Annotated in this window: 50 protein-coding genes and 1 pseudogene (1 of these 51 cut by a window edge); 30 read left to right on the top strand and 21 right to left on the bottom strand. The window is 75.5% G+C overall.

The annotated features are described in order from the left end of the window. The 5 genes from EDF32_RS00720 to EDF32_RS00700 form a co-directional block, all read left to right on the top strand. Positions 1-277, top strand: partial view of a hypothetical protein gene (locus EDF32_RS00720; RefSeq protein WP_123306631.1) — the end only. 1,094 nt of this gene lie to the left of the window's left edge; only the last 277 of its 1,371 coding nucleotides appear in the window; its start codon lies beyond the left edge, outside the window; the stop codon is at positions 275-277. 111 nt (positions 278-388) lie between these two features. Next, complete coding sequence (locus EDF32_RS00715) at positions 389-1,120, top strand: hypothetical protein (protein ID WP_123306630.1); 732 nt, start codon at positions 389-391, stop codon at positions 1,118-1,120. Then, entirely contained in the window at positions 1,113-1,418 is a 306-nt protein-coding gene (locus EDF32_RS00710; RefSeq protein WP_123306629.1) for a transcriptional regulator, read from the top strand. Before EDF32_RS00715 ends, EDF32_RS00710 begins: the two co-directional genes overlap by 8 nt. Then, positions 1,415-2,380, top strand: a complete 966-nt coding sequence (locus tag EDF32_RS00705; RefSeq protein ID WP_123306628.1) for an ABC transporter ATP-binding protein — start codon at positions 1,415-1,417, stop codon at positions 2,378-2,380. Before EDF32_RS00710 ends, EDF32_RS00705 begins: the two co-directional genes overlap by 4 nt. Further along, positions 2,377-3,180, top strand: a complete 804-nt coding sequence (locus tag EDF32_RS00700; protein WP_123306627.1) for an ABC transporter permease — start codon at positions 2,377-2,379, stop codon at positions 3,178-3,180. Before EDF32_RS00705 ends, EDF32_RS00700 begins: the two co-directional genes overlap by 4 nt. A gap of 116 nt (positions 3,181-3,296) precedes the next feature. On the opposite strand, the gene EDF32_RS00695 is transcribed toward EDF32_RS00700, so the two are convergent. The 3 genes from EDF32_RS00695 to EDF32_RS00685 all read right to left on the bottom strand — a co-directional run bounded on the left by EDF32_RS00695 (position 3,297) and on the right by EDF32_RS00685 (position 6,698). Beyond that, positions 3,297-5,861 (bottom strand): cation-translocating P-type ATPase, encoded by a 2,565-nt coding sequence (locus EDF32_RS00695; protein ID WP_123306626.1) that lies wholly within the window; start codon positions 5,859-5,861, stop codon positions 3,297-3,299. 56 nt (positions 5,862-5,917) lie between these two features. Continuing rightward, positions 5,918-6,229, bottom strand: a complete 312-nt coding sequence (locus tag EDF32_RS00690; RefSeq protein ID WP_123306625.1) for a metal-sensitive transcriptional regulator — start codon at positions 6,227-6,229, stop codon at positions 5,918-5,920. Positions 6,230-6,365: 136 nt separating this feature from the next. Further along, positions 6,366-6,698: a hypothetical protein gene (locus tag EDF32_RS00685; RefSeq protein WP_123306624.1), complete on the bottom strand. Its 333-nt coding sequence runs from the start codon at positions 6,696-6,698 to the stop codon at positions 6,366-6,368. A 174-nt stretch (positions 6,699-6,872) separates the two neighbouring features. Here EDF32_RS00685 and EDF32_RS00680 point away from each other — a divergent pair, with 174 nt between their 5' ends. Beyond that, complete coding sequence (locus tag EDF32_RS00680; RefSeq protein WP_158614032.1) at positions 6,873-7,526, top strand: HdeD family acid-resistance protein; 654 nt, start codon at positions 6,873-6,875, stop codon at positions 7,524-7,526. Between the two features lie 12 nt (positions 7,527-7,538). On the opposite strand, the gene EDF32_RS00675 is transcribed toward EDF32_RS00680, so the two are convergent. The 6 genes and pseudogenes from EDF32_RS00675 to hemC form a co-directional block, all read right to left on the bottom strand. Next, complete coding sequence (locus EDF32_RS00675; RefSeq protein ID WP_123306622.1) at positions 7,539-8,072, bottom strand: hypothetical protein; 534 nt, start codon at positions 8,070-8,072, stop codon at positions 7,539-7,541. Between the two features lie 30 nt (positions 8,073-8,102). Beyond that, positions 8,103-8,642, bottom strand: coding sequence for a hypothetical protein (locus EDF32_RS00670; protein ID WP_148061541.1), 540 nt, complete (start codon positions 8,640-8,642; stop codon positions 8,103-8,105). 90 nt (positions 8,643-8,732) lie between these two features. Continuing rightward, positions 8,733-10,094 carry a glutamate-1-semialdehyde 2,1-aminomutase gene (hemL, locus tag EDF32_RS00665; RefSeq protein WP_123306654.1) on the bottom strand — a complete coding sequence of 454 codons (1,362 nt, stop codon included), beginning with the start codon at positions 10,092-10,094 and terminating at the stop codon, positions 8,733-8,735. 23 nt (positions 10,095-10,117) lie between these two features. Beyond that, on the bottom strand, positions 10,118-11,122 hold the full coding sequence (gene hemB / locus EDF32_RS14770; RefSeq protein WP_255414230.1) for a porphobilinogen synthase: 1,005 nt from the start codon (positions 11,120-11,122) through the stop codon (positions 10,118-10,120). Between the two features lie 147 nt (positions 11,123-11,269). Further along, positions 11,270-12,046 (bottom strand): annotated as a pseudogene (locus EDF32_RS14765) (uroporphyrinogen-III synthase); the annotation flags it as partial. A 92-nt stretch (positions 12,047-12,138) separates the two neighbouring features. Beyond that, positions 12,139-13,113, bottom strand: a complete 975-nt coding sequence (hemC, locus tag EDF32_RS00655; protein ID WP_123306619.1) for a hydroxymethylbilane synthase — start codon at positions 13,111-13,113, stop codon at positions 12,139-12,141. 180 nt (positions 13,114-13,293) lie between these two features. Between hemC and EDF32_RS00650 the strand changes: the two genes are divergently transcribed. Beyond that, positions 13,294-13,863 (top strand): hypothetical protein, encoded by a 570-nt coding sequence (locus EDF32_RS00650; protein ID WP_123306618.1) that lies wholly within the window; start codon positions 13,294-13,296, stop codon positions 13,861-13,863. A gap of 213 nt (positions 13,864-14,076) precedes the next feature. Here the strand turns inward: EDF32_RS00650 and EDF32_RS00645 are convergent, their stop codons facing one another. Both EDF32_RS00645 and hemE read right to left on the bottom strand, forming a co-directional pair. Further along, positions 14,077-15,570, bottom strand: a complete 1,494-nt coding sequence (locus tag EDF32_RS00645; RefSeq protein ID WP_123306617.1) for an NAD(P)/FAD-dependent oxidoreductase — start codon at positions 15,568-15,570, stop codon at positions 14,077-14,079. Beyond that, the gene (hemE, locus tag EDF32_RS00640) at positions 15,567-16,628 is read right to left on the bottom strand and encodes a uroporphyrinogen decarboxylase (protein ID WP_123306616.1); all 1,062 of its coding nucleotides are present in this window, start codon (positions 16,626-16,628) and stop codon (positions 15,567-15,569) included. Before hemE ends, EDF32_RS00645 begins: the two co-directional genes overlap by 4 nt. A gap of 58 nt (positions 16,629-16,686) precedes the next feature. Between hemE and EDF32_RS00635 the strand changes: the two genes are divergently transcribed. Next, complete coding sequence (locus EDF32_RS00635) at positions 16,687-17,982, top strand: glutamyl-tRNA reductase (RefSeq protein ID WP_148061540.1); 1,296 nt, start codon at positions 16,687-16,689, stop codon at positions 17,980-17,982. 63 nt (positions 17,983-18,045) lie between these two features. Here the strand turns inward: EDF32_RS00635 and EDF32_RS00630 are convergent, their stop codons facing one another. Beyond that, entirely contained in the window at positions 18,046-19,632 is a 1,587-nt protein-coding gene (locus tag EDF32_RS00630; protein WP_123306614.1) for an arylsulfotransferase family protein, read from the bottom strand. A 128-nt stretch (positions 19,633-19,760) separates the two neighbouring features. Here EDF32_RS00630 and EDF32_RS00625 point away from each other — a divergent pair, with 128 nt between their 5' ends. Continuing rightward, positions 19,761-20,969, top strand: coding sequence for an SH3 domain-containing protein (locus EDF32_RS00625; RefSeq protein WP_123306613.1), 1,209 nt, complete (start codon positions 19,761-19,763; stop codon positions 20,967-20,969). Between the two features lie 22 nt (positions 20,970-20,991). Here the strand turns inward: EDF32_RS00625 and EDF32_RS00620 are convergent, their stop codons facing one another. Continuing rightward, positions 20,992-21,570 (bottom strand): MarR family winged helix-turn-helix transcriptional regulator, encoded by a 579-nt coding sequence (locus EDF32_RS00620; RefSeq protein WP_158614031.1) that lies wholly within the window; start codon positions 21,568-21,570, stop codon positions 20,992-20,994. Positions 21,571-21,635: 65 nt separating this feature from the next. Between EDF32_RS00620 and EDF32_RS00615 the strand changes: the two genes are divergently transcribed. After that, the gene (locus EDF32_RS00615) at positions 21,636-23,342 is read left to right on the top strand and encodes an MDR family MFS transporter (RefSeq protein ID WP_123306611.1); all 1,707 of its coding nucleotides are present in this window, start codon (positions 21,636-21,638) and stop codon (positions 23,340-23,342) included. A gap of 381 nt (positions 23,343-23,723) precedes the next feature. Here the strand turns inward: EDF32_RS00615 and purB are convergent, their stop codons facing one another. Beyond that, positions 23,724-25,184, bottom strand: a complete 1,461-nt coding sequence (gene purB / locus EDF32_RS00610) for an adenylosuccinate lyase (protein ID WP_233565597.1) — start codon at positions 25,182-25,184, stop codon at positions 23,724-23,726. Between the two features lie 185 nt (positions 25,185-25,369). Here purB and EDF32_RS00605 point away from each other — a divergent pair, with 185 nt between their 5' ends. Next, the gene (locus EDF32_RS00605) at positions 25,370-25,630 is read left to right on the top strand and encodes a hypothetical protein (RefSeq protein WP_123306609.1); all 261 of its coding nucleotides are present in this window, start codon (positions 25,370-25,372) and stop codon (positions 25,628-25,630) included. After that, positions 25,627-27,171: a hypothetical protein gene (locus EDF32_RS00600; RefSeq protein ID WP_148061539.1), complete on the top strand. Its 1,545-nt coding sequence runs from the start codon at positions 25,627-25,629 to the stop codon at positions 27,169-27,171. The genes EDF32_RS00605 and EDF32_RS00600 overlap by 4 nt, the downstream gene beginning before the upstream one ends. Positions 27,172-27,195: 24 nt before the next feature. Here EDF32_RS00600 and EDF32_RS00595 read toward each other — a convergent pair whose 3' ends face one another. Then, a complete protein-coding gene (locus tag EDF32_RS00595; protein WP_123306607.1) occupies positions 27,196-27,585 on the bottom strand; it encodes a phage holin family protein in 390 nt (129 codons plus the stop codon). A 68-nt stretch (positions 27,586-27,653) separates the two neighbouring features. Here EDF32_RS00595 and hisC point away from each other — a divergent pair, with 68 nt between their 5' ends. The 4 genes from hisC (at position 27,654) to EDF32_RS00575 (ending at position 32,679) form a co-directional block, all read left to right on the top strand. Next, a complete protein-coding gene (gene hisC / locus EDF32_RS00590) occupies positions 27,654-28,784 on the top strand; it encodes a histidinol-phosphate transaminase (RefSeq protein ID WP_123306606.1) in 1,131 nt (376 codons plus the stop codon). A 211-nt stretch (positions 28,785-28,995) separates the two neighbouring features. Next, complete coding sequence (gene pdhA, locus EDF32_RS00585; protein WP_123306653.1) at positions 28,996-30,129, top strand: pyruvate dehydrogenase (acetyl-transferring) E1 component subunit alpha; 1,134 nt, start codon at positions 28,996-28,998, stop codon at positions 30,127-30,129. Next, a complete protein-coding gene (locus EDF32_RS00580) occupies positions 30,126-31,181 on the top strand; it encodes an alpha-ketoacid dehydrogenase subunit beta (protein ID WP_123306605.1) in 1,056 nt (351 codons plus the stop codon). The genes pdhA and EDF32_RS00580 overlap by 4 nt, the downstream gene beginning before the upstream one ends. A 52-nt stretch (positions 31,182-31,233) precedes the next feature. Then, positions 31,234-32,679 carry a dihydrolipoamide acetyltransferase family protein gene (locus tag EDF32_RS00575; protein WP_123306604.1) on the top strand — a complete coding sequence of 482 codons (1,446 nt, stop codon included), beginning with the start codon at positions 31,234-31,236 and terminating at the stop codon, positions 32,677-32,679. An 8-nt stretch (positions 32,680-32,687) separates the two neighbouring features. Here the strand turns inward: EDF32_RS00575 and EDF32_RS00570 are convergent, their stop codons facing one another. Further along, positions 32,688-33,098: a hypothetical protein gene (locus EDF32_RS00570; RefSeq protein ID WP_123306603.1), complete on the bottom strand. Its 411-nt coding sequence runs from the start codon at positions 33,096-33,098 to the stop codon at positions 32,688-32,690. Positions 33,099-33,270: 172 nt separating this feature from the next. On the opposite strand from EDF32_RS00570, the gene EDF32_RS00565 reads away from it, so the two are divergent. From EDF32_RS00565 to EDF32_RS00535, 7 genes are all read left to right on the top strand, one after another. Then, positions 33,271-34,059, top strand: a complete 789-nt coding sequence (locus EDF32_RS00565) for a sirohydrochlorin chelatase (protein ID WP_123306602.1) — start codon at positions 33,271-33,273, stop codon at positions 34,057-34,059. 61 nt (positions 34,060-34,120) lie between these two features. Then, positions 34,121-36,271: a cytochrome c oxidase assembly protein gene (locus tag EDF32_RS00560; protein ID WP_233565593.1), complete on the top strand. Its 2,151-nt coding sequence runs from the start codon at positions 34,121-34,123 to the stop codon at positions 36,269-36,271. A 214-nt stretch (positions 36,272-36,485) separates the two neighbouring features. Continuing rightward, positions 36,486-37,454 carry a hypothetical protein gene (locus EDF32_RS00555; RefSeq protein ID WP_123306601.1) on the top strand — a complete coding sequence of 323 codons (969 nt, stop codon included), beginning with the start codon at positions 36,486-36,488 and terminating at the stop codon, positions 37,452-37,454. A gap of 116 nt (positions 37,455-37,570) precedes the next feature. Continuing rightward, a complete protein-coding gene (locus EDF32_RS00550; RefSeq protein WP_370449870.1) occupies positions 37,571-38,308 on the top strand; it encodes a DUF4956 domain-containing protein in 738 nt (245 codons plus the stop codon). Beyond that, positions 38,305-39,117, top strand: coding sequence for a polyphosphate polymerase domain-containing protein (locus EDF32_RS00545; protein WP_123306600.1), 813 nt, complete (start codon positions 38,305-38,307; stop codon positions 39,115-39,117). The genes EDF32_RS00550 and EDF32_RS00545 overlap by 4 nt, the downstream gene beginning before the upstream one ends. A gap of 9 nt (positions 39,118-39,126) precedes the next feature. After that, entirely contained in the window at positions 39,127-41,049 is a 1,923-nt protein-coding gene (locus tag EDF32_RS00540) for a carbohydrate-binding domain-containing protein (protein ID WP_199734775.1), read from the top strand. Positions 41,050-41,227: 178 nt separating this feature from the next. Then, a complete protein-coding gene (locus EDF32_RS00535; protein WP_148061538.1) occupies positions 41,228-46,120 on the top strand; it encodes a glycoside hydrolase family 3 N-terminal domain-containing protein in 4,893 nt (1,630 codons plus the stop codon). Between the two features lie 33 nt (positions 46,121-46,153). Here EDF32_RS00535 and EDF32_RS00530 read toward each other — a convergent pair whose 3' ends face one another. Together EDF32_RS00530 and EDF32_RS00525 are read right to left on the bottom strand one after the other, a co-directional pair. Continuing rightward, positions 46,154-46,954 carry an anti-sigma factor gene (locus tag EDF32_RS00530; protein ID WP_123306597.1) on the bottom strand — a complete coding sequence of 267 codons (801 nt, stop codon included), beginning with the start codon at positions 46,952-46,954 and terminating at the stop codon, positions 46,154-46,156. Beyond that, a complete protein-coding gene (locus EDF32_RS00525; protein WP_233565591.1) occupies positions 46,941-47,516 on the bottom strand; it encodes an RNA polymerase sigma factor in 576 nt (191 codons plus the stop codon). The genes EDF32_RS00530 and EDF32_RS00525 overlap by 14 nt, the downstream gene beginning before the upstream one ends. Positions 47,517-47,715: 199 nt before the next feature. Here EDF32_RS00525 and EDF32_RS00520 point away from each other — a divergent pair, with 199 nt between their 5' ends. The 3 genes from EDF32_RS00520 to EDF32_RS00510 all read left to right on the top strand — a co-directional run bounded on the left by EDF32_RS00520 (position 47,716) and on the right by EDF32_RS00510 (position 49,982). Next, a complete protein-coding gene (locus tag EDF32_RS00520) occupies positions 47,716-48,789 on the top strand; it encodes a hypothetical protein (RefSeq protein WP_123306595.1) in 1,074 nt (357 codons plus the stop codon). 32 nt (positions 48,790-48,821) lie between these two features. Then, entirely contained in the window at positions 48,822-49,130 is a 309-nt protein-coding gene (locus EDF32_RS00515; RefSeq protein ID WP_123306594.1) for a hypothetical protein, read from the top strand. A 63-nt stretch (positions 49,131-49,193) separates the two neighbouring features. Continuing rightward, positions 49,194-49,982, top strand: coding sequence for a GNAT family N-acetyltransferase (locus EDF32_RS00510; protein ID WP_123306593.1), 789 nt, complete (start codon positions 49,194-49,196; stop codon positions 49,980-49,982). Between the two features lie 78 nt (positions 49,983-50,060). Here EDF32_RS00510 and EDF32_RS00505 read toward each other — a convergent pair whose 3' ends face one another. Next, positions 50,061-50,753 (bottom strand): heme oxygenase (biliverdin-producing), encoded by a 693-nt coding sequence (locus EDF32_RS00505; RefSeq protein WP_123306592.1) that lies wholly within the window; start codon positions 50,751-50,753, stop codon positions 50,061-50,063. 174 nt (positions 50,754-50,927) lie between these two features. Here EDF32_RS00505 and EDF32_RS00500 point away from each other — a divergent pair, with 174 nt between their 5' ends. Together EDF32_RS00500 and EDF32_RS00495 are read left to right on the top strand one after the other, a co-directional pair. Further along, on the top strand, positions 50,928-53,006 hold the full coding sequence (locus tag EDF32_RS00500; RefSeq protein WP_123306591.1) for an NHL domain-containing thioredoxin family protein: 2,079 nt from the start codon (positions 50,928-50,930) through the stop codon (positions 53,004-53,006). Positions 53,007-53,051: 45 nt separating this feature from the next. Beyond that, positions 53,052-53,924: a sugar phosphate isomerase/epimerase gene (locus EDF32_RS00495; protein WP_123306590.1), complete on the top strand. Its 873-nt coding sequence runs from the start codon at positions 53,052-53,054 to the stop codon at positions 53,922-53,924. Here EDF32_RS00495 and EDF32_RS00490 read toward each other — a convergent pair. Beyond that, the gene (locus EDF32_RS00490; RefSeq protein ID WP_123306589.1) at positions 53,906-54,391 is read right to left on the bottom strand and encodes a hypothetical protein; all 486 of its coding nucleotides are present in this window, start codon (positions 54,389-54,391) and stop codon (positions 53,906-53,908) included. The genes EDF32_RS00495 and EDF32_RS00490 overlap by 19 nt on opposite strands. Beyond that, on the bottom strand, positions 54,388-55,131 hold the full coding sequence (locus tag EDF32_RS00485; protein WP_123306588.1) for an HdeD family acid-resistance protein: 744 nt from the start codon (positions 55,129-55,131) through the stop codon (positions 54,388-54,390). Before EDF32_RS00485 ends, EDF32_RS00490 begins: the two co-directional genes overlap by 4 nt. Positions 55,132-55,236: 105 nt before the next feature. Between EDF32_RS00485 and EDF32_RS00480 the strand changes: the two genes are divergently transcribed. Next, a complete protein-coding gene (locus EDF32_RS00480) occupies positions 55,237-55,956 on the top strand; it encodes an HAD hydrolase-like protein (protein WP_123306587.1) in 720 nt (239 codons plus the stop codon). Between the two features lie 165 nt (positions 55,957-56,121). Beyond that, positions 56,122-56,904, top strand: a complete 783-nt coding sequence (locus EDF32_RS00475) for a MerR family transcriptional regulator (protein ID WP_123306586.1) — start codon at positions 56,122-56,124, stop codon at positions 56,902-56,904. Positions 56,905-57,049 lie beyond the last annotated feature (145 nt).

The raw sequence follows: 57,049 nt of genomic DNA, 5'->3' as shown, positions 1-57,049 counted from the left end.
CGCCACGGACGCCGGGACCGGCGGATCGACCGCCGGGGACGGCACGGGCGGCTCGGGCACGGGCGGATCCGGGGCGGACACCGGCACGGACGGCACCGGGGCGGACACCGGGGCGGACACCGGCACCGGTGGGACGGCGGGCGGTTCGGACGGCTCGGCGACGGGTTCGGCCGGCACCGGGAGCAGCACGGGCTCGACCGGCAGCTCGGGGGCGTCGGTCGGGTCCGGCGCGGCCGGCAGCACGGGCACGACGTCGGGCGCGACGACCGCCCCCTGACCGTCGGTCCCTCGTACCCCTTGCGCATCCGGCGCCGTGGTGGTTGGCTGCAAAGTAGTTTGCAACGCAAACTCGAAGCAGACCCGCAGTGCGGACCCCCAGGGAGCCACGATGAGCACCGACCAGCCCGACGTCCCGCGCGATGTCCCGCCCCGCATCCAGCCCCAAGTCCCGCCCTACGCACCGGACGCCGAGCCGCCGCTCGATCCCGCCGAGGGCGCCCGCCTCATCCGTGAGCAGCGGGAGCGCACCGGCACGCAGATGCGCCCCGACGGCCGGATCCTCTACGGCGTCTGGGGCGTCGCCTGGCTGCTCGGCTTCGGCGCCCTGTGGACGACCACGGGCGCCGCCGGGGACTACCCGACGGCCTGGGCGTTCGTGGTCTACGGGGTCATGATCGTCGTGGCGATGGTCGTGACCATCGTGCACAGCGTGCGGCGCGCGTCCGGCGTCCGCGGCCCCAGCGCGCGCACCGGCGCGATGTACGGGTGGGCGTGGTTCCTCGGCTTCCTCGTGATGAACCTCGTCGTCGCCGGGGTGTCGGGCAGCGGCGTCGACGCCGACGTCGTCGCGCTCGTCGCCAACGGCGCGGTCTGCCTCGTCGTCGGGCTGATGTACCTGATGAGCGCCTTGCTCTGGGGCGACGGGCGGCTCTACGTCCTCGGCGTGTGGATCCTGCTCGTCGGCGGGGCGGCGTCGCTGGTCGGGATGCCCACGACGTACCTCGTGATGGCGCTCGCGGGCGGCGGAGGTTTCCTCGCGATGGCGGTCGTGACGCAGCTCGGCGCCGGCCGTCGTCGTCGCGCGGTCGCGGGTCGCCAGGACGGGTCGACCGTTGCCTGACGAGCCCCTCGACCCCGTCATCCACGCCGCGTCCCGGCTGCGCGTCGTCGCGACCCTCGCGGCGCTCGCTCCCCGCGACAGCCTCGCGTTCCCCCGGCTGCAGAAGCTGCTCGACATGACGGCCGGCAACCTGTCGACCCACGTGCGCCGCCTCGAGGAGGCGGGTTACGTCGTCGTCCACAAGACCCATGAGGGCCGCACGCCGGCCACATATCTCGAGCTCTCGCCGCGCGGCCGGCGAGCGTTCGAGCAGTATCAGGACCAGCTGGCCGCGCTGCTGAAGGGAGCGGGATCATGACGCGGTCGAGGGTCGATCACCTGCCCGGCGTGCCCGACGGCGTCCCGGTCGTCGCGGTCGAGCACGTCACCAAGCGCTTCGGCGACGTCACGGCGCTCGAGGACGTCTCGCTCACCGTGGGCGCGGGCGAGCTCGTCGGGCTCCTCGGCCCGAACGGTGCGGGCAAGTCCACGCTGCTCTCGCTGGTCAGCGGCCTGCGGCGGCCCGACGCCGGGACGGTGCGCCTGCTCGGGCGCGACCCGCGCGACGCGGCCGCGCGCGTTCCGCTCGGGATGACGCCGCAGGAGACCGGTCTGCCCCCCACACTGAAGGTGCGCGAGGTGGTCGACTTCGTCGGACGGCACTACCCCGACCGCGTGGCCACCGGTGACCTGCTCGAGCAGTTCGGCATCGGAGACCTCGCCGGGCGCCAGACCGGGTCGCTGTCCGGCGGGCAGAAGCGGCGCCTCGCGGTGGCGCTCTCGCTCGTGGGCCGCCCGCGCGTCGTCCTGCTCGACGAGCCGACCACCGGCCTCGACGTGGGTGCCCGCCAGGCGCTGTGGGCAGCGATCCGGGAGTACCACGCGGGCGGCGGCACGGTGCTGCTCACGAGCCACTACCTCGAGGAGGTGCAGGAGCTCGCGCAGCGGGTGGTCGTCGTCGACCAGGGCCGGGTGCGCGCGGACGACTCGCTCGAGGAGATCCTCGCGCAGGTCTCGCTGCGGCGGGTCGTGGTGCACGGCGACGGCCCGCTCGACGAGCTGCCGGGCGTCGTCCGGGCCGAGCGGGCCGGCGGGCCGGCGGGGGACGTGCGGTTCGAGCTCTACACGCCCGACGCCGACGCGCTGGTCCGCGAGCTCGTCACCTCCGGCGCGCGCTTTCGCGGGCTGGAGATCCGGGGCGCCTCCCTCGAGGAGGCGTTCGAGCAGATGGTCGGGCCCGCCGAGGAACCGGCGGCGCGAGCGGGAGGAGGAGCACGATGAGCACGATCGGCGCTGCGGCGAGCAGCAGGGACGGGGCGGGCGGCGTCGTCGGTCCGGCACGCCTGACGTGGCTGCACCTGAAGTACCAGTTCCTCGAGTCGGTCCGGGTGCCGATCGCGGTGCTCGGCAACCTGATCTTCCCGGCGCTCGCGATGTTCTTCTTCGTGGTGCCGCAGGAGGAGGTGGCGAGCGACCCGGTCGCGTCCACGATCGCGGTCGCGAGCCTGAGCCTGTTCGCGATCTGCTCCGCGAGCCTCTTCACCTACGGGCTCGGTGTCGCGGAGGACCGTCAGCAGCCGTTCGACCCGTTCCTGCGCTCGCTGCCCGCGGGCCCCGCGCCCCGCATGATCGGCCGGATCGTCAACGGGGCGATCTTCTCGTTGTTCGGCGTCGTGCCCGTCGTGCTGATCGGGTGGCTGTTCACCGCGGCGGCCCCGTCGCCGGTCCAGCTGCTCGCGGGGGTCGGCACGCTGCTGCTCGTCGCGGTGCCGTTCACGCTGCTCGGCATCGGCGTCGGGTACTCGCTGTCCGCGAAGGCGGCGCTGCCCGTGGTGCAGGTGATCCTGTTCCCGCTCGCGTTCGCCGGCGGGCTGTTCCTGCCGCCGCAGCTGTTCCCGTCCTGGCTCGACGGCATCTCGATGGCGACGCCGACGCGCGCCGGGCGCGACCTCGTGGTCCAGGCGGTGACCGGCGAGGCCGCGTACTCCGGCGCGTGGCTCGTGCTCCTCGGGTGGACGGTGGCCTTCGCCGCGCTGGCCGGGTGGGCGTACCGGCGCGACGAGGGCCGCCGGTTCCGCTGACGCGGACCTCGTGCCGGCTGCCGAGCACGGGGTTCGCGCCGGCCGAGCATGGGGTTCCCGCCGGATCTCGATGGCTGACCCGGCGGCAACCCCGTGCTCGGCGTGGGAGGGGGCCGTCAGCCGGCGCGGCGCAGGCGCAGCGAGTTGCCGACGACGATCACCGAGCTCGCGGCCATCGCCGCGCCCGCGATCATCGGGTTGAGCAGGCCCGCCGCCGCGAGCGGGATCGCCGCCACGTTGTAGGCGAACGCCCAGAACAGGTTCTGCTTGATGATCCGCAGCGTCCGGCGCGAGAGGCGGATCGCCGTGGCGGCCGAGCGCAGGTCGCCGCGCACGAGCGTGATGTCGCTCGCCTCGATCGCGACGTCCGTGCCGGTGCCCATCGCGAGGCCGAGGTCCGCGCCCGCCAGCGCCGCGGCGTCGTTCACGCCGTCGCCCACCATGGCCACGACGCGTCCCTCGGACCGCAGGCGGCCGACGACGTCGACCTTGTCCTGGGGCAGGACGCGGGCGATCACGTCGGCGTCGTCGATCCCGACGGCGCGGGCGGCGGTGCGTGCGGCGCCCTCGCCGTCGCCGGTGAGCAGCATCGGCCGCAGCCCCAGAGCGACGAGCTCGGCGACGGCCTCGGCGGAGGTGTCCTTGACCCGGTCGCGCAGCACGAGCGCCGCGCGGGCCGCGCCGTCCCAGGCGACGACGACGGCGGTGGCGCCGGACTCCTCGGCCCGCGCCACGGCGTCGGACACCTCGGCGGGGACCGTCAGGCCCTGCTCCTCGATCCAGGTGAGGCGGCCGACGACGACGCGGCGCGCGTTGAGCGACGCGCCGAGCTGGACGGTCCCGGAGGCGGGGGACAGGCCCGAGTGGGCGCGGCGCACGACGGCCTCGACGCCGCCGCCGGGGACGCTGCGGAAGCCGAACGCCTGCAGCGAGCCGACCACGACGCCGTCGGCCCCCGTGGAGGGACCTGAGTCCGCCGAGACGTCGAATTCGGCCCCTGAAACGGGCGAAACAGGGGCGGAATTCGACTTCTCGGCGGAGGGGGGAGCGGCGGAAGGGGGAGCGGCGGAGGGGGGAGCGGCGGAGCTGGCGGCGGCGTCGGCGACCGCCTGCGCGATCGGGTGCTCGCTCAGCGCCTCCACCGCTCCGGCGTGCGCGAGGGCGTCGTCGGCATCCGTGCCCGGCGCCGGCACGACCGTCTCGAGCGTCATGCGCCCCTGGGTGACGGTGCCGGTCTTGTCGAGCACGACCGTGTCGACGCGGCGCGTGGACTCGAGCACCTCGGGGCCCTTGATCAGGACGCCGAGCTGGGCGCCGCGGCCCGTGCCGACGAGCAGGGCGGTCGGGGTAGCGAGGCCGAGCGCGCACGGGCAGGCGATGATCAGCACCGCGACGGCGGCGGTGAACGCGAACGACACGGCGGCGCCGGCGAGCAGCCAGCCGACGAGCGTGAGCACCGCGACGCCGAGCACGACCGGCACGAACACGGCGGAGATCCGGTCGGCGAGCCGCTGGACGGGCGCCTTGCCGGTCTGCGCCTGCGTGACCAGCCGCCCGATCTGCGCGAGCGTTGTCTCCTCGCCCACGCGGGTGGCCCGCACGACCAGGTGCCCGGAGGTGTTGACGGTCGCGCCCGTCACGTCGTCGCCGGGGCCGACGTCCACGGGCACGGGCTCGCCGGTCAGGAGCGAGGTGTCGACGGCGCTCGAGCCCTCGACGACGATGCCGTCGGTCGCGACCGTGGACCCGGGGCGGACGACGAAGAGGTCGCCCTCGCGCAGCTCGGCGGCCGGGACCCGCTCGGTGCGGCGCTCGCCCTGCGGTCCGTCGTCGACGACCCGCTCGGCCTCCGTGGCACCAAGCTCCAGGAGCGAGCGCAGCGCATCGCCCGCGCGCCGCCGCGAGCGGTGCTCGGCCCAGCGGCCGCCGAGCAGGAACACGGTCACGACGACGGCGACCTCGAAGTACAGCTCCGGCGGCCCCTCGTGGGTCCGCGACGGCAGCAGCGACAGCTCCATCTGCATGCCGATCTCGCCCGCGCCGCCGAGCAGCAGCGCCCACAGCGACCAGAGCGTCGCCGCGACGACGCCGATCGAGACGAGCGTGTCCATGGTCGACGAGCCGTGCCGCGCGGCCCGGAACGCCGCGCGGTGAAAGGGCAGCGCCCCCCACACGACGACGGGCAGCGCGAGCGCGGCGACGACCCACTGCCAGCCCGGGAGCTGCAGGGCCGGGACCATCGAGAGCAGCACCACGGGGACGGCGAGGACCGCGGAGACTTCGAACCGTCGGCGCAGGTCGGTGCCGCGGTCCGGCGTGGGCGCGGACGTGTCCTCGCCGTCGGCCATCTCGTGGCCCTCGGGCATCGAGTGGCCGGAGAGCGCGTGCTCGGACGGCGAGTGCCCCGAGTGCGCCGAGTGTCCCGCTTGCCCGCCGCCGTCGGCCGTCCGCCGCCGCGTCACGCGCGCCGTGTACCCGGCGCGCTCGACCGCGGCCAGCAGCTCGGCGTCGGCGACGTCCCGGGTGAGGACGACGTGCGCCGACTCCAGCGGCAGGTTCACCGTCGCCTCGACGCCGGGGACCTGCGCGAGCCGCTTCTCGACGTGCGCGACGCAGGAGGCGCACGTCATGCCGCTGACGGCGAGGTCGACCTCGCCGACGGCCGTACGGTCCGTGGTCATGGTGTCCTCCTCGATCGGTGGGGGACGACGGCGCCCGTCGCCCCGGGTGCTCGACGTCAGCTGCGGACGAGGCGGCCGATGGCGTCGGCCGCCTCCTTGACCTTCGCGGCGCCCTCGGCCTCCGACGACCGGGCGGCGTCGACGACGCAGTGCCCGAGGTGGTCCTCGACGAGCCCGATGCTCACGGCCTGCAGCGCCTTGGTGACGGCGGCGACCTGGGTGAGGACGTCGATGCAGTACACGTCCTCGTCGATCATCCGGGCGATGCCGCGCACCTGGCCCTCGATGCGGCGCATGCGCTTGAGGTAGGCGTCCTTGTCCGGCGTGTAGCCGTGCGGCGGTGCGGGCGTGGCGGTGTGCTCGGTCATCTGCGCTCCTCGGTCAATACCCCCTAGGGGTAAGGAGAGCATACCACCCGGGGGTATAGGCGACCGAGACGTCGCCGACCCGCGGTCGTGGAGCGTGCCCCGCCGGTGATCGGCGGGAGGGGAACCGGCGGCCCGGTCAGGCCCGACGGCGGTGAGCGGCCTCGTCGTGGGCGGCCTGCGCCGCGGGAGCCTGCGCCGCCGCCTCCGTCGCGAGCGTCTCGGTCGTCTCCTCGACGGACGTCACGGTGAAGCCGGCGCCGGCGAGCGCGGCCCGCAGCGCCGCGCCGTCGGGCGGCCGGCACGACATCGCGGCGACCTGGGCGCGACCTGCACCGAGAAGCTCCACGACCACGTCGGGCGCGTCGTCGAGCGCCTCGAGCGCGGCGCGCAGCCGTGCGACCTCCGCGTCGCTGCCGACCCCCTCGAGGGCGATCCGGGTCACCGTCGTCTCGTTCGGCTTCGTCGCCATCCTGGGCCTCCTCGGTGCGCCGACCGGCTCGTCGACGGCCTGTTCCCACGGTAGCGCCGGGGAGCGGGCTCGTGCAGGAGCCGCGCGGCGCTGTGGTCCGTGCCGCCCCCGCGCGGCACAATGCAGGTGCTGCTCGTCCCCGCCGGGACGAGGATCCGGAACCCGAGGAGAACCATGAGCTCGCCCTTCCCGCCCGCCGCGACCCCTGAGGCGTTCGCCGAGCTCGCCCGCAAGGTCTGGTACTGGCCCGTGATCCGTGGCGTGCTCACGGTCCTGTTCGGGATCATCGCCGTGGTGCTGCCGTTCGACACGACCAAGACCCTCGTGCAGGTCTTCGGGGTCTTCGTGCTGGTCGACGGCGTCGTCAGCCTCGTCGACGGCCTGCGCCGCCGCGGGTCGGCCGCGGGCTCGCTCAACTCCGGGCTCGGCGTCGTGACGATCGTCTTCGGCATCGTGCTGATCCTGCTCCCGAAGCTCGCGATCGGCGTCGTGCTCCTGCTGATCGCGATCTGGGCGCTCGTGATCGGCGTCCTGCAGGTCGTGGTGGCGCTGAACATGCGCCGCGGCGGCGGCAGGTCCTGGGTCTGGAGCCTGATCGGCGGGCTCCTGCTCGTCGCGCTGTCGATCACCTGCTTCGTCGCCCCGACCGAGACCGTGAGCGTCCTCGCCCGCATCGTCGGCATCTTCGCGATCGTCATCGGCATCGCGTTCATCGTGCTGGGCCTGCGGATGCGCACGCTCGGCGCGCCGGTGCAGGCCACCACGGGCCCCGCGGTCGGCGGCCCGCGCCAGGGCGAGGTCGTCGAGGGCGAGATCGTCGATGAGTAGAGGCGGTCCGGCTCAGCCCTGGTCCCCGGCCTCCGTGCCACCGCCCGGCCGCGGCGCCGCCACGACCGGCATCGGCCCGACGTAGCGCCCGGCCTCCACGGCGTCCGGTGCGCGCCGGCCCTCGGGCCACGGCGTCGCCAGCGCCTCCGAGACGAGCTCCGCGATCTTCGCCCCCTCGAACGGCCAGTCGGGCGCCGGCGCCTGGGTGCCCTCGTGCAGGAGCTCCTCGACGGCCAGCACGTCGAGCCCCGACGCCTCGTCGCGGGTGCGCCCGACGGCGTGGTACGCGGCGCCCGGCATCAGCGCGACCTCCCCGGAGCCGCCCTCGAGGACGGGGGAGACGTCGCGCGCCGTGCGGTTGAGGAAGACGACCACGGCGCTGACGCCGTCGACCCCCGCGGCGACCCGCACGTCCCGGGTCGTGGGCATCGCCCGGGTCGACATGAACAGCGTGGGCGGCAGCCCGTCCTGGGGCCGCAGGCCACGGTAGGAGATGCCGGCGTACGGCGGCAGGGCGAGGACGGCGTCGGCGATGTCGGAGCTCATGCCGTCAGTCTCCCAGCCGGCGACGGTCTCTCAGCCCTGGAACGGCCCGACGGGCAGCGGGCCGAGATAGCGCTCGCGCCCGATCGGCGACGGGAGCCCGGGTCGCAGCAGCGCCTCGGAGATCATCGCCTCGATCGCCGCGTTCTCCGCGGGCCACCCCGGCTCGGGCCCCGGCTCGCGCAGCAACTCGACGGCGATCAGGACGTCGTAGGTCGCGCCGTAGGGGCGGAACGACCCGGCCGCGCCGAACACCGCGCCGGGCAGCACCGCGACCTCGGTGCTCGTCGGGTCCGGCGAGATCGCCGAGACGTCGCGGGCCGTCTGGTTCATGAACGCCACCACGTACCGCACGCCCCGCTGGCCGGCGACCACGCGGACGTCCGACGTCGTCGGCACCGCCTGGGTGACGACGAAGCCCTCCGGGGGCAGCGGGTCGCGCGCCGTCAGCGCCCGGTAGGACGGGCGCCGGTACGGCGGGCGCGAGAGCACCATCCGCGCGGCGTCCTGCGCCTCGCGGACGGTGCTCTGCGCGTCCGGGTCGAGCTCGTAGCCCGAGTGGCGTCCGGGCATCATCGCCGCGTGGCCCAACGCACGAGCGGGCGAAATTCTCGGTTCACCGGGACAGAATGGCACGACCGGGGTATACCCGGCCAGGGTCGGTCAGGATCCGGCGCGCGCCGCCGCCCGCGCGCCCGCGGGCAGGGCCTGCAGGATCCGGTCGACGGCGGCGTCGTCGTGCGCCGCGCTGACGAACCAGGCCTCGAAGACCGACGGCGGGAGGTTGACGCCGGCGTCGAGCATCGCGTGGAAGAGCGCGGTGTAGCGGAAGGTCTCCTGCGCCTTGGCCTGCGCGTAGTCCCGCACGCCGTCGGCCGCGGCGAGGGGGCCGAAGAACGCGGAGAACAGGGACCCCGCGCGCTGGATGCGGTGCGGGACGCCCTCCGCGTCGAGCGCCTCGCCCAGCGCGGTGGAGATCGTCGAGGCGACCTCGTCCACCCGGGCGTACACGGCGTCGTCGGCCAGCCGGAGCGTCGCGAGCCCCGCGGCGACGGCGACCGGGTTCCCCGAGAGGGTGCCGGCCTGGTAGACGGGCCCGAGCGGCGCGAGCTGGTCCATGAGCGACGCGGGGCCGCCGATCGCGGCGACCGGCATGCCGCCGCCGACGACCTTGCCGAAGGTGAACAGGTCCGGGGTGTAGCCCGCGCCGCCGGCCGCGAGGATCTCGGCGTTCTCGAGCCCCCACCAGCCCGACGGCCCGACGCGGAACCCGGTGAGCACCTCGTCCATGATCATCAGCGCGCCGTGCTCGGCGGTGATGCGTCGCAGGCCCTCGTTGAAGCCGGGCAGCGGCGGCACGATCCCCATGTTCGCCGGGCTCGCCTCGGTGATCACGGCGGCGATGTCGGAGCCGCGCTCGGCGAACACCTCCTCGAGGGCCTCGAGGTCGTTGTACGGCAGCACGAGCGTCTCCGCGGCGCTCGCCTCGGTGACCCCGGCCGAGCCCGGCATCGCGAGCGTCGCGAGGCCGGATCCCGCGTCGGCCAGCAGGGAGTCGACGTGCCCGTGGTAGCAGCCGGCGAACTTGACGATGAGGTGGCGACCGGTGGCCCCGCGCGCGAGCCGGACCGCCGTCATCGTCGCCTCGGTGCCCGTCGAGACGAGCCGCACCCGCTCCGCGGCAGGCACGCGCCGCCGGATCTCCTCGCCGAGCTCGACCTCGCCGAGCGTCGGGGCGCCGAACGACAGCCCGCGGGCGGCGGCCTCCTGCACGGCGGCGACCACCTCGGGGTGCGCGTGCCCCAGCAGCGCCGGGCCCCAGGAGCACACCAGGTCGGCGTACTCGCGGCCCTCGACGTCCGTCACCCAGGCACCGCGGGCGCTGGTGAGGAACCGCGGGTCGCCGCCCACGGACCCGTAGGCCCGCACGGGCGAGCTCACGCCGCCGGGCAGGACGCCCTGCGCGCGAACGAACGCGGCGTGGTTGTCGGGGTGGGTCAGGGCGGTCGCCTCGGCGGCGAGCATGGCCCCCGCACCGGTCGTGTCGGTCACTTGGTCCCCTTCTCGTCGAGCCAGCCCGCGATCTCCAGGGCCCAGTAGGTCAGGACGACGTCGGCGCCGGCGCGGCGGATGCCCAGCACCGACTCCAGGACGGCCGCCCGGCGGTCGATCCAGCCGTTCGCGGCGGCGGCCTCGATCATCGCGTACTCCCCGGAGACCTGATACGCCGCGACCGGCACGTCGGAGCGCTCGGCGACGCCGGCCAGGACGTCCAGGTAGGAGCCGGCGGGCTTGACCATGACCATGTCGGCGCCCTCGTCGAGGTCGAGGTCCGCCTCTCGCATGCCCTCGCGGTAGTTGCTGGCGTCCATCTGGTACGTGCGGCGGTCGCCCTGCAGCGCCGAGTCGACGGCCTCGCGGAACGGCCCGTAGTAGGCGCTCGCGTACTTCGCGGAGTAGGCGAGGATCGTCACGTCGGCGAACCCGGCGGCGTCGAGCGCCTCGCGGATCACGGCCACCTGGCCGTCCATCATGCCCGACGGCGCCACGACGTCCGCCCCTGCCATCGCCTGGGCGACGGCGAGGGCCGCGTACCGGGTCAGGGTCGCGTCGTTGTCGACGCGGCCGCGGTCGTCGAGGACGCCGCAGTGCCCGTGGTCGGTGAACTCGTCCAGGCACGTGTCGGCCATGACGACGACGCCCGCGCCGCCCGCGGCGACGGACTCGTCGCTGACCTGCCGGGCGATGCGCACGCCGCGGTTGAGGACGCCCTCGGGGTCGTCGCCGGCGGTGCCGGTCGCGTCGCGGCGGGCCGGGACGCCGAACAGCATCACGCCGCCGAGGCCCGCGGCGCACGCCGCGCGCACGGCCTCGGCGAGCGTCGCCTCGGTGTGCTGGACCTGGCCGGGCATGGAGGAGATCGGGACGGGCTCGGTGATCCCCTCGCGCACGAACAGCGGCAGGACGAGGTCGGCCGGGTGCAGGCGGGTCTCGGCGACCAGCCGGCGCATCGCGGGGGTGGTGCGCAGGCGGCGCGGGCGCGGGGTGGTCACCGGGAGTCCTCCTCGGTCGGGTGCGGGTGCGGGTGCGGGTGCGGGTCGTGCGGCGGACGCGGCCGGCGGCGCGGCGGCAGCCTCGGGCGGGGTCTCGCGTCCGGGCATCTGCGCCACCACATGCTCGACGGCGGCGAGCAGCCCCGGGTCGTCGGCGGAGCCGGCGACGGCGTCGACGCGCAGGCCGCTCTCGACCGCCGCGCGCTGCGTCGGTCGGCCGATCGCGACGCCGGCGACGGTGCCGTGCGGCCCGAGCTGCCGGGCGACCTCGCGGGCCACCGAGCCGGACGTGAGCACGACGACGTCGACCCCGCCGTCCAGCCACGCGGACTGCACCTCCGCGTCCAGCGGGTGGGCCACGGTCCGGTAGACGGTCACGACGTGCGGGTCGTACCCGGCGGCGCGCAGGCCGTCGGCCAGGGTCGGCGTCGCGAGGTTGCCCAGGGGCAGGAGCACGCGCTCGCCCGCCGTCTCGGGGGCGGGCAGCTCGGCGAGCAGGCCGCGCGCCGAGCTCTCCGCCGGCACGAGGGCGACGGGGATCCCGCGACCCTCGAGCTCGCGCGCGGTGGCCGGCCCGACGGCGACCCACCGCGTGGCGACGCCGGCCAGGTCGACGTCCTGGCGCCGGGCGGCGGCAGCGAGCTCGTCGACGGCGTTGACGCTGGTGACGGCGACGAGGGCGTGCTCGCCGCGCGCGAGCGCCCGGACGGCGTCGTCGACCGGCGTGACGTCCTCGACGCGGGCGCGCGAGATGGCGGGGCTGACGAGCACGCGGGCGCCGCGGGCCTCGAGCAGGGTGCGCAGCACCTCGGCGCGGTCGCGCGAGCGGGGCACCAGCACGGTGATGCCCGCGAGGGTCTGGGGGGCCACGTCGTCGGCGGGGTCGGGCCGGCCCGGCTCGGGGAGGGTGGGGACGTCGACCATGCCGACGACGTGCGTCTCGCGCACCTCCCGCGAGCGGTCGATGGCCTCGGCGAGGCGACGCGTGTCGCGCGGGTCGCGCAGCCGCCCGCCGCTCACGCCCGGGCCCCGCTCTCGCGGAGCGGCGCCAGCCCGGCGGCGCCCGCGGCGAGGAGCTCGTCCGCGACGCGCACGCCCAGCGCGTCGGCGGCCGCGAGGCGGTCCGGGCCTGCGTCCGGTCTGTCCAGCCCGGCGAGCGCGGTCGCTGCCTGCGCCCGCCGGCTGTCGGTCCCGTCGACGCGCGCGACGACCGCGCGCAGCGTCATGCGCCCGCCGGAGATCTCGGCGAAGGCCCCGACGGGGGCGGAGCAGCCGGCCTCGAGGCGGCGCAGCAGCGCGCGCTCCGCGGTGACCGCCAGGTGCGTGGTCGCGTCGTCGAGCGCGCCCAGCGCGGCGGCGAACCCGGCGTCGTCCAGCGCGTCGTCGCGCACCTCGACGGCGAGCGCACCCTGCCCCGGGGCGGGCAGGACGACGTCGGGCGCGAGGAGGTCGGTGATCGCGTCCTCGCGCCCGATCCGGCCGAGGCCGGAGGCGGCGAGGACGACGGCGTCGAGGTCGGCCTCGGGCCCCAGCGCCCGCGCGAGGCGCGTGTCGACGTTGCCGCGGATGTCGACGATCTCGAGGTCGGGGCGCGCGAGGCGCAGCTGCGCGGCACGCCGGGGCGACCCGGTGCCGACGCGGGCGCCGGCAGGGAGCGTGGCGAGCGTCAGGCCGTCGCGGGCGCACAGGGCGTCGCTCGGGTCGGCGCGGCGGGGGGTGACGATGCGCAGGCCCGGCGCCGGCGTCGTCGGCAGGTCCTTGAGCGAGTGGACGGCGACGTCGCAGCGGCCGTCGAGGAGCGCCTGGCGGATCGCGGTGACGAACACCCCGGTGCCGCCCATCTGGCTCAGCGGGCCGGTCAGCACGTCACCGTCCGTGCGGACGCGGACGAGCTCGACCGCGCGGCCGGTGAGCTCCGCCAGGCGGTCGCCCACGTGCCCGGACTGGGTGGTCGCGAGCGTGCTGCCTCTGGTACCGACACGGATCGTCACCCGGACAGTCTCCGCCCCGGCGCGCCCGTTGTCGAAATTCTGTCGCGACGGCACAGAACGTCAGAACGATTCCCCGGGCGCTCCCAGGAACATCCCCGGCCCGTGCCAGGTTGCGCCGTTACCGTCCGCTGCACACGCGCGGGCAGGCGGGCTCGGGGAGCTCAGGGAGGCGGGTCGACGATGGGCAGCAGGAAGGTCGTCTGGACACCGGAGGAGGCGGAGCTCCGGGCACGGGTGCGGGGCGCCGCGGTCGACCTCGCCGCGTACCTGCACGGGTACGGCGCGCGGGTCGCCGTGCGGCGGGTGGTGCCCGCGCGGGCGACGCTCTCCGTGCGCCCGCCGGGCCCCGAGGCCCAGCCCGTGACCGTGCAGGTCTGGGTCGACGGCGGCGCCGCCAGCTACACGTGGGCGGACCCCGCGACCGGGACCGGCCACGACACGACGGACCCCGCCGAGGTGCGGGACCGGCTCGGGGTGCGGGTGCGGCGCCCGTGGCGTGACGCCGGGACGGTGGCGCTGCTGGTGCTCGGGGCGGCGGCGCTCGCCGGAGCCGTCGCGCTCGTGGCGCCCGGGCTGCGGCACGAGGAGTACCTGCACCCGCTGCGCACGGCCGCGGTCGCGCTGGTGCTCGCGGGCGCGGGGTGCCTCGCCGTGGCGCTGCTCCGGGTGCGCCGGCGGGTGCGGGACCAGCGGGAGTTCGCGGTCCGCATCGGCGGGGCCCGGGCCCGCGAGCAGGCGCTGGCCGCGTAGGGCGCCCGGCTCCGGGATGCGGCGGTGCCGGTGCCGGTGCCGCGGTCGGTGCTGCTGCCGGTGCCGCTGCCGGTGCCGCGAGTTCGATGCTCCCGCGCGAGTTCGACCTCGCGGGCATCGACCTCGCGCCGCAGCATCGAACTCGCGGCGATGAAGGTGGGTCGGACGCGGCGGTGAAGGTGGGTCGGACGCGGCAGCCGCGGCCTGGGCGGTTCAGACCGCGGCGGCCGCGGCCCGCGCGTGCCCGACGACGGCGGCCAGCCCGGTCCCGGCGACCCAGCTCCCGGTGAGCGCGAGCCCGGCGACGGCCTCCGCGCGCGCGGCGTGCTCGGCGACCGCGGCCCGGTAGGCGGGCGTCGGGGGAGGCAGCGTGCCCGCCCAGCGGACGGCGTCGCTCGCCTCGACGGCGGCCTCGGCGAGCGGCACGCCGAGCAGGACCGACGCGTCGCGCGCGGCCTGCGCCACGGTCGGCTCCGGCGTGCGCTCGCCGAGCCGGCCGTAGGACAGGCGGACGACGTGGCGGCCGGGGCCGAAGACCCCCGCGACCCGCGCCGCGAGCCACGGCCACTTGGCGGTCGCGTGGGTGAGGGCCTTCGCCCCCGCGGGCCTCCCGGGATCGGAGCCGCCCGGGGCCACGAGCACGCCGGTGCCGCGGGGTGCGGCGTCGAGCGCCGGGGCGTGCAGCAGCAGTGTGACGAGGCGCACGTCCGACCCCGCGGGCCGCCGGGGCGCCGGGCCGAGCAGCCCGTCCGTCACGCCCGCCGTCGCGACGACGAGCCGGTCGGCGAGCACGGGTGCGCCGTCGGCGAGGCGGACGACCCAGCCGCTCCGCTCGCCCGATCCGCCGTCGCCCACCGAGATCCCGGACGCGATACCGGACGAGATACCGACGACGCGCGCGCCCGTGCGGACCTCCGCCGGCGGAAGGGGGGTGCCGCCCGCCACCGTGCCGCCCGCGGACTCCGTGCCGCCCGACACCGTGCCGCCCACCACCGTGCCGCCCGACAGGACGGCGAGCAGCTCGTCGACGAGCCGGTGCACGCCGCCGTCGACGCCGCGCACCGCCGACCCGGCCGGCGCGAGCGCGCGCAGCGACGCGACCGCGCCCCCGAGGGAGCCCTCGCGCGCCAGGGCCGCCCGCAGCCCGGGCGCCACCGCATCGACGTCGAGGGCACCGAGCGGCGCCGAGTGCACGCCCGTCGCGACCGGCGCCACGAGCCGCTCGGTGACCCGCCGTCCGTACCGCGAGCGGACGAGAGCGCCGAGGTCGCTCGCGTCGACGCGCCCGGCGGGCAGCAGGCGGTCGGCCGACGCGCGCAGCACCCCGGGCCAGCCGATCGCGCGCCGCACGTCCGCCGCCCACGGCCGCGCGGGGATGCCGAGCACGCCCGCCGCGGGGATCGGGAACGCGCGGCCGCCCGCCTGGATCCACGCGCTCCGCCCGGACGGCGCGACGACGTCGAGCCCCAGCTCGGCGGCGAGGTCCGCGACCCCCGTCCCGCGGCTGGCGAACGACTCGGCGCCGACGTCCACGGCGAGCCGGGCGCCGTCGTCGCGCACGAGCGCGCCCCCGCGGACGGGGCCTCCGCAGCGGTCGGCGGCCTCCAGCACGAGGACGCGCAGGCCGCGCCCCCGCAAGGCGTGCGCCGCGGTCAGGCCGCCGACGCCTCCGCCGACGACGACCGCGTCCCAGCGCCCGGGCGTCACAGGCCGTGCACGAGCTCGACCACGCGCGTGAGCACCTCGGGGTCCGTCTCGGGCGGGACGCCGTGGCCGAGGTTCACCACGTGCGCGGGCGCGACGGCACCGCGGGCGACGACGTCGCGCACGTGCGCCTCGAGCACCGGCCACGGCGCCGCGAGGAACGCGGGGTCGATGTTGCCCTGGAGCGGCACGTTCCCGCCGAGCAGCGCCTCCGCCTCGTCGAGCGGGGTGCGGTGGTCCACGCCGACGACGTCCGCGCCGACCGCGTGCATCGAGCGCAGCAGGTGCTCGGTCCCGGTGCCGAAGTGGATGACCTGCACGCCCAGGTCGTGCACGTGGGTCAGTGCGCGGGCGCTCGCCGGGGCGGCGTGCGCCTCGTAGTCGGCGCGCGAGAGCGAGCCGGCCCACGAGTCGAAGAGCTGGGCGGCGCTCGCGCCGGCGCGCACCTGGGCGCGCAGGAACGCGCCCGTCACGTCCGCGGCCCAGGTGACGAGGCGGTCCCACGTCTGCGGGTCGGCGTGCATGAGGGTGCGGGCCGCGAGGTGGTCGCGCGAGGGGCGGCCCTCGACGAGGTAGGCCGCGAGCGTGAACGGCGCGCCCGCGAACCCGACGAGCGGCGTGCCGCCCAGCTCGGCGACGGTCAGGCCCACCGCCTCGGTGATCGGGGCGAGCGCCTCCTCGGTGAGCTCGTGCTCGACGAGGCGCGCGACGTCGTCGGCCGTCCGCCACGCCTGGCCCATGACCGGCCCGACGCCGGGGGCGATGTCCACCTCGACGCCCGCGAGGCGCAGGGGGACGACGATGTCGGAGTAGAACACCGCGGCGTCGACCCCGTGCCGGCGCACCGGCTGCATCGTGATCTCGGCGGCGAGCTCCGGGCGCAGGCACGAGTCGAGCATCGCGACGCCCTCGCGCGCGGCGCGGAACTCCGGCAGGGACCGCCCCGCCTGGCGCATGAACCACACGGGCGTGCGCTCGGGGCGGTCGCCGCGGACGGCGCGGACGAGGGGCGCCTGGGACGTGAGACCGGTCACCAACGGGTGCGCAGAGGGCAGATTCACGTCTTCGAGTCTCCCAGGCCCCGGCCGGAATGGTTGAATCGGAGGCACTGTGGTGCTGATGTCGATGACGGCCAGCCACCACGATCTCGACCTCGATGCGCTGGAGGTCCTCTCGGCCGGCGCGCACTCGGTGGCCCGGTCGGCGGTGGTCACGTGCCAGGCGATCACCGGTTCCGTCGCGCTGGCGACGTGCAACCGGTTCGAGCTGTACCTGGACGTCGACGAGCGCAACGGCCGCCTCACCGACCTCGCCGCCGACCACGCCGCGCAGGAGATCGCCGGCCTCGTCGCCGCGGAGTCGGGCGTGAGCCTCGCGGAGGCGCTGTCCGCCTTCACCGTCCGGACCGGGGCCGACGCCGTCGGGCACCTCTTCGACGTCGCCGCCGGTCTCGACTCGATGGTCCTGGGCGAGCGGGAGATCGCGGGCCAGGTGCGCCGGGCGCTGGCGACCGCGCACGACGACGGGACCACCAGCGCCCCGCTCGAGCGGGCCTTCCAGCACGCGTCGCGCACGTCGAAGGGCGTCGCCGCGCGGACCCAGCTCGGCGCCGACGGGCGCTCGGTCGTGTCCGTCGCGCTCGACCTCGCCGAGCCGAGCGTGCCGCCGTGGCGCGCCGCCCGCGCGGTGATCGTCGGCACCGGCGCCTACGCGGGGGCGAGCGTCGCCGCCCTGCGCGCCCGCGGCTGCACCGACGTGCGCGTGTGGTCCTCCTCGGGCCGCGCCGAGGCGTTCGCGGCGTCGCACGACGTGCTCGTCGCCCACGACCTCGTCGACGCGCTGAGCGACGCCGACGTCGTCGTCTCCTGCTCCGGCACGTCCCCCCGCGGGGACGGGGCGGCCTACCTCGTGCACGCGGCCGCCGTCGTCCAGGCCCGGGCGCGGGCCGCGTCGTCCGCCGGGGACGTCCCCGGGGCCCGCGGCCTCGTGCTGCTCGACCTCGCGCTGCACCGGGACGTCGACCCGGCGGTCGCCGACGAGGACGACGTCCTGCTGCTGGACCTCGCGGCGGTGCGCGCCAACGTCCCCTCGGAGACCAGCGAGCGCGTGCGCTCCGCCCGTGCCATGACGGCCGGGGCCGCGACCGCGTTCGTCGAGGGCGAGCGCCTGCGGGGGGCCGACGGCGCGATCGTGCGCATCCGCGAGCGCATCGAGGACGAGCTCGAGGCGGAGATCGCCCGCAGCCGCCGCACGTTCAGCACGGACGCCGACCGCGCCGCGCACGAGCGCTCGCTGCGCCGCTTCGCGGGCGCCCTGATGCACCGGGCGATCTCCCGGGTGCGGGCCTCGGTGCTCGCGGGGGCCGACCCGGCGACGGTCGACGTCGACGTGGTGCTGGAGCAGCTCGCCCGCTGACCCGCCCCGCGGCTCGAGCACGGCCTTTCTCGACGGGAGGGGCTGCGGAGGGCAGCGCAGCGGTCAGGCCGCCGGCGTCCCCGTGCCCAGGACCTTCCCGTCCGCGTCGAGCGCCTCGACCGCCACGTACGCCGCGCCGTCGGGCACCGGCGCGAGGGCGGTCTCGAACCCCGCGCGCGGCACCGTCGCGACCGGCTGGGCCGACGACTCGTCGTCGCCCGCGACCAGGCGCCAGCTCGCCACCTCCGTCGCGCCGTTCCAGCTCGCGTACGCGGTGCCCGCCTCGACGACGACGGCGGGCGGGTTGGTCGGCGTCGCGTGCCAGTCGAACCGGTAGGTCCGGTACGTCTCGCCGCCGAGGAGCGGGAACTCGCGCACCAGCGTCCCGTCGGCGGTGTACTCGCTGCTCCACTGCGCGTCGCCCCAGCCGACCACGACGTTCCCGTCGTCGAGCACCTGGAGGTTGCCCTGGCTCCCGGCGCGGCGCTTCGGGTCGCTCGGCAGCCACTCCTGGTCGACCGACGCCGTCATGGTGTCCATGTCGAGCGCGAGGCGCAGCCCGCGAGAGTGGTCGCCGACGCCCGGGTCGCCCTCGTTGTCGAACACGGTGACCGTGCCGTCGTCGTGCATCTCGACGTCGTGCTGCCAGGCGAACTGAGCGCCCGTGCCCGGCTCGTCACCGTCCCCGGAGCCCTGCATCGTGAAGTCGGAGTCCTTGCCGCCGAGCGTCCACCGGACGTCGCCGGACTCGCGGTCCACGGCGTAGGCCGCGTGGTACTGCCGGCTCGAGATCAGCAGGTCGCCGTCCGGGGTCAGCCGCGCGGAGTTGACGTGGAAGAAGTCGAACGGCGCGTCCTTGGTGCCCGACGGGTCGCCGCCCTCCTTCGCGGGCTCGACGCTCGCGTAGGTGTCCGCGAGGTCGACGTGGTCGAGCGCGGACCACTCGTGCAGCACCGTGCCCGTGGCGATGTCGACCTCCTGGACGACGCCGTCGAACACGTACCCGTCCTTGTCGCCGCCGACGGCGGTCAGGTCCGTCTGCACGACCGGGTAGGACGTGAGCAGCATCGTGCCGTCCGGGGTGATGGTCGAGTCGTGCAGGTCGGCCGTGTGCGGGGCGAGGTCGCCGCCGGTCGTGACCTTCGCGACCTCTCGGTAGGAGGTGTCGAGCACGTGGATGTCGCCGGCGCCGTGGCCGACCCACTTCTCGGACTCGCCCGTGAAGTAGGTGAGCACCGGCTTGCCCTGGTACTCCTGCACGCGCAGGTCGTACGTCGGCGTCTCGCCCGGGTCGATCCATACCGGCTCGCCGGTCGCGTCGACCATGAGACCGCCGAGGTGCGGCTCGGCCTTCTTCTTCGGGGCCAGGACGTACAGGCCCTCGTCCGCGTCGTCGGCGTCGGCCGCGGCCGGGCCGTGCGTCATCGGCAGCGGCGGGGCCTGCATGTCGACCGTGCGATAGGTGCGCGGGCCGGGCGTCGCGGCCGCGGCCGTGCTCGGCGACCCCGTCGGCGAGGGGTCGGGATCGGACGTGCAGGCGGCCAGCGGCAGGGCGAGCGCGCCGGCGGCGGCGAGCGCCAGCGCGCGCGAGGGGCGCGAGGAGCGGGTGCGGCGGGAGGTGCGGGCGGGCTGGCGCAGGTCCGGAGGCATGCCCCCGAGCCTGCCGCACGATGCTGTGAGCCCGCGAGCGCGTCCGCGCCCGCGGGGTTAGGTTCGCCACTGGCGCCGGGTGACGCAGGAGCGCAGGCTCCCGCCCGGCGTGGCCGAAGGGGGCCACCATGCCGAACGCCGGAACGCCCAGAGCCAGCATGTCGACCGTCCGTCGGCGCCTCGTCGCGCTCGTCCTCTGCGGGGCCCTCGGCCTCGTCGCCCCGGCCGTCGCCGTGGTCCCGGCGACCGCGGCGACCCCGCCGGTGGTCAGCCCGCTGCCCGCGAAGGGCTACGGGCTCTCGTCCTACTACGGGCCGCGCTGCATGCCGGTCAAGGGCTCCTCGACCTACCACCTCGGACAGGACATGGAGTCCTCGCGCGGCGTCGACATCGACGCGGTCGCCGCCGGGAAGGTCACCCGGGCGGGGACGACGTCGGGCGGGTTCGGGCAGTGGATCGTCATCGACCACACCGTCGGGGGAGTGCGGTTCTCCTCCGTCTACGGCCACATGCTCGACGGCGACAGGTACGTGAAGGTCGGCCAGAAGGTCACGAAGGGCCAGCACATCGCCGACGTCGGCTCCTCGGGGACGTCGACCAGCTATCACCTGCACCTGGAGATCTGGAAGGGCGCGTACCCGTCCGGCACCTCGACGGACCCCCTGCCGTTCCTCAAGGCGCGCGGGCTCGACCTCGTCAAGAACGCGCGCAGCGTCGCCCAGCGCACGGTGCCGTCGTCGTGCACCTACTACGCCACCGAGCGGCTGAACCTGCGCTCGGGGCCCAGCACCTCCTATCGCGTGCTGAAGGTGCTGCCCGTCAACGGGCGGATGACCGCGAAGCCGGGGGCGTCGTCGGGCTACTGGCTCAAGGTCACCTACTCCGGGACCACCGGCTGGGTACACCGGGACTACGCGTCGCCGTCGAGGACGGTGACGGCCAGCACCCTGCGGTACGTGACGCCCAGCACGCTGATCATGCGCAAGACGCCGTCGCGCTCGGCCTCGACCGTCGTGCTGCTCTACCGCAGCCAGCCCGTGCGGCCCACCGGGGCGGCCAAGAACGGGTGGCTGCCGGTGACGGCCACCGGGCACCGGGGCTACGTCGAGACGAAGTACCTGGCGACGCACCGGCCGGCCACGACGCTCTCCTACGTCACGGCGAGCTCGCTGAACCTGCGCAAGGGTCCCTCCACCGCGACCGCGCGGATCATCTCGCTCCCGCGGGGCAAGGCGGTGCGGCACCTGAAGGCGCCGTCGGGCGGGTGGGCGCTGGTCACGGCGAGCGGCAAGATCGGCTACGTCTCGACGACGTACCTGTCGTCGCGGCGGCCGTAGCGGGGGACCGGGCCGGCGGCGGTCAGGAGGCGGCGCGCGCCGCGACCGCGGTGGCGTCGGCCTCCGCGTGGGTGCCGGCGCTGCAGGCGCACGAGTGCTGGCGGGCGAGGGCGTCGTAGGCCGGCCAGACGCTCGCGCTCGCGGCCTCCGAGAGGACCGCGAGGACGGACCGCAGCGCGTCGAGCTGTGCGTCGTCGAGGTTCTCGAGGAGGGCGCGGCGCTGGAGCTTGGCGGAGTCCTGGACGTCGCCGAGCAGCGTGCGGCCGAGCGCGGTCGGCACGAGGAGCTTGACGCGGCGGTCGTGCTCGTCCTCGGAGCGGGAGATCAGCTCGCGCTCGACGAGCCGCTGGATGATGCCGGTCGCGACGTTGGGCGCGACCTTCAGCAGGTGCGCGAGGTCGCCGGTGGTCAGGGGGGAGCGGTGGACCACGAACATCAGGGCGCGCAGCTGCTGGACGGTGAGGTTGGAGGCGAGCAGGGAGTCGGTCTGCTCGGTGAGCCGCGCGGCGGCGAGGTCGGCCTCGAGGCGCTGCACGTCGTCGAGCAGGTGCTCGCGCTCGCTGGTCATCCGGTCCTCCGGGGCTGCTGACGGGGCGGTCACGATGTGAACCATAACACCCTTGATTCGGCTTCCCGAATAGTTCGCCCAAGATGTAAGTTTCCTTCATGACCAACAACTCTCCCGGAGTGCGGGCTGCCTCGGGCCCCGACACGACCGTGTCCCAGAGCGAGCACCGGGGGATCCTCCTGGTGTTCGCCGGCCTCATGGTCGCGATGCTGCTCGCGGCCCTCGACCAGACGATCTTCGCGACCGCGCTGCCGACCATCGTCGGCGAGCTCGACGGCGTGAACCACATGCTGTGGGTGACCACGGCCTACATCCTCGCCGCGACGATCATGATGCCGGTCTACGGCAAGCTCGGTGACCTCGTCGGCCGCAAGTACCTCTTCATGGCCGCGATCGCCCTGTTCATGGTGGGCTCCGTCATCGGCGGCCTGGCCCAGGACATGACGTCGCTGATCGTCGGCCGCGCCGTCCAGGGCCTCGGCGGCGGCGGGCTCATGATCCTCGCCCAGGCGATCATCGCCGACGTCGTCCCCGCGCGTCAGCGCGGCAAGTACATGGGCATCATGGGCGGCGTCTTCGCGCTCGCGTCCGTCGCCGGGCCGCTCCTCGGCGGCTGGTTCACCGAGTCGATCGGCTGGCGCTGGGCGTTCTGGATGAACATCCCCCTCGGCGTGCTCGCGCTGGTCTCGGCCGGCGCGTTCCTGCACCTGCCCAAGGTCGAGCGCAGCCGGCCGCGGATCGACGTCGCGGGCATGGTCCTGCTCGCCCTCGCGTCCACCTGCGTCGTGCTCGTCACCACGTGGGGCGGCAGCACGTACGACTGGGCCTCCGCCCAGATCTTCGGCCTGATCGTCGGGGCGATCGTCCTCGGCGTGGCCTTCGTGCTCGTCGAGCGCCGCGCCGCCGAGCCCGTCATGCCGCTGTTCCTGTTCAAGGAGCGCAACTTCGTCCTGACGACCGTCGCGGGCCTGTTCGTCGGCATCGCGATGTTCGGCGCCATGGCCTACATGCCCACCTACCTGCAGATGGTCACGGGCAAGTCCGCGACCGTCGCCGGCCTCCTGATGATCCCGATGATGGGCGCGATGCTCATCACCTCGATCGTCTCCGGCCGGGTCGTCACCCGCACCGGGCGCTACAAGTTCTTCCCGGTGTTCGGGCTCGGTTTCGTCGGCCTCTCGCTCGTGCTGCTCTCGACGCTGTCCGCCGGGCAGGCCGTCTGGGTCATCTGCGCCTACCTCGCGGTCCTCGGCCTCGGCCTCGGCCTGAGCATGCAGATCCTCATCCTCATCGTGCAGAACACGTTCCCGATCCGGGTGGTCGGGACCGCGACGGCGTCGAACAACTACTTCCGCCAGATCGGGGCGTCGATCGGCTCCGCGGTCGTCGGGAGCCTGTTCGTCCAGCGCCTGACGGACCTGCTGGCCGAGCGGATGCCCGCCGGCGCCTCCGGCGGCACGGACACGAACGCGTTCACGCCCGCGGCCGTCCAGCAGATGCCGGACGCGATCAAGGACGTCATCGTCTCCTCGTACAACGACGCGCTGATGCCGGTGTTCCTCTACATCGCGCCGCTCGCCGTCCTCGGCCTGATCGCGCTGCTCTTCGTCAAGGAGACCCCTCTCGCCACGCGGATCGACCGGGGCAGCGACCCGACGGGTTCGGCGACGGACGCGGCCGACGGCGTCGTGGACCCGGTCACGGGTGCCGGCACGCCGGTCGACCCGTCCGGCGCGGAGCTCGAGGACGGGCTGGGCGACGGGCACCACCCGAAGCACGCGGCGCAGGAGCCTGCCCGGGTCTGACCGGGCCGGGCGTCCCGCCGCACGGCCGCACTGCCGCACGGCCGCACCGCCGCACGGCCGCACCACCGCCGTGCCGCCGCACCACCGCCGCACGGCCGCACCACCACCGAACGCGTCATCTGTCGGCCCTCTGAACCTCGGGGGCCGACAGATGGCGCGTTCGGCGTTTCCCGATCCGGCCGAGCGCGTCATCTGTGGGTCACATGTGCCCGGTGGGCCGACTCAGGACGCGTTCGGCGGTGGTGCCGGGCACCGAGCGCGTCATGGGTGGGTCGAGAACGCCGAATCGGCCGACAGATGGCGCGTTCGGCGGTGGCGGCCGACAGATGGCGCGTTCGGCGGTGGGCCCGGCGGCGGCAGGGGGCGCGGCGCCGCCCGCGGTCAGTCCAGGTGGTCGGCGACCAGCTGCTCGGCGATCCCCGTGTACGTCGCGGGGGTGAGCGCCTGGAGCCGGGCCGTCACGTCGTCGGGCAGGCCGAGGCCCGCGACGAACTGCCGCATCTCCTCGCCGGTGAGCCGGTGCCCGCGCGTGAGGTCCTTCAGCCGCTCGTAAGGGTTCTCCATGCCCGGCACGCCGGCGACCGACGCCGCGCGCATCGCGGACTGGATCGGCTCGCCGAGCACCTCCCAGTTCGCGTCGAGGTCCTCGGCCATCAGGGTGGCGTTCACCGCGAGCGCCTGCAGGCCCCGCGCGACGTTGTCGATCGCGAGCAGCGAGTGGCCGAACGCCGGGCCGATGTTGCGCTGCGTCGTGGAGTCCGTGAGGTCGCGCTGCAGGCGCGACGTGACGAGCGTGGCCGACAGGGTGTCGAGGAGCGCACAGCTGAGCTCGAGGTTCGCCTCGGCGTTCTCGAAGCGGATCGGGTTGACCTTGTGCGGCATCGTCGAGGAGCCCGTCGCGCCGGCGACGGGGATCTGCGTGAAGAACCCGAGCGAGATGTACGTCCACACGTCGGTGGCGAGGTTGTGCAGGATCCGGTTGAACCGCGCGACGTCGGCGTAGACCTCCGCCTGCCAGTCGTGCGACTCGATCTGGGTGGTCAGCGGGTTCCACGTCAGGCCGAGGCCCTCGACGAACGCGCGCGAGACCGCGGGCCAGTCGACCCCGGGGACCGCGACGGTGTGCGCGCCGTAGGTACCGGTCGCGCCGTTGAGCTTGCCGAGGAACTCCCCGCCCTCGACGCGGCGCAGCTGGCGGCGCAGGCGGTGCGCGAGCACCGCGAGCTCCTTGCCGAGCGTCGTCGGTGTGGCCGGCTGCCCGTGCGTGCGGCTGAGCAGCGGCACGGCCGCGGAGTCGCGCGCCATGTCCGCGAGCTGGTCCGTCACGGCCGTCGCGGCCGGCAGCCACACCTGCCCGACGGCGCCGCGCACCATCAGCGCGTAGCTGAGGTTGTTCACGTCCTCGCTCGTGCAGGCGAAGTGCACGAGCTCGCCGACGCCGGGGAGCACCGTCGCGTCGCCGAGCGCGTCCGCCGCCCGCTCGAGCCGCCGCTTGACGAAGTACTCGACCGCCTTGACGTCGTGCACCGTGGTGCGCTCGATGTCCTTGAGCTCCGCGATCCCGTCCGCGTCGAGGTCGGTGACGATCGCGCGCAGGTAGGCGCGCTCGGCGTCGCTCAGCGAGGGGGCGCCGGGCACGACGGGTCCGTCGGTGACGCCCGGGACGCCGTCGCACAGCGTGATGAGCCACTCGACCTCGACGTGCAGGCGCTCGCGGTTGAGCGCGGCCTCGCTGAGGTGGTCGACGAGCGGAGCGACCGCGCCGCGGTAGCGCCCGTCGAGCGGCCCGAGCGCGATCGGTGGCACGACGTCGGCGAGGACGGTCCGGTCGGGGACCGGCACGGCGCGGGTCGCTGCGGGGGGGATCTGCTCTGCGGGGCGCTGGTTGTCGGGCACGCACGGCATTCTTCCACGCGTGCCCGACGACGCTGCGGGCCGTCCGTCCACACGTCGCCCACCGAGGACCCGGGTCCACACGGGCGCCGAGGGCGCCGTCGCCCGTGCGGTGACGGCCCTACGGTCGCCGCATGAACCCGCCCGGCGCGTGCCCCGCTCTCGACCGCGACTCGCCAGCTGCGCTCCTCGATGACGCGCGGTGGCGGGTCGACGCGTGCTTGGCGACGCTGGCGGGCGCGGACCGCCTGCCCTGGGCCGGGCACGCCGCCGGTGCCTACCGGGACGCGCTGGCGGAGGTGCGTGCCCGCGCCGCGGAGGCCGCCCGCCTCGTCGAGGCGGCGGTCGCGTCGGCGCGCGGCTTCGAGTCCTTCGCCGCGGCGGACCCGTGGTGAGCACGGTCAGGGCTACGGGCGCAGCGGGCCCGGCCGTGCCGTGGCCCGGGCGGGACCGCACGGCCGACGTCGTCGTCTCCGGCGGCACGGTGACCCGTGCCCGGACGGAGGTGATCCTGCATGACGCGCGGCGCGTCGCCGCGGCGGCCGACGACCTCGCCCACGCCGTGGTGCGGAGCGACGCTGCGGCGTACGTGCTGCGCTGGGCGCACGCCGGGCCGGCGGGAGCCGACCCGCTCGGTGCCGGGACCTTCGTGCGCGGCGCGGACGTGCTCGACCCGGACCGCGCCTGGCACGACGCGCACCTCGCCGCCGCGCGGGAGCGCGCGCTCGCCGACGCCTGCGCGGCGCGGGCCGCGGTGCGCGCCCTGCACGAGGCCGTCGCGGCGATCGCCGACCGCATGGAGCGCGCCGCCCGCCGGTACGACGCGACCGATGCGGCGGTGGCCCGTCGGATGGGCGCGGCCGGCCAGGTCCTGCTGACCGCGACGACGATCGTCAGCCCCTACCTGGCGGTCCAGGCGCTGCTCCTCGCCGGCGGAGGATCCGTCGTCCGGCACGGCCTCGACGGGGACGGCTGGGAGCTCGGGTACGCGGCCTCGGCGCTCGGCGAGGCGGAGGAGCCCGTCGTGCGCGGCCTCGCGCCGTACGTCGCGATCGGCGGCGCGGCGGCGACGGTGGCGACCGGGCACCTGCCTGCGGTGCCGCGGGGCGATCCGCAGGGGGCCGCCGACGCGCTGCGCCCCCTGCTCGCCGGCGGTCGCGCCCGCTCCGCGGACGCCCCCGTGGTGACCGAGGTCGCCGGCGGTGGCCGGGAGGTCCCCGTCGCCCGCGACCTGGCGGGCGCGCTCGCCACGGTCGACCCGGTCTACGGGACGCGCTCGGCGCGGATCCCGGACGGGGCCGTCGCGGTCCAGCGGCACGAGGGGCCCGACGGCGCGGTGCGCTGGCTCGTCACGGTGCCCGGCACCCAGGCCGGCGACGGGTCGACGCGGGGGTGGAGCCAGAACCTCGACCTGATGTCCCACGACCGCGAGGTCCGCGAGGGGGCAGACAGCGTCCAGGTCGTCCTCGCGTCGATGCGCCTGGCGGGCATCGGGCCGCAGGAGGAGGTGATGCTCGTCGGGCACAGCCAGGGCGGCATGGCCGCGGCGGTGGTCGCCGGCATGGCGGCGTCGGGCTTCGCGGTGCGCCGGCTGGTGGTCGCCGGCACACCGCTGGGCGCCTACGACGTGCCCCGCGACGTCCGGGTGACCAGCCTCGACGTCGCGGGCGAGTGGGTCGAGGGACTCGACGGGCGCGATCCCACGCCGTCACCGAACCACGTGACGATCACCGGACGCGCGCAGCCCGACGGCGGCGGGGGCGCGCTGCTGCCGCACGGCATGGGGTTCCACGAGCGGCTCCTGGCCGACGCGTCGAGGCTCGGCGACCCCGCGCTCGAGGACCAGCTCGCCGGGACCGAGGAGTTCCTGGCCGGGCGTGCGGGCCCGACCCGGGTCTTCGAGGGTCACCTCGTGCCGCGGGAGGACGACCCGTGACACCGAGCGGCGGTGCGGCGGTGCTCAGCGCGTCTGGCGCCCCGGGACGATGCCGGTGATCAGCGCGTTGATCACGGCGATGATCAGGGCGATCCACACGGCCCACCAGAACCCGCCCTCGAGGCGGATGCCCCAGTCGGTCGCCTCGGTCAGCCACGCCGTGAGCATGAGCATCAGGGCGTTGATGACCAGGTGGAACAGACCGAGCGTCAGGATGTACAGCGGGATCGAGATGATCTGCAGGATCGGCTTGACCACCATGTTGACCAGCGTGAAGAGCGCCGCGACCACGACGATGACGACGATCTCGCCGAGGACCGTCCCGTTGTCGACGATGAAGAAGTGGTCGTCGAAGATCAGGCTGGCGAACCAGAAGGTCAGACCCATGATGAGCGCGCGGACGAGGAAGTTCATGGGCGCATCATCCCAGGAGGTCCCGGCGCCCGCAGGGTCGGCGCGGGCGGACGTGGCATCCTGGCCCCGTGACCGCACGCCGCCGCCCCCGCGTCCCGATCCGCCCCGCCGTCGCCACCCTGCCGGCCTACGTGCCGGGCGCGCGCACGCCGGTCGGCGCCGCCGCCTTCAAGCTCACCTCGAACGAGATCCCGTACCCGCCGCTGCCCTCGGTCGTGGCGGCCATCGCGGACGCCGCCCAGGACGTCAACCGCTACCCGGACATGCACGCGACCGAGCTGGTCGAGGCGATCGCGGCACGGCTGGCGGCGACCCCGGAGGAGTCGCTGAGCGGCGACGTCGTGCCCTTCCGCGTGACGCCGGAGAACGTCGTGGCGGGCAACGGGTCCGTCGCCGTCCTGCAGCACGTCCTGGAGGCCGTGATCGACGTCGGCGACGAGGTCGTGATGCCGTGGCGCTCGTTCGAGGCGTACCCGATCGTCGTCGCCGTCGCCGGCGGGACGGCCGTGCCGGTCCCCGTCCGCGAGGACGGCCGGCTCGACCTGCCCGCGATGGCCGCGGCCGTCACCGACCGCACGCGCGTCGTGCTGGTGTGCAGCCCGAACAACCCCACCGGGCCGGTGGTGCACCAGGACGAGCTCGACGCGTTCCTCGCCCAGGTGCCCGACGACGTCCTGGTCGTCCTCGACGAGGCGTACGTCGAGTTCGTCCGCGACCCGAAGGTCGCCGACGGTCTCGCGACGATGGCCCGGCACCGCAACCTCGTCCTCGTGCGCACCTTCTCCAAGGCCTACGGGCTCGCCGGCCTGCGCGTCGGGTACGCCGTCGCCCGCAAGCGCATCGCGCGGGCGGTGCGCGCCACGTCGACGCCGTTCGGGGTGAACCACCTCGCGCAGAGCGCGGCGATCGCCTCGCTGGCGGTGGAGGGCGAGCTGCTCGAGCGCGTCGAGCGCGTCGTCGCCGAGCGGACGCGCATGGTCGCGCTGCTGCACGAGCAGGGCTGGGACCTGCCCGACGCCCAGGGCAACTTCGTCTGGTTCGCCCTCGGCAGTGCGAGCGCCGCGCGCGCGGCCGAGGCGACGGCCGCGGGGGTGCTCGTCCGGCCGTTCGCCGGGGAGGGCATCCGGGTGAGCGTCGGCGAGCCCGAGGCCACGGACCTGCTCCTGAAGGTGAGCGCGGGATGGCTGCCGCGCCGCTGACCCGTTGGTGGCTCGGCTGCTGATCGGTGCCGCGCCGACGGGCCGCCACCGACAACCTACGGGACCGTAGGTTACGCTTGCGTAGCCTACGGAGGCGTAGGTGCGCGCGGCGGTGCCCGGACGGGCCCGCACCGCGGCAGGAGCACGGAGGGAACCCCGAGTGAACCACCAGGACGGGACGCAGGCGGCGCACGAGCCGGGCGGCGAGGAGATGATCCAGCTCCTGACCCCGGAGGGCAGGCGCACCGCCGAGGGCCCGAGCGCCCCCTACGCCGAGCGCGTCGCCCACCTCGACCACGCCGCGCTGCGCGGGCTGTACCGGGACATGGTGCTGGTGCGCCGGTTCGACGACGAGGCCACGGCCCTGCAGCGCCAGGGCGAGCTGGGGCTCTTCCCGCAGTGCCTCGGCCAGGAGGCCGCGCAGGTCGGCTCCGGCCGGGCGCTCGCACCGCAGGACTACGTCTTCCCGTCCTACCGGGAGCACGGCGTCGCGCACACCCGCGGGCTGGACCTGGCGCAGATCCTGCTGCAGTTCCGCGGCGTCGACCACGGAGGCTGGGACACCGAGGCGCACAACTTCCACCTCTACACGCTCGTCATCGGCTCCCACACGCTGCACGCCACGGGGTACGCCATGGGCGTGCAGCGGGACGGCCTCGTCGGCACCGGGGACCCGGAGCGCGACACCGCCGTCGTCGCCTACTTCGGGGACGGCTCCACCGCCCAGGGCGACGTCAACGAGGCCCTCGTCTTCGCGGCGACGACCAACGCGCCCGTCGTGTTCTTCTGCCAGAACAACCAGTGGGCCATCTCGGAGCCCACGAGCCGCCAGTCCCGGGTGCCGCTGTTCCACCGCGGCCGGGGTTTCGGCGTGCCCAGCGTGCGCGTCGACGGCAACGACGTCCTCGCGAGCTACGCCGTGACGGCCGAGGCGCTCGAGCGCGCCCGCTCCGGCGGCGGCCCCACCTTCGTCGAGGCGTACACCTACCGCATGGGCGCGCACACGACGTCGGACGACCCGACGCGCTACCGCTCGCGCGCGCAGGAGCAGGAGTGGCGCGAGCGCGACCCGATCGACCGCCTGCGCCGCCACCTCGAGGCCGAGGGCGCCTGGGACGAGTCCTGGGCGAGCGACCTCGACGCGGAGGCCGACGCCTTCGGCGAGCGGCTGCGGGCGTACGTCCGCGCCATCGAGGCGCCGCCGGCGTCGTCCATGTTCGACACCGTCTACGCGAGCGAGCACGGCACCGTCACGGCCGACCGGGAGTGGCACGCGCAGTACGAGGCAGGTTTCGCCGATGCCGATGGTGATGCCGAGATCGCGACGCAGGGAGGCGCCCGATGAGCCAGACCGTCCAGGACCGGCCCGCCGGCAACGAGCAGGGCGCCGCCGCGCCGCCGCCGCCGACGACGAGGCTGACGCTCGGCCGGGCGATCAACGAGGCCATGCGCCGCGCGCTGGAGGACGACCCGAAGGTCCTGCTCATGGGCGAGGACATCGGGGCGCTCGGCGGGGTCTTCCGCGTGACCGACGGGCTGCAGAAGGACTTCGGCGAGGACCGCGTCGTCGACACCCCGCTCGCGGAGTCGGGCATCGTCGGGACCGCGATCGGGCTCGCGCTGCGCGGCTACCGCCCGGTCTGCGAGATCCAGTTCGACGGGTTCATCTTCCCGGCGTACGACCAGATCACGACCCAGCTCGCGAAGCTGCACAACCGGTCCCGCGGGCGCCTCGAGCTCCCCGTCGTGATCCGGGTCCCCTCGGGCGGGGGGATCGGCGCCGTCGAGCACCACAGCGAGAGCCCGGAGACCCTCTTCGCGCACACCGCGGGCCTGCGCGTCGTCGCGCCCTCGAACCCGCAGGACGCGTACACGATGCTCCGCGAGGCGATCGCCTCCCCGGACCCCGTCCTGTTCTTCGAGCCGAAGGCCCGCTACTGGGACAAGGCGGAGGTCGACCTCGCCCGCGTCGCGACGGCGGGGTCCGCCGCGAGCCTCGGCACGGCGCGCGTCGTCCGCCGGGGGAGCGACGTCACGCTGGTGACCTACGGCGCCGCGACCCACGTCACGCTCGCCGCCGCCGAGGCGGCCGCCGCCGAGGGCACGAGCGTGGAGGTGGTCGACCTGCGCGCGATCTCCCCGCTCGACACCGCCACGGTCGTCGAGAGCGTGCGTCGCACGGGGCGCTGCGTCGTCGTCCACGAGGCCCTGACGTTCCTCGGGCCGGGCGCCGAGGTCGCGGCCCGGGTCACGGAGGAGTGCTTCTACGCGCTCGAGGCCCCGGTCCTGCGGGTCGGCGGCTTCCACGCGCCGTACCCGGTCGCGAAGCTCGAGCACGACTTCCTGCCGAGCGTCGACCGGATCCTCGAGGCCGTCGACCGTACGCTCGCCTTCTAGCGCACCCCGGCCGCCCCGTACCGCACGCCACCCGAGAGCCACAGGAGCACCCGTGCCCACGCATCAGCAGTTCCGCCTCCCCGACGCCGGCGAGGGCCTGACCGAGGCCGAGATCGTGCAGTGGCACGTCGCACCGGGCGACACCGTCGAGGTCAACCAGCAGCTCGTCGAGATCGAGACCGCCAAGTCGCTCGTCGAGCTGCCGTGCCCCTGGGCCGGCGTGGTGGTCGAGATCCTCGTGACCGAGGGCACGACGGTCGACGTGGGCACGCCGATCGTCGTCGTGGACACCGACCCCGACGGCGCCCCCGCGGACGCGGGGACCGGCGACGCGGGCGCGGCGGCCGGGGGGGCCGCGACACCGGAGCCCGCCGCGCAGGCCGAGGGCTCGGGCGCCGTGCTCGTCGGTTACGGCGTCGCCGGCCCCGGCGGCTCCCGTCGCGCACGCCGCTCCACCGGCGCGGCCGCTCCCGCCGCAGCGCCTGCCGCTCCCGCCGCAGCGCCTGCCGCTCCCGCCGTCGCGCCCGCGGCCGCGGCGCAGCCGGTCGCCCCTCAGCCCGCCGCGCCCGCGCCCGCCGTGCCCCAGCCGGCCGAGCGTGCCCTCGCCAAGCCGCCCGTGCGCAAGCTGGCGCGCGACCTCGGCGTCGACCTCATGAGCGTCGACCCGACGGGGCCCGGCGGGATCGTCACGCGCGAGGACGTCGTCGCCCACCACGAGCGCAGCACGGCCCGCGAGCTCGCGACCTACGCCGGCGACGAGGAGCCGTGGCGCGAGGGCGGCAGCGTCACCCCCGACGGGCGCCAGACGCGCGTCGCCGTGCGCTCGGTGCGCAAGCGCACCGCCGAGGCGATGGTCGCGAGCGCGTTCACGGCGCCGCACGTCTCGGTCTTCCACACCGTCGACGTCACCCGCACCATGCGGCTCGTCGAGCGGCTCCGCGGGGACCGCGAGTTCGCGGACGTGCGCGTGACTCCGCTGCTGATCACGGCGAAGGCGCTGCTCGTCGCTGTCGACCGGCACCCCGAGATCAACGCGAGCTGGGACGACGCGGCGCAGGAGATCGTCTACAAGCACTACGTGAACCTCGGCATCGCCGCGGCCACGCCCCGCGGGCTCGTGGTGCCCAACGTCAAGGACGCGCACCGCCTCGACCTCAAGGGCCTCGCGCAGGGCATCGCGAGCCTCACCGCGACGGCACGCTCCGGGCGGACGTCGCCGTCGGACATGAGCGACGGCACGATCACGATCACGAACGTGGGCGTGTTCGGCATCGACACCGGGACGCCGATCCTCAACCCGGGCGAGGCCGCGATCCTCGCGTTCGGGGCGATCCGCCAGCAGCCGTGGGTGCACAAGGGCAAGATCCGCAAGCGGTGGGTCACGCAGCTCGCCCTGAGCTTCGACCACCGCCTCGTCGACGGCGAGCTGGGCTCGCGGTTCCTGGCGGACGTCGCGCGCGTGCTCGAGGACCCCGCGCAGGCCCTCGTCTGGGGCTGACGCCCGGCTCAGCCCTCGAGGGCGCCCGCGGGCTCCAGCGTGGACAGCTGCGCGTACAGGTCCCAGTGGTCCGGTCGTACGGCCGGGTCGAACCACACGGCGCCGTGCTCGATCCACCGCCGGCGGTACGCCCGGGCGTGCGCGGTCGAGACGTCGTCGACGCCGGACTCCGCGGCGCAGCAGTCGCAGACGACGTAGTGCGGTCCGGACTCCGTCCAGCCCGGCTCGCCGAGGTCCCACCCGCAGGCGCGGCAGAGGGTCGTCGAGGAGCCGTGGTCGTCGGGGGCGCCGCGGTCGTCACCGGCGGTCCGGCCGCCGGGGCGACCCGTGGGACGCGGGCGCACGGTCGCGGCGATCGAAAAGGCGGCGACGACGGCGCTGACGAGCGCCGCTCCCCGAGCCGAACCCCTGGACACCACGACGGGTCCTTTCCGATAAGTGATACCGCGCGTCTCGATCGTAGTCGGCAACGGGACCCCCACGGCACCCCCGGGTGCCGTCTGCACAGGGTGATTGTGCCCCGCACGCACGCGGTCCGGCATCTGGGGGCCGCGCTAGGGTGGGCGTCCACGCACCCCGGGAGGATCGCGGATGACGCTGCAGGGACGGCCGGCACCGGTCCTCGTCGGGTGCTCCCACGGCACCGACAGCCCCGCGGGACGCGCCGCGATCCGCGCCCTCCTGGACGACGTGCGCGCCGCGCGCCCCGACCTCGACGTGCGGGAGGCGTTCGTCGACGTGCAGGAGCCCGCTGTCGGTGATGTGGTCGACGCGGCGGTCCTGCCGCGCCCGCGCGGGGAGGGCCGCGACGCCGTCGTCGTCCCGCTCCTGCTCTCGGCCGGTTTCCACGTGCACGTCGACGTGACCGAGGCCGTCGCCGGCCGCGGCCCCGACGCGGGACGCGCGGCCCGGACGGGCGCGCTCGGACCGGACCCACGGCTGGTGGACGTCCTCGTCGACCGCCTCGCTGACGCCGCGCTGGCCGGGGGCGACGCCGTCGTGCTCGCCGCGGCCGGGTCGAGCGACGCGCGCTCCGCGCAGGCGGTCGAGGAGGTCCTGGCCGGGCTGCGTGCGCGGGTCCCGGCTCCCGTGACCGTCGGCTACGGGTCCATGGCGCGGCCCTCGGTAGGCGAGGCGGTCGCGGCCGCGCGCGCCTCGGGCGCCGCGCGCGTCGTCGTCGCCGCATACCTGCTGGCGCCCGGGTTCTTCCTGGACCGGCTGCGGGAGGCGGGGGCCGACGTCGTCACGGCCCCGCTCGCGCCGGACCCTCGCCTGACGGCCGTGGTGCTGGACCGGTACGCGGCGGGGGCCGCGGAGATCGCCGGGACTTCGCCCGCTCCGGCGTCGGCCGCGCAGCACCCGCTCCGCCCCGCGGAGTGACGTGTCCTCCCGCACACCGGCCGGTGCCCCGCGGGCTCCGGCGCGCGCCTAGTCTGGTGCGGTGACCTCCACCGCCTCGCGCGCCGGGACGACGCGCGGCCCCGCCACCTCCTCGGGCGACGGCGCGGCCGCCGGCGCTCGCACGAGCGACCCGGCGATCGCGCCGGGGACGCCGTGGTGGCTCGTCGCAGCGGCGCCGGGGGCGCTGCTCGTCGCGGTGCTCGCCGTGCTCGGGGCCGGGACCTGGTCGCGCGCGTTCGTCCCCACGTTCGTCGACCCGGGCGCCCTGGCCCTCTACGGCCTGCCGCTGGCGACGGTCCTGACCGAGCTCGCCGCGGCGGCGACCTTCGGCTCGCTCGTGCTCGCCGCGTGCGTCTTGACCCCCGGCAAGCCGGTGCGCCGGGCCCTGTCCACGGCGGGGGTCGCGTCGGGAGCCTGGGCGCTGCTCGCGCTCGCGCAGCTCGTGATGCGCTACTCCACCCTCTCCGGGACGGCGATCACGGACCCGACGTACGGGCCGCAGCTCGGGAAGTTCGTCACGCAGATCGAGCTCGGGCAGACGTATCTCGGGATCATCGTCGTGGTCGCGGCGCTCTCGGCGGTCGTGATGGCGGTGCGCACCGCGAACGGCGCGATGGTCACGGCGGTGCTGGCGGTCGTCGCGTTCTGGATCCAGGCCGGCACCGGCCACGCCTCGGGCAGCGCCGACCACGACCTGGCCGTCTCGACCATGTTCCTGCACCTGTCGGGCGCCGCCCTGTGGATCGGCGGTCTCGCCGGGCTGCTCGTCGGCCGGGTGCGCGGCGGCGTCGGGCGGCAGAACTTCGCCACCGCCGTCTCGCGGTACTCCTCGATCGCCGTGTGGTGCTACGTCATGGTCGGCGTCTCGGGCATCGCCAACGCCGCGATCCGCATCGGCTCGCTCGCCGACCTCGGCACCCGCTACGGCCAGCTCATCGTCGTCAAGGCGACGCTCCTCGTGGTCCTCGGCCTCTTCGGCTACGTGCACCGCGAGACCGTGATCAAGCGGCTGCGGCTCTCGCCGCGGGCGCCGGCGGCCCGGACCGCTGCCGGCCGGACGTCGTCGGGCGGCGACCAGGGGGCGGAGAAGGTCGTCACGCGCCTGTTCTGGCGGCTGGCCTCGGTCGAGCTGCTGGTCATGGGCGCGGTCTCCGGGGTCGCGGTCGCCCTGGGGTCGACGGCGCCGCCGGTCCCCGACGAGCCCTTCGCCGACCCGACCGCCGCCGAGATCGTCACCGGCTACCCGCTGCCGCCCGAGCCGACGCTCGCGGACTGGGCGTTCGGTCACGAGATCAGCCCCCTGTGGCTGTTCGCGGGGATCGCCGGGATCGTGGTCTACCTGCGCTGGACCGTGCGGCTGCGGCGCCGCGGCGACCGGTGGCCGGTCGGGCGCGCGGTCTCCTGGTGCCTCGGCATGCTGACGCTGCTGTGGGCGACCAACGGCGGCGCCGCCGTCTACGGGCACCTGATGTTCAGCGCCCACATGATCCAGCACATGACGCTCGCGATGATCGTGCCGATCTTCCTCGTGCTCTCCGCGCCCGTGACGCTCCTGGTCCGCGCGATCCCCGCGCGCAAGGACGGCTCGAAGGGCCCGCGCGAGTGGGTGCTCGGGCTCGTGGACTCCCGCTGGGGCCACTTCTTCGCCAACCCCGTCGTCTCCGCCGTGATGTTCGCGGGCTCGATGATCGCGTTCTACTTCACCGGCGCCTTCGAGCTGGCGCTGACGACGCACCTCGGGCACGCGCTGATGGTCGTGCACTTCACGCTGGTCGGGTACCTGTTCGTCAACGCCCTCGTCGGGATCGACCCCGGTCCGAAGCGCCTCGCCTACCCGCAGCGGCTGCTGCTGCTGCTCGCCACGATGGCGTTCCACGCGTTCTTCGGCGTCGTGCTCATGTCGGGGAGCTCGCTGCTCGTCGCCGACTACTTCGGCCTCACCGGAAGGCCGTGGGGCCCGAGCGCCATCGTCGACCAGCAGCGCGGGGGCGGGATCGCCTGGGGCATCGGCGAGATACCGACGCTCGCGCTCGCGTTCGTCGTCGCGCTGTCCTGGTCCCGGTCCGACGAGAAGGAGGCCCGCCGCCGCGACCGACGGGTGGCGCGCACGGGGGACGTCGAGATGGACGAGTACAACGCGATGCTCGCGCGCCTCAAGGAGCGCGACGACCGGACCGCGGACCGCCCGTAGGCTCCGTGCCCCCGTTCGACCCCGCCGCGGCCCTGCCCGGCCCTGGGTGCCGAGCACGCCATCTGTGCCGTACCGGGCCCCCGGAACGGGACAGATGGCGTGTTCGGCAGCAACTGGTGCGACGACGTCGACCACAGCCCGGTCGTCCCTGGCGGGCGTCCACATCGGCGAGGGCCCGGCCCCGCGCGGCGGCCCGCTCTGGTCGGCTCGTGCCGTGCCCCGCCGCGTCGACCTCGCCCCCGTGCTCGCCCTCGCCGCCGCACAGGAGGGGCTGGTCGGCGCCGACCAGTGCGCGCGCCTCGGCGTCGCGCGTGCCGTCCTCGCGCGCCGCGCCGCGTCGGGCGCCTGGCTCCGGATCGCGACCGGGGTCTACGACACGTCGCCCCGGTCGGCGCGTGACCACGATGCCCGACGACGTCGTGCGGCCTGGGCGGGCCTCCTCGCCCTGGGGCCGGGCGCCGTCGCCGTCGGCTCCTGCGCGCTCGCGCTGCTCGGGGTGGCGGGGCTGCCGCCGACCATCCGCCCCGAGGCCACCCTCGGCGAGAGCGCCCGGCGCCCGCGGGGGCTCGTCGTGCCCCGGCAGTTCGACGACGGGATGACGTGCGTGCGCGTCGGCGGCCGGCTGGTGGCCTCTCCCGAGTGGGCGCTCGCACAGGCCGTCCCCGAGCTCCCGCGGCGCAACGGGCTCGCGGTGCTCGACTCGGTCCTGGCCCAGCGGATGCTCACACCCCGGGGGCTGCGCCGGGCGCACGACCTCGCGCGAGGGCGTCGCGGCGTCGCCCGGACGCACGACCTGTGGGGCCTGGCGGACGCGGGCGGCGAGTCGCCGCTCGAGTCGTTCGCCCGGCTCGAGTGCGTCGACGCGGGACTCCCGCCGGACAGGCTCCAGCTCGAGGTGCGGGACGACGACGGGACGTTCGTCGGGCGCGGCGACCTGGCGTGGTGGCTCGGCGACGGCCGATGGCTCGTCGCAGAGCTCGACGGCCGCGACGTGCACGGAAGCCCGGAAGCCGTCTACGCGGACCGGGTGCGCCAGAACGCGATGCTCTCGACAGGGCGGGTCGTCCTGCTGCGCTTCACGTCGGCGGACCTGCCGCGGCTCGCCGCGACGATCGGTCGCGAGCTCGCGCGCCACCGTCGTCGTCCCGCTCCCGCTCCAGCTCCGGTGACCGCGACCACGTGATCTGTGCCGTACCGGGCCCCCGGAACGAGACGGATGGCGTGTTCGACAGGGGGCGGGAGGAACTCGCACCGCGCGCTGACGTCCCGCAAAGCCGGCTCACAGGCTCGAGGCGCTCCATGGAGGACATCACCACACGACCTCTGGAGGACCTCATGGGCCAGCTCGCCCTCTTCGGCGCCGACCTCGTCGCGATCGCCGTGCTCACGTTCGGCATCTACTTCCCCCGCCACCGGCGCCGCGACCTCGTGGTCGCCTACCTGGGGCTGAACGTCGGGGTCCTGGCCGTCGCGGGCGCGCTCTCCTCGAGCTCCGTCGGCGCGGGCGTCGGGCTGGGCCTGTTCGGGGTGCTGTCGATCATCCGGCTGCGCTCCTCGGAGATCGCCCAGCACGAGGTCGCCTACTACTTCGCGGCGCTCGCGCTCGGCCTGCTGGGCGGTCTCGGTGCCCTCGGCGGCGTGCCCGCCTGGCTCGCGCCCGTCCTCATGGCCGCGATCGTGCTCGCCCTGTACGTCGGCGACCACCCGCGCCTCTACGGCCGCTACCGCAGCCAGTCGATCGTCCTGGACGTGGCCATCACCGACGAGCGCGCGCTGACCGCGCACCTCGAGGCGCTGCTCGGCGCCCGGGTGCGGTCGATGACCGTGCGCCGCGTCGACCTCGTCGACGACACGACGATCGTGGACGTGCGCTACCAGCTGCCCCGGGGGACGACGGCGGCCCTCGCCCCGGTCGCGGACCTCGCGCCGGGCGCGGCCCCGGCCCGAGAGCTGCCGGCCGTCCGGCGGGGCCCGTCGGCGCCGTCGGCCCCGGCCCGGGCCGCGACGGCTCCCGAGCGCGCCGGGGCCCGGCGGTGAACGCCGTCGCCGGCCTGGTGTCCGTGGGGCTCGAGGCGCTCGACGCCCAGGCGGCGCTGCAGACGCGCGTCGACCGCAAGTACGTCGTGCCGCTCTCGGCGACCGACGGGATCCTGGCCGAGCTCACCGCGACGGAGCCGGCGACCGCCGTCCTCGAGATCGCCGGCGCCCGGTCGTTCGGGTACGAGTCGGTGTACTTCGACACGCCCGACCTGGACAGCTACCACCTGACGGTGCGCCGCCGGCGCCGGCGGTTCAAGGTCCGCACCCGCGCGTACCTGGAGACCGGCGGCTGCTGGCTCGAGGTGAAGACCCGCGGGGCGCGCGGCACCACGGTCAAGCAGCGCACCGCCTGCGGGGCCGACGACCGGCGGCGGCTGACCGCCCACGGGCGCGACTTCGTCGCCGCCGTCCTGCACGACGCCGGGGTGGCCCCGGTGCCGGTGGACGAGCTCGCGCCGACCCTCGTGACCCGCTACCGGCGCACGACGCTCCTGCTGGGCGGCGCGACCGCGAGCCGTGCCACGATCGACACCGGTCTCGGCTGGAGCCTCGACGACCCGGCGCGGACCACGGCCGGCGTCGACGGTCTCGCCGTCGTCGAGACCAAGACCGGCTCGGCGGCGTCCGCGCTCGACCGCGTCCTGTGGTCCCGCGGACACCGCCCCGTGCGCATCTCCAAGTTCGGCTCGGGCCTCGCCACGCTGCGCCCCGAGCTCCCCTCGACCCCCTGGAACCGCGTGATCTCGCGGTACCTCGACCCGGCCACCGCCGTCGACGCCGCGCGCGCGACGCCGGCCCAGCGATAGGAGCACCCCGTGCGACGCACACTTCCCATGATCATCACCTCCTCGGCCGTGGCGGCCCTGCTGCTCGCCGGCTGCACCTCCACCGACGGCGACGGGTCCGGCGCGGCCGGGACGTCGTCGGGCACCTCGACGTCCGCGAGCGAGACCTCCGCCGCCGCGAGCGCGGACCCCGACACGACCGCGAAGCAGGTCCTGGCCGACGACACCGCGGCCCACGAGGTCGACGCGCAGTGGGACACCGCGGACGAGGTCGCGATCGCGCTCGGCGACGGCTCCGCCACGGTCTCGGCCGACGGCGACACCTCCGGGGTGAGCGTCGACGGGTCGACGGTCACCATCACCGCGCCCGGCACCTACCGGGTCTCGGGCACGCTCGACGACGGGCAGCTCACGGTCGCCTCCTCGGCCGAGGGGACGGTCCGGATCGTGCTCGACGGCGCCGACATCACCTCCGCGACCGGCTCGCCGTTCGTGGTCGAGGACGCCGACGACGTCGTGGTGGTCCTCGCGGACGGCTCCGAGAACCACCTCGCGGACGCGAAGAAGTACGACGACACGTCCGAGGACGCCCCGAACGCGGCGCTCTACAGCACGGCCGACCTGGGCATCACCGGGACGGGTGCGCTGAGCGTCGAGGGCAGCGCCGCGGACGGGATCACGAGCAAGGACGGGCTCGTCATCGAGTCCGGGAACGTGACCGTGGACGCCGCGGACGACGGGATCCGCGGCAAGGACTACCTCGTCGTCTCGGGCGGCACGCTCGACGTGACCGCGGGCGGCGACGGGCTGAAGTCGGACGACGACGAGGACGAGGCGCTCGGTTACGTGCACCTGGCCGGCGGCACGCAGAAGGTCACCGCCGGCGCGGACGGCGTGCAGGCGCAGACCGACCTCGTCGTCACCGGCGGGTCGCTCGACGTGGCCTCCGGCGGCGGGCATGCCGCCGAGCTCGGCGACGACGACTCCGCGAAGGGCCTCAAGGCCGACGTCGCGGTCGTCGTCTCGGGCGGCGACGTGGGCGTCGACGCCGCCGACGACGCCGTCCACTCCGGCGGCATCGTCACCGTCACCGACGGCGCGCTCACCCTCGCGAGCGGCGACGACGGCGTCCACTCGGACGGCGGGCTGTGGATCGCCGACGGCGACCTGACGGTGAGCACGTCCGTCGAGGCGCTCGAGGGGGCGCACATCACGCTCGCCGGCGGTGCGGTCGACGTGACGGCCAGCGACGACGGGGTCAACGCCTCGACCGGCAGCGGCAAGACCGAGACCGCGGCCGGGGGCGCCGCCGGCGGCGGCGCGCCGGACGGCGCGCCGACCGACATGCCGCAGCCCCCGGACGGAGGCGGCCGGGGCGGTGGCGGTGCCCCGGACGGCGGAGGCCAGGGCGGCGGCATGCCCGGCGGCACGGTCGAGGACGCGAGCCTGACGATCACCGGCGGGACGCTCGCCGTCGACGCCGACGGCGACGGCCTGGACTCCAACGGGACGATGGACGTCTCGGGCGGGACCGTCGTCGTCCAGGGGCCCACGAACGGCGGCAACGGGGCGCTCGACGTGAACGGCTCGTTCGCGATCTCGGGCGGCGAGCTGACGGCCGTCGGGAGCTCGGGGATGGCGGTCGCGCCCGACGCGGACGCCGACCAGGCCTCGATCATGGCGACCCTCGACAGCGCCGGCGCCGCGGGCTCGACGGTCCAGGTGCTCGACGCCTCCGGCGACGTCGTGGCGTCGTTCACGGCCGAGAAGGAGTTCGGCTCGGTCGTCTACTCCTCGCCGACGATCGAGGACGGCGCCGAGTACACGGTGACCGTGGACGGGACCGCGGCCGGGACGGCGACGGCCGGCGACTACCCGGCGTCGACCATGGGCGGCCCCGGCGGCGGCGCGGGCACGGCGACCCAGAGCTCGGCGGACGCCTCGACCGTCTGACCCCGCTCACCCAACGGCTTGTCAGACCCTCGCTCCGCCATAGGCGAGCGAGGGTCTGACAAGTCCGGGCGCCGGTTGCGGGCCGGGCGATCGGGTCTACTCTCGGCCTGTCGGACCCCCGCTCAGCCAGTGACCACAACGGAGTGCGTTCATGCTGTCGACGTCTCGCCCTGTCCCCGTGCCCGCCTCTCGCGCGCCGCGCCCCCGAGTGGCCCGACGGCGCGGCTCCGCGGCCGCCGCCGTCGTCGCCGCCCTCGCCCTCGCGCTCGTCGGCGCGGTGCCCGTCGCGGCGACCGCAGCGCCCGGCGACCCGGGCCTCGGCGACCTCGCGCTCGACGCGACGGCCACCGCGAGCCAGTCCCAGGACGACCAGGACGGCGCGTTCCCGCCGCAGCTCGCCACCGACGGTGACGGCTCGACCCGGTGGGCGAGCGGCAACGGCCCCGACGAGGACGTCGCGTACGACCAGTGGTTCCAGCTCGACCTGGGCAGCGTCGCGGACCTCGACTCCTTGCGCCTGGCGTGGGAGGCGTCCTACGCGACGGCCTTCACGGTCGAGGTCGCGAGCGAGGACCCGGGCGACGGCTCCGACCCGTCGGTGTGGACGCAGGCCTACGCCACGACGGACGGCCCCGGCGGCGAGCAGGTGGTCCCGCTCGGCCAAGGTTCGCAGGGCACGCAGGGCCGCTGGGTCCGGATCGCGATGACGCAGCGCGCCGCGGCCACCTGGGAGGCGCCGACGCTGCACTACTACGGCTACTCGCTGTACGACGTCGAGGTGTGGGGCACGTCGGGCACGGTCACCGCCGGCTTCGTGGGCTCCGCCTCGGCGACCGACGCCGGCGAGGAGATCTCCGTCCCCGTGCGCCTGTCGCAGCCGCGGGACACCGACACGACGCTGCACGTGACGTCCGCGGACGGCACCGCCACGGCCGGCGAGGACTACGCGGCGGTGGACGCCGACGTCGTCGTCCCGGCGGGGGAGACGACGGCGGCGGTGACCACGACGTCGCAGGACCACGGCGCCCTCGCCGGGGACCGCGACCTGACGCTCGCCCTCTCGCTGCCCGACGACGCCCCCGAGGGCCTCGTCCTCGGCGCGCGGGACACGCACACCGTCACCCTGCGCGCGCACGGCGACCTGCCGGACGTCGGCGCGACCGTGCCGCTCGACGACTTCGAGGAGACCCCGCTGCCGCTGACGACGTGGGGCGCGGACGCGGCGGCCACGCCCGTCCTGACCCGCGTCGCGAGCGACCGGCCCGGGGCGCCGGACGGCGGCCACGCGCTGAGCGCCGACGTCGCCGCGATCGGCGCGGGCGGCTGGGGCGGCTTCACCCACGACTTCACGCAGGCCCACGACTGGTCCGCCTACGGCGCCTTCACGTTCTGGTTCCGGGGGACCGGCAGCGGGAGCACGCTGCGCTACGAGCTCAAGTCGGGCGGCTCGAGCCCGGACAGCGCGACCAAGTTCGAGACGTCGTTCGTCGACGCCGAGGCGGGCTGGCACCAGGTCAGCGTCCGGTTCGACGCGCTGCGCAAGAAGGACTCCCCGGGCGCGCCCGACCGCTTCGACGCGAGCGCCGTGCACGGCTACGCGGTCACGCTCAGCGACCTCGGCGCGGGCACCTGGCTGTTCGACGACGTGTCGGTGGTCGAGCGGGCCGCGAGCATCATCGACTTCGAGGGCGACGTGCCGCTGACGGTCGACACCGAGCCCGTCGGGATCTTCGCCTGGGGCGCCGACGCCGGGTCGAAGCCCACGGTCGAGGTGACCGCGGACGACCGCGGCGGGGCGGCGCCGTCGGACAACCACGTGCTGTCCGGGACCTACCAGGTCCCGGCGGGGAAGTACGGCGGCATCAGCCACGACCTCGCGGCGCCGCAGGACTGGAGCGGCTACGGGGGCCTGCGGTTCTGGTGGTACGCGTCGCAGGACTCGCGGCCCGCCTCGCCGACCGCGGGCGCGGACATCACGGTCGAGCTCAAGGACGGCGGACCGGACGGGGAGCACGCCGAGCTGTGGCGGACGTCGTTCAAGGACAGCTGGTCCGCGGACGGCAGCCGGTGGAAGCTCGTCGAGCTGCCCTTCTCCTCGTTCACGCTCCGCGGCGACTACCAGCCGGGCCCGGCGAGCGCGCAGGACGGCGAGCTCTCGCTGACCCGGTCGTGGGGCTACGCGATCACGATGCCGACCGACACGCCGCGGACGGGGTGGGCGATCGACGACGTGCAGATCTACGGCTCGCCCCGCGCGGCGGTCGCCGCGACGGTGACCGCGCCGCCCGTGACGCTCGTCGACGCGGGGGACACGGCGAGCGTCGACGTGCGCGTCACGACGTCCGACGGCGAGCCCCTCGCCTCCGACGTCGAGGTCGGCTACGGGCCCGGGACGGGCGGCACCGCGCAGGCCGGGACGGACTACGAGGACTTCGGCGGGACGCTGACGTTCCCCGCCGGGACCGAGTCGGGCGCCACGCAGCCGTTCGAGGTCGTCACGGCCGCCGCCGACGAGCCGGCGGAGGCGCTCACCGTCCCGGTGGCGCTGACCGTCGCCGGCGACGTCGTGGCATCCCCGCGGGTCGTCGTCAACGCGCACGGCATGGCGTACCTCGACGACGTGCTGGCGACCGCGGACCGGGTGGACGACCTGCTGGGCCGCATGAGCCTGGCGGAGAAGGTCGGCCAGATGACGCAGGCGGAGCGGCTCGGGCTGTCCTCGGCCGACGACGTCGCGACGCTCGGGCTCGGCTCGGTGCTCTCCGGCGGCGGCTCCGTGCCGGCGCAGAACACCCCCGAGGGCTGGGCCGACATGGTGGACGGCTACCAGCGCCAGGCGCTGAGCACGCCGCTGCAGATCCCGATGATCTACGGCGTCGACGCCGTGCACGGGCACAACAACGTGGTGGGCGCGACGCTCTTCCCCCACAACATCGGCCTCGGCGCGACGCGCGACCCCGGCCTGGTCGAGGAGGCGGGGACGGTCACCGCGACCGAGGTGCGCTCGACCGGCATCCCGTGGACGTTCGCTCCGTGCCTGTGCGTGACGCGCGACGAGCGCTGGGGCCGCAGCTACGAGTCGTTCGGGGAGGACCCGGCGCTCGTGAAGGCGTTCGCCGCGCCCGCGATCACCGGCCTGCAGGGCCGCGACGCGGCCGACATGGACTCGCCGAGCACCGTGCTCGCGACCGCCAAGCACTGGCTCGGGGACGGCGGGACGACGTACGACGAGTCGGTCACCGGCAGCGGCTACCCCATCGACCAGGGCGTCACCCGCGTGGCCGACGCCGCCGAGCTCGACCGGCTCTACGTCGACCCCTACCGGCCGGCGATCGCCGCGGGCGTCGGGTCGGTGATGCCGTCGTACTCGGCGATGTCGATCGGCGGGGCGGACTCGGTCCGGATGCACGAGAACGGGGCGCTGAACACCGACCTGCTCAAGGGCGAGCTCGGGTTCGACGGCTTCACGATCAGCGACTGGGAAGGCATCGACAAGCTGCCCGGCGGCACCTACCAGCAGAAGGCGGCGCGCGCCGTCAACGGCGGCGTCGACATGGCGATGGCCCCCTACAACTACGCGGCGTTCGTCTCGGCGACCGAGGCGAACGTCGCCTCCGGAGTCGTGAGCGAGGCCCGCGTCGACGACGCGGTCCGGCGCATCCTGACGCAGAAGTTCGCCGTCGGGCTCTTCGACCACCCGTTCGCCGACCGCAGCGAGCAGGACGCGTTCGGCTCCGACGCGCACCGGTCCGTCGCCCGGCAGGCGGCCGCCGAGTCGCAGGTGCTGCTGAAGAACGACGGCGTCCTGCCGCTCGCCGACGACGCGGACGTGTACGTCGCGGGCTCCACCGCCGACGACCTGGGCCGCCAGCTCGGCGGCTGGTCCGTCTCCTGGCAGGGCGGGGCGGGGGAGATCACGCGGGGCACCACGATCGGCGACGCGATCACCGCGGCGTCCTCCGGCGACGTGACGGTCAGCCCCGACGCCTCCGCGCCCACGGACGGGGCCGACGTCGGCGTCGTCGTCGTCGGCGAGAAGCCCTACGCGGAGGGCGTCGGCGACGTCCGCTACGGCGCGGACAGCCAGTTCTCGCTGACGCTGAGCGCGCAGGACCGCACGGCGATCGACACGGTCTGCGGCGCGATGGACTGCGTCGTCCTGGTCGTCTCCGGCCGTCCCCAGCTCGTCGCCGACCAGCTCGACGAGATGGACGGCCTCGTCGCCTCGTGGCTGCCCGGCACCGAGGGCGAGGGCGTGGCGGACGTGCTCTTCGGCGAGAGCCCGTTCACCGGCCGGCTGCCGGTGACGTGGCCGAGCAGCGACGACCACGTGCCCGACAACGTGGGGGACGCGGGCTACGACCCGCAGTTCGCCTACGGCTGGGGCCTGCGCACCGACGCGCCCCGCGACCGTCTCGAGGGGCTCGTCGGGGACCTGACGGGGAAGGCCGCCGCTGCCGTCCAGGCCGTGCTCGACGCGGACGTCTGGGCCGACGACGGCACCGTGGCGGACCCCGAGAAGGCGCTGCGCCTGCTCTACCGGGCCGCCGGGCAGCTGGGCGGCGCCGACGCCTGGACCGACGCCGACCCGGTGGTCTCGGTGGCTCGCGACCTCGCGCAGCAGGCGGTGGTGGACGGCAGCGCGGTCGACGGGCACGCCGTCCTGACCAGCGACGCGGAGCACGCGCTCCTGTCGGGCGACGCCGCCACAGCCGTGCAGAAGCTCGCCGCGGTGCTCGGCCTCGACCCGAGCGTGACGCCGGCCCCGCTGGAGCGGACCTCGGTCGTCGCGCTGGCCGTGCCGCCGCTCGCCACGAGCCGCAGCACCGTGACGGTCGCCGTCGCGGTGGTCGACGAGACCCCGCTGCGCAAGCCCTTCCCGACGGGGACCGTGGTGGTCCGCGACGCCGCCGGGACGCAGGTCGGCACGGCGTCGCTGTCCGCGAAGGGCACCGCGTCCGTGCGGGTCCCGGCGGGCGCCCGCGGGCTGCACGCGCTGACCGTCGCGTACGCCGGGGACGCGACGCACGCGGCGTCGTCGGGCAGGACGGGGTACCTCGTCCTGCGGTGACGGGCGGCGGCGTCAGGCCGGGCCGCGCCCCGTTCAGGCCGGGGTGAGGCCCCCGCGCACGATCGAGTCGCCCGAGTGCGCGGGGTTCCCGTCGTAGCCCTCCTCGGAGACGTCGACCAGCGAGTACTGCGCGAGGTCGAGGCCGTCGGGGACGGGGAAGGTGCCCGTGCCGCCGTCGAGCACGCCGAGGCTGACGAGCCCGCTGAGGTCGTGCTTGATGAGCCAGACCTCGTGGAAGCCGTCGTCCGACGCCGGGGCGTCCACCGTCACGACGACCTGCCGGGTGCCGTCGGCGGCCTTCTCGACCTGGGCCTCGCCCGTCGCGCCCTTCCAGCTCGGCAGCGGCTGGAGCGTCGCGCTCGCCACGGTGGCCTCGCCGGTCGGGGCGGAGCCGGTCGACGTGCCGGTCGGCGCAGGCTCGGGGGTCCCGCCGCCCTGCCCCCACAGCACGCCGCCGCCGACACCGACGACGAGCGCGGCGCTCGCGGCCGCCGCGAGGGCCCCGGCGGAGAACCGGCGGCGGCGCGGGCGGCGCAGGCGCAGGGGCGTGACGGCACGGGTCTCCGGGGGTGCAGGGGTCGAGGGCTCGGGGCTCGCAGGGGTCGAGATCCCGAGCTCGGCGCGCACGCGGTCCCACACCTCGGGCGGAGGGTCGACGGGGCGGTCGTCGTCGGTGACCGCGCGACCGGTGGCGGCCACCTCGGCGAGCTGCGCGACCTCCGCGCGGCAGGCGTCGCAGCCCTCGAGGTGGGCGCGCTCGTCGGCGCTCGCGACGTCGTCGGCCCGCTCGCCGAGCGCGAGGAGCGCGAGGACCTCCGGATCAACGTGCTGCACCGTCCACCTCCAACCGTGCGCGGAGCCTGACGAGGCTTCGTCTGACGTGGCTCTTGACCGTACCGAGCGGGAGCCCGAGCTCCTGCGCGATCTGCGTGTGGGTCATGTCGCGGAAGAACGCGAGCTCGAGGATCGTGCGGCCCGGGTCGCCGAGCCGCGCGAGCTCGTCCGCCACGACGACACGGTCCGTGGTCGCGCCGGCGACCGGGTCGTTCTCTCCCACGGGGTTCGGAACCGAGGTCGCGGCGGCTTGCTGCTGGCGCCGCGCCCGCGACCGGCCCTCGTGGGCGTCGGCGATCTTGTGGCGCGCGATCGCCATGATCCAGGTCGAGAGCTTCGCCCGAGCGGGGTCGAACCGCTCCCGGCCGCGCCACGCCGCGACGAACACCTGCTGGGTGACGTCCTCGGCGTCGTCCCGGCTGCCGAGCGAGCGCAGGGCGACCGTGTGCACGAGCGCCGCCCAGCGCCGGTAGGCCTCGGCCAGCCCGGCGTCGTCCCCCGCGACGAACGCGGCGGTCACGCGGGCGTCCGCGTCCGCCCGCGTGCCGTCGGGTGAGGTCACTGCGTCTCCGGCCCCTCGTGGTGTGGCGGTGTGCTCTGCACGGCAACCTACCCGAGCGAGGCGCGCCTGCACTGTGCAGTTGTCGGTGTGCCCGGGGCACGTCCGCTCCTTCTCCCGCCGCGGCGCGCGCGGATGCAGCCACGCGCCCGGCGGCGGGGACGGCGGGCGCGTGTCGGAGGCGTGGGCAAGACTCGGGCGCATGGACAGGGACGCCGCACGCGAGGTCAAGGCCCAGCTCGCCGAGTACGCCAGCGAGCTCTACGCGACCCGGGGGGAGGAGATCGCGGCGCAGACCGCGGGGCTGCGCGCCACGCCGCGGCTGGCGATCGGGCTCGCCCCGGTCGGGCCCGACGACGAGGAGACGTTCGAGATCGCGGTGCGCTACGAGGTCCCCGAGGTCCGGGGCATCGCGGAGTCGCTGGTCGCGCAGCTCGGTCCCGGCGCGGACCTGCGCGAGACCGGCCCGGTCCGGGCGCTGTCCCTCGAGGCCGGGGGCGGAACGCCCGAGGACGCCTCCGCGCCCGACGGCGGGTTCGGGCCGCGCCCGCCGGTGGCGTCCGCGCAGGCGCTCGGCGAGACCGGGCGCGTGCGGCCGCTGCGTCCCGGCGTCTCGATCGCCAACGTCGCGGTGACCGCGGGGACGCTCGGCGCGTTCGTCGAGCTCGTGGCCCCGGGGTCGGCGCCCGCGGGGGCGCGGTACGCGCTGTCCAACTACCACGTGCTCGTCGGCGGGCCGGGCGGCGCGGTGGGGGACGTCGTCGTCCAGCCGGGCCCGGCGGACGGTGGGGCGGCGCCGCAGGACGCCGTCGGGACCCTCGCGTCGTTCGTGGAGCTCGTCGCGGGACGGACGGCGACGGTGGACTGCGCGCTCGCGCTGCTCGACGACCCGGACGTCGATCCCACGTACCCGGCGGGACGCATCACGACGACCGCGTCGCCGGTGGGCGGCGAGAGCGTCGCAAAGATCGGCCGCACCACGGGGACGACCGCGGGGCGGGTGACGGCGATCGAGCTCGACGACGTCGCGGTCGGGTACGGCGAGGGCCTGGGCGTGCTGCGGTTCGACGACCAGATCGAGGTCGAGCCCACCGGGCAGACGCCCTTCTCGCAGGGCGGGGACTCGGGGTCGCTGGTGTACCGGGCCGACGGCGTGGCCCTCGGCCTGCTCTTTGCCGGGTCGGAGCGCGGGGGTCAGAATGGCCACGGGCTGACGTACGTCAACCCGATCGATGCCGTCCTGGGCGCGTTGGGAGCGCGGCTCCTCGGAGCCTGACCCGTGTGCCGGACGGCTCGGGAGGAGCAGCCATGGCCACGATCGACGAGGCCCGGGAGGCCAAGGAGGCGCTGCGCGCCTCGCTCGCGGACCGGGCCGGGATCGCCGGCGTCGGGATCGCGCCGGCCGACGGCGCCGCGGGCGACGCCGTGCGCGAGCCGGTCGATCCCGGGGACGCGGGGGCCGTGGACTACGTGCTCCAGGTCAACGTCGAGAGCGCGACGATGACGGACGGCCTGCCGCCGCAGGTGCACGGGGTCGCGGTGCGGGTGCGCGTCGTCGGCCGCATCGAGCCCCAGGAGCAACCGGAACTCGGCCCGGATCCCGACCCGGACCGGTAGCAGCCCGTCTCCCCCCGGGATTTCCCGGTGACAGCGTGCCCGCCGGTCTGGTCGACTTCCGCCATGCAGACACAGGACGCGGCCCGGGTGCTCGCCGCCTACGACGAGCAGGTCCGGCGCAACCCCGCCGCCGAGGCGTCGGCCGTCGTCGAGCGCGAGGGTGGCGTGGTGCGCGTGGTCTCGTCGGATGACGGCTGGAACGCGGTGACCTGGGCCGACCTCGACGGCCTCGGCGCCCGCGACGTCGGCGAGGTGATCGCCGCGCAGGCCGAGCGGTTCGCGCGGGCGGGCCTGCCGTGGGAGTGGAAGCACTACTCGTACGACCAGCCGGTGGACCTCCCGGTGCGGCTCGTCGCGGCCGGCCTGACGCGTGAGCCGGACGAGACGCTGCTGGTCGCCGAGATCGCCGACCTCGACCTGGACGTCGCCCCGCCCGACGGCGTGCGCCTCGATCCGGTCGAGGACGTCGCCGGCGCCGACGCGCTCGTCGCGCTGCACGACGAGGTGTTCGGCGGGGAGCACGGCTACGTCGGGCGCGCGGTGCTCGCCGGGCTCGCCGCCACGCCGCGGTCCGTCGAGGCGGTGCTCGCCCGGTCCGGGGCACGGACCGTCTCGGGCGGTCGGGTCGAGCTGCACCACGGCACGGAGTTCGCCTCGATCTGGGGCGGGGGGACCGTGCCGGACTGGCGCGGGCGCGGGGTCTTCCGGGCCGTCGTCGCGCACCGGGCGCGGGTCGCGGCGGACGCGGGGTTCCGCTACCTGCAGGTGGACGCGCTGCCGACGAGCCGACCGATCCTCGAGCGGCTCGGCTTCCATGCCCTCGCCACGACCCGCCCGTTCACCCACGCCTGACCGCCGAGATGTCGATTTCTGCCCCCGATTCTTCGAATCGAGGGGCAGAAATCGACATCTCGGCGGAAGGGGGCCGGGTCAGGCGGAGGCGGGGCGGGCGTGGTGCACGGCCCCGAGGTCGGCGAAGACCGAGGCGTTGAGCCGGAAGGCGCGCTGGGCCTCGGCCACCGCCCGGTCGCGCTCGGCGGCGTCGAGCGGGAGGGCGTCGAGGCGCGCGCGGTAGGCGTCCTTGAAAGGTTTGGGCTTGGGGATGTCGCGGAACGTGTAGAACTCGAGGCCGTCCTCGTGCAGGCCATAGCCGCGCTCGAGCATGCGCCGCACGATCTGGCCGCCCGAGAGGTCTCCGAGGTAGCGGGTGTAGGCGTGGGCGGCATACTCCGGCAGGTCCACGCCGACCTCGAGCAGGCGCGCGACGTACGTCTTGGTCGCCGGCAGGATCCGGACGTGGCGCTTCCAGTCGTCGCCCACGAGGAACCGCAGGTCGCGCTCGATGGACGGGACGCGCTCGAGCTCGTCGCGCACGAGCCCCGGGGCGCGCGGGTCCAGGCGCACGAGGCGGCCCGTGGACTCGAGCGCGGAGTAGACGGCCCACTGCTGCGCCGCGAGGTCCGCGTAGGCGGCGACGTCGAGGCTGCCGTTCATCAGGAGCCCGATGAACCCGGACGCCTCGGCGTGCTCGTGGTCGGCGCGGGTGCCCTCGCGGAGGAGGACGGAGAGCGGCAGGCCAGGGGCGCTCGCGCCACGGGTCGCGGGGGCGGCGGTGGGGTTCATCGTCAGTCTCTCCTGGGTCGTCGTGCGTCTGGGCGGTAACCTATCCGAAGAACTTAGGCGTGCCTACCCTTCGTGACGGAGGTGGTCGTAGTCGGCCGCCCCCGTGCCGGCCGCACGGTCCCCGCCTCTCGGCGGAACGGGGGGCCGGGGGTCGCGGGAGTGGAGAATGGTGGCGTGCCGAATCCTTCCTCGCGCCTGCCCCGGGTCCGCGCCTCCGAGCTCGTCGGCCGCGGCTGGCTGAACACCGGTGGCACACTCGTGACCCTCGCCGACCTGCGCGGCAAGGTCGTCGTCCTCGACTTCTGGACCTTCTGCTGCATCAACTGCCTGCACGTCCTCGACGAGCTGCGCGAGCTCGAGGAGGCGCACCGCGACGAGCTCGTGATCGTCGGGGTTCACTCGCCGAAGTTCGCCCACGAGGCCGACCCGGCGGCGCTCGCCGCCGCCGTCGAGCGCTACGACGTGCGCCACCCGGTGCTCGACGACGCCGAGCTCGTCACCTGGTCGGCGTACACCGCCCGGGCGTGGCCGACGCTCGTGGTCGTCGACCCCGAGGGGTACGTCGTCGCCCAGATGGCCGGCGAGGGCCACGCCTCCGCGCTCGAGGCCCTGGTGGACGAGCTCGTCGCGGAGCACGACGCGAAGGGCACCCTGCACCGAGGTTCCGGCCCGTACGTGCCGCCCGCCCCGGCGTCGGGCACCCTGCGCTTCCCCGGGAAGGTGCTGGGCCTGCCCGGCGGCACCCTCCTGGTCGCGGACGCGGGGCACCACAGCCTCGCGGAGCTCGCGCCCGACGGCGAGAGCCTCGTCCGGCGCATCGGGTCCGGCGAGCGCGGCCTGGTCGACGGCGGCCCCGGGGAGGCCCGGTTCAGCGAGCCCAACGGACTGTGCCTGGTGCCCGCGGAGCTGCGCGGCCCGCTGGGCTACGACGTGCTCGTCGCCGACACCGTCAACCACGCGCTGCGCGGCGTGCGTCTCGCCGACGGCGCCGTCACCACCGTCGCCGGGACCGGCGAGCCGTTCATGGTCGGTGCCCGCGACAACCTCCTGGACGCCGCGGGCCGCTCGGTGGACCGCCCGTTCGACCTCGACGACGCGGCGCCGGCGCGCAGCGTGCGGCTCTCCTCGCCGTGGGACGTCCTGTGGTCGGAGACGATGGGCGCGTTCGTGGTCGCGGCGGCCGGGACGCACACGCTCTGGGCCTTCGGGCGCGGCACGATCGCGCACCTCGGCGGGACGCTGAACGAGGGCCTGCTCGACGGGCCGCTGCCGCAGGCGTGGTTCGCGCAGCCGTCGGGGCTCGCCGAGGGCCCGGACGGGCGCCTGTGGATCGCCGACGCCGAGACGTCCGCGCTGCGCGTCGTCGACCCGGCGCCCGACGCCTCCGTGGGCATGGCGGACGCCGTCGTGCGCACCGCCGTCGGGCAGGGGCTCTTCGACTTCGGCCACCGCGACGGGGACGCGGGCCAGGCGCTCCTGCAGCACCCGCTCGGCGTGGCGGCGCTGCCCGACGGGTCCGTCGTGCTCGCCGACACCTACAACGGCGCGCTGCGCCGGTACGCGCCCGGCTCCCCGGACCTGTCAGACCCTGAAGCCGGTGGGGACGATCCAGGGTCTGACAACCGCGGTGGCAGTGGCGGTGGCAGTGGCAGTGGCGAGGTCACGACCCTGGCGACGGGACTCGCCGAGCCGAGCGACGTCGTCGTCCTCGTGGACGGCCGGCCGTGGTCGCCCGCCGACGGCGCACCGTCACCCGGGGCCCGCCTCGACCTGCTGGTCGTCGAGTCGGCCGCGCACCGGCTCATCCGCGTCGCCGTGCCCGCGAGGCTCGCCGGCCAGGTGCTCGACGGCGGCGCGCACCGCACCCGCCGGCCCGTCACCGACGTCGGTGCCGGCCCGCTGCGGCTCGAGGTGCCCTTCGCGCCCGCGCCCGGCCAGAGGCTCGACGACCGCTACGGCCCGTCCACCCACCTGAGCGTCACCGCGACGCCGCCCGGGCTGCTGCTCGCCGGCGCGGGGGAGGGCACCGACCTGTTCCGGGACCTCGTCGTCGACCCGGGCGTGGAGGGCGGCGTCCTGCACGTCTCCGTGCGCGCCGCCTCGTGCGACGTCGTCCCCGAGGGCGCCGACGACGTGTTCCCCGCCTGCCACCTGGCCCAGCAGGACTGGGGCGTGCCGGTGCGCGTGGTGCGCCGCGACGACGGCGACCGGCCCGGGCCGCCCGCGACCCTCACCCTGCCCCTGCGCGGGTAGCGAGCCTGGACGCGACGCCCGGGTGACCCGTCTATCGTGTGCGCCATGGCGGAGCCGACGTCGGGGGACCCCGAGAACCACGACCCCGTACCCGTGAACCCCGTACCCGTGAACCCCGTGACGCTCTCGACCGCGTCGGTCTACCCGGAGCGGGCCGAGTACGCGTTCCGCACGGCGGCCGAGCTGGGGTACGACGGCGTCGAGGTCATGATCTGGGGCGACGAGTCGACGCAGGACGCGGTCGCGCTGCAGCAGCTCTCCGACCGGTTCGACGTGCCGATCCGCAGCCTGCACGCCCCGACCCTGCTCGTGAGCCAGCGGGTGTGGCGCGGCGGGCCCGCGCCCAAGCTGACCCGCACCGTGGACATGGCGGTCGAGCTCGGGGCGAGGACCGTCGTCGTGCACCCCCCGTTCCGGTGGCAGCGCAGCTACGCGGCCGGGTTCGAGCGGCAGGTGCACGACCTGTCGCGCCTGACCGACGTGACCGTCGCGGTCGAGAACATGTACCCGTGGCGGGGCGGGCGGCGCGAGGTCGTGGCCTACCTGCCCGGCTGGGACCCCACGGAGCACGGGTACGAGGCCGTGACGCTCGACCTGTCCCACACGGCAGTCGCCCAGCAGGACGCGCTCGCCATGGCCCGCGCGTTCGGCGACCGGCTCAAGCACCTGCACCTGGCCGACGGCGTCGGCAACGTCCTCGACGAGCACAAGGTCCCCGGGCGTGGCACCCAGCCGTGCGCCGAGGTGCTGCTCGAGCTGGCGCAGCGGGGCTGGGCCGGGGACGTGGTGGTGGAGATCTCGACGCGCAAGGGGTCCGAGGCGGAGCGCCGGGCGGACCTGGTGGAGTCTCTCCGGTTCGCTCGCGAGCACCTCGCGGCGGGCGTCGCCCGGCGCGGGGGTCAGGACACGTCGGTGTAGGTCATCCGCAGCCTCACGTCGTCGAGGCTGAGCGTCCCGGCGGTGAGCTCGCCCAGGGTGTCCTCGCCGAAGGGCTCGCCGTCGACGAGCATCTGCGCCCCGACCTTCCAGTCGCCCGCGTCCACGCTGATGCCGTCCGGGCCCAGCAGCCGCTCCACCGAGTCGTCACCCGTGAGCTCCTGGCTGACGGAGGGGGCGATCCCGGACGCGTCGCCGAGGCAGGTGGCGAGCGCGTCGTGGTCCTTCGTGGCCGACGCGGCGAGCGTGACGGTCACGGTCGGGCCCGCCACGGACATGTTCTCTGCGCCCGGCTGGTCCGCGCAGGCGTCCGCGAGCTGCTGCGCGGGGGACCCGGCGTCGTCGTCCGCCGAGCAGGCGGCGAGCGTCGCCGCGGCGGTCAGGCAGAGCACGGCGGGCAGGGCCCGGGCGAGGCTCGCCGCGGGGGAGCGTGGCGGGCGACGGGTCACGAGGTCGAGCCCGGCGGCGCCTCGTCGACGTCCCTCGGGGCGTCGCGCGGCGCCTGCTCCAGGCTGCTGGCCGTGCCGCGCGACGGGGGCTGCGCGGGCGCGGGCGCCGGTGCGGCTGCCGACGCCGGTGCGGCGGGCGCGCCGGCCGCGCCGGTGCGGGCGTCCTTCGCCGAGACCTGCAGCGAGTACCCGCCGACGGTCAGCACCACGCCGGTGAAGATGAGGAAGACGGACATCGCCGTGATGACCGTGCCGACGTCGTCCAGGGGCTTGACGAGGACGAGCACGCCGAACAGGACCCAGAAGACCGCGCTCGTCAGCTCCCAGTCCCAGTTGGGGCGCCGCGCCCGGAAGCCCCGCACCGCGGAGATCACGCCCATGACGCCCGCGACCAGGGCCCAGATCGCCACGGCGCGCAGGATGAGCGTGAACGTGTCCTCGGTCCACAGCAGCACCGCCACGGCCGCCGCGGCCGCCAGCGCCCCGAGCGCGGTGCGCCACTTCGCCCCGTCCGCGTCGGTGCCGCGCAGCCGGCCCGCCTCGACGAACAGGATGATCGCCTGGAGCGCGAAGAGGATGGCGATGAGCCAGGTGAGGATGCTGCCGCCCACGTCGGGCCACAGGTACATGACCAGGCCGAGGACGAGGAAGAGCACGCCGCGCACGAGCGCCGTGGCCCACACGCGCCGGGCGACGCCGATCGTCGTCTGGGTCAGGGACTCGGTGGTCGCCTCGGACATGGTGCTGCCTCCGTGGTCGAGTCGGACGGCGCCCGCGCGCCGTCCCGGCTGTCGAGGGCACGCTAGCGCTTCGGCCGGGTCGGTGCGCGTGGGACGCTGACCTCCGTGGACACCGACGACACCGCTGCGACCGGACCGGCGCTCGCCCGCCCGCCGCGCCTCGCCCTGCTCGACCTCGACGGCACCCTCACCGACTCCGCGCCGGGGATCATCTCCTCGATGCGCGCGGCGCTGGTCGAGCTGGGGCTCCCGCTGCCCGACGACGCGGGGTTCCGTCGGATGGTCGGGCCGCCGCTCGCGCAGTCCCTCACCGGGCTCGGGGTGCCGGCGGGGCGGACGGACGAGGTGATCGCGGTCTACCGCCAGTACTTCCGGGCGGGCGGCATGCTCGGCGGCAACTCGGTGTTCCCGGGGGTCCCCGAGGCGCTGGCGCGGCTGCGTGCGGCGGGCGTACGCCTCGCCGTCGCGACCTCGAAGCCGGAGGTGTTCGCGCGCGAGATCGTCGACCACTTCGACCTGGCGCGGTTCCTGGTGGGCGGTGTGGACGCGGTCTTCGGCGCGGACGCCGACGACGGGCCCCGCAGCTCGAAGGCGGACGTGATCGCCCACGCGCTCGCGGTGCTCGGTGCGTCGGGGGTGCCGACGGGCGCCGGAGGCGCGGTCATGGTCGGCGACCGGGAGCACGACGTGCGGGGCGCCGCGGCGCACGGGATCCCGACGGTCGCCGTGGCCTGGGGCTACGCGGAGGCGGGGGAGGTCGAGGCCGCGGGGGCGAGCGCCGTCGTCCGCACCCCCGCGGAGCTGGCGGACCTCCTGCTTCCCTGACCGCCCGCCGCCGCCCGCCGCCGCCCGCCGCCGCCCGCCGAGACGTCGAATTCCGCCCCGAGATCTCCGATCTCAGGGGCGGAGTTCGACGTCTCGGCGGTCAGCCGGGGACCGGAGGGGGCGAGGGTTGACCTTGACGCTGCGTCAGCTCCTACCGTGGTGGGCATGAGGCGAGAGGCGACGCGCGACTGGTCGATCCAGGAGGTTGCCCGGCTGGCGGGCACGACGAGCCGCACCCTGCGGCACTACGACGCCGTCGGGCTCCTGCGGCCCAGCCGGGTCGGCAACCAGGGGTACCGGTACTACGACGCCGACGCGCTCGTGCGGCTGCAGCGCATCCTGCTGCTGCGCGAGCTCGGCCTCGGCCTGCCGGCGGTGGCGGAGGCGCTCGCCGGCGGCGACGACGAGGTCGCCGCCCTGCGCACGCACCTCGGGTGGCTGCGGGGCGAGCAGGACCGGCTGGTGCGGCAGATCGCGTCGGTCGAGCGGACGATCGGGTACCGCACCGGGACCCGCGACGAGCGAGGAGGGCTCATGGCGCAGGAGATGTTCGACGGCTTCGACCACACCACCCACCGGGACGAGGTGACCCGGCGGTGGGGTGCGGACGCCTACGCCGCGGGCGACGCGTGGTGGCGCAGCATGTCCGACGACGACCGCACCGCCTGGCAGGAGCGGCAGCGCTCCCTCGCCGGGCGGTGGGCGTCGGCGGCCGGCGCGGGGCTGGACCCGGCCGGGGAGGAGGCGCAGGCGCTCGCGGCCGAGCACGTCGGCTGGCTCGCCTCGATCCCGGGCACGCCCGGGGCGGGCGGCGAGCCCGTGGCGGGATACGTCGTCGGGCTGGGCGAGACGTACGTCGCGGACGAGCGGTTCGCGGCGCACTACGGCGGCGCCGGCGGGGCGAGGTTCGTGCGTGACGCCCTCGCGGCCTGGGCGGCCGCCCGCTGACCCGCCACCCGCGACCACCCGCCGCCCGCCGAGACGTGGGGGGGGGCCCCCCCCCCGGGGGGCGGAGAGGGGGGGGGGGGGGGGGGGGGGGCGCGGGGGGGGCGCCCCGGGGGGGGGCGGCCGGCCCCCCCCCCCCGGGCCCGGC

Origin of the sequence: Cellulomonas sp. PhB143 (genome assembly GCF_003752595.1) — a bacterium.
GTDB lineage: Bacteria > Actinomycetota > Actinomycetes > Actinomycetales > Cellulomonadaceae > Paraoerskovia.
This window is presented reverse-complemented; position numbering and strand designations above follow the sequence as displayed.

What these genes read in the sequence shown, in the direction of transcription:
- EDF32_RS00700 (WP_123306627.1), top strand. Translation starts at nt 2,377, where the DNA reads ATGAGCACGATCGGCGCTGCGGCGAGCAGCAGGGACGGGGCGGGCGGC.
- EDF32_RS00650 (WP_123306618.1), top strand. Translation starts at nt 13,294, where the DNA reads ATGGGCAGCAGGAAGGTCGTCTGGACACCGGAGGAGGCGGAGCTCCGG.
- EDF32_RS00565 (WP_123306602.1), top strand. Translation starts at nt 33,271, where the DNA reads ATGACGCTGCAGGGACGGCCGGCACCGGTCCTCGTCGGGTGCTCCCAC.
- EDF32_RS00495 (WP_123306590.1), top strand. Translation starts at nt 53,052, where the DNA reads ATGGCGGAGCCGACGTCGGGGGACCCCGAGAACCACGACCCCGTACCC.
- EDF32_RS00675 (WP_123306622.1), bottom strand. Translation starts at nt 8,072, where the DNA reads ATGAGCTCCGACATCGCCGACGCCGTCCTCGCCCTGCCGCCGTACGCC.
- EDF32_RS00630 (WP_123306614.1), bottom strand. Translation starts at nt 19,632, where the DNA reads ATGCCTCCGGACCTGCGCCAGCCCGCCCGCACCTCCCGCCGCACCCGC.
- EDF32_RS00510 (WP_123306593.1), top strand. Translation starts at nt 49,194, where the DNA reads ATGCAGACACAGGACGCGGCCCGGGTGCTCGCCGCCTACGACGAGCAG.
- EDF32_RS00615 (WP_123306611.1), top strand. Translation starts at nt 21,636, where the DNA reads ATGACCAACAACTCTCCCGGAGTGCGGGCTGCCTCGGGCCCCGACACG.
- EDF32_RS00625 (WP_123306613.1), top strand. Translation starts at nt 19,761, where the DNA reads ATGCCGAACGCCGGAACGCCCAGAGCCAGCATGTCGACCGTCCGTCGG.
- EDF32_RS00505 (WP_123306592.1), bottom strand. Translation starts at nt 50,753, where the DNA reads ATGAACCCCACCGCCGCCCCCGCGACCCGTGGCGCGAGCGCCCCTGGC.
- EDF32_RS00475 (WP_123306586.1), top strand. Translation starts at nt 56,122, where the DNA reads ATGAGGCGAGAGGCGACGCGCGACTGGTCGATCCAGGAGGTTGCCCGG.
- EDF32_RS00580 (WP_123306605.1), top strand. Translation starts at nt 30,126, where the DNA reads ATGAGCCAGACCGTCCAGGACCGGCCCGCCGGCAACGAGCAGGGCGCC.
- EDF32_RS00690 (WP_123306625.1), bottom strand. Translation starts at nt 6,229, where the DNA reads ATGACCGAGCACACCGCCACGCCCGCACCGCCGCACGGCTACACGCCG.
- EDF32_RS00695 (WP_123306626.1), bottom strand. Translation starts at nt 5,861, where the DNA reads ATGACCACGGACCGTACGGCCGTCGGCGAGGTCGACCTCGCCGTCAGC.
- EDF32_RS00550 (WP_370449870.1), top strand. Translation starts at nt 37,571, where the DNA reads ATGGAGGACATCACCACACGACCTCTGGAGGACCTCATGGGCCAGCTC.
- EDF32_RS00715 (WP_123306630.1), top strand. Translation starts at nt 389, where the DNA reads ATGAGCACCGACCAGCCCGACGTCCCGCGCGATGTCCCGCCCCGCATC.
- EDF32_RS00670 (WP_148061541.1), bottom strand. Translation starts at nt 8,642, where the DNA reads ATGCCCGGACGCCACTCGGGCTACGAGCTCGACCCGGACGCGCAGAGC.
- EDF32_RS00605 (WP_123306609.1), top strand. Translation starts at nt 25,370, where the DNA reads ATGAACCCGCCCGGCGCGTGCCCCGCTCTCGACCGCGACTCGCCAGCT.
- EDF32_RS00635 (WP_148061540.1), top strand. Translation starts at nt 16,687, where the DNA reads ATGTCGATGACGGCCAGCCACCACGATCTCGACCTCGATGCGCTGGAG.
- EDF32_RS00485 (WP_123306588.1), bottom strand. Translation starts at nt 55,131, where the DNA reads ATGTCCGAGGCGACCACCGAGTCCCTGACCCAGACGACGATCGGCGTC.
- pdhA (WP_123306653.1), top strand. Translation starts at nt 28,996, where the DNA reads ATGATCCAGCTCCTGACCCCGGAGGGCAGGCGCACCGCCGAGGGCCCG.
- EDF32_RS00515 (WP_123306594.1), top strand. Translation starts at nt 48,822, where the DNA reads ATGGCCACGATCGACGAGGCCCGGGAGGCCAAGGAGGCGCTGCGCGCC.
- EDF32_RS00595 (WP_123306607.1), bottom strand. Translation starts at nt 27,585, where the DNA reads ATGAACTTCCTCGTCCGCGCGCTCATCATGGGTCTGACCTTCTGGTTC.
- EDF32_RS00685 (WP_123306624.1), bottom strand. Translation starts at nt 6,698, where the DNA reads ATGGCGACGAAGCCGAACGAGACGACGGTGACCCGGATCGCCCTCGAG.
- hemL (WP_123306654.1), bottom strand. Translation starts at nt 10,094, where the DNA reads ATGCTCGCCGCCGAGGCGACCGCCCTGACCCACCCCGACAACCACGCC.
- EDF32_RS00680 (WP_158614032.1), top strand. Translation starts at nt 6,873, where the DNA reads ATGAGCTCGCCCTTCCCGCCCGCCGCGACCCCTGAGGCGTTCGCCGAG.
- EDF32_RS00520 (WP_123306595.1), top strand. Translation starts at nt 47,716, where the DNA reads ATGGACAGGGACGCCGCACGCGAGGTCAAGGCCCAGCTCGCCGAGTAC.
- EDF32_RS00705 (WP_123306628.1), top strand. Translation starts at nt 1,415, where the DNA reads ATGACGCGGTCGAGGGTCGATCACCTGCCCGGCGTGCCCGACGGCGTC.